This window comes from Firmicutes bacterium HGW-Firmicutes-1 (genome assembly GCA_002841625.1).
Taxonomy (GTDB): domain Bacteria; phylum Bacillota; class Clostridia; order Lachnospirales; family Vallitaleaceae; genus HGW-1.
The window spans coordinates 57,672-115,342 of record PHAG01000013.1 but is presented as its reverse complement, the minus strand read 5'-3'; the positions used below and the strand labels follow the sequence as shown (position 1 = coordinate 115,342).

Sequence of the window (57,671 nt, the reverse complement as noted above, 5' to 3'; positions counted from 1 at the left end):
CAATTTACTTATCCAAACAGATAACAATTCTAATATTTACACACTGCGAATTGTCACTGGTGGCTAGCCTGTCACATTAATACTATTTAATAAATGCAGAAGTCAAACTTAAGTAGAGATAACCTTTTAACCGTATTCCTTGCCATACAAAGTTCCGTGGCTATTCGTTGTTTCTTAACACCATTTTTATGTAGTCTCTTAACTGCGATACAGTGTTGCACATCTCTCACCTCGATTCTTCCTCCTTTCATAATTGTTATGAAAAAAGAATATACCATGAAACCGTAAGTGGTCAATTTTATAAGTTAATTGGTGGTCTATTTTAATTGTAAATCAATACTAATATCACCCATTTCACTTTCAATAGATGCCGCTAAAACCATTTTAAGCCAGAGCCATACAACCGTCGTCACTGCCGCTTGAGACCACGTGCCTTGACATAGTTGGATAAGGATAGTATGATATAATAAAAAATTTCAGGAGGACGATTCATGCAATTTGAAGGCGTAACGATCATTAAAAAAGCAAATATATATTTCAATGGCAAGGTAACTAGTAGAACAGTTTTATTAGAAAATGGTGAAAAGAAAACCTTAGGGATTATGCTTCCCGGAGAATACGAATTTGGTACGGATTCAAAGGAAGTAATAGAAGTATTAGCAGGAAGCATGGATATTATGCTGCCTGGTTCAGAGGAATGGGTGACTTATTATCAAGGTGATTCTTTTGAGGTTCCAGAACAAAGCAAATTTAAGTTGAACATCAAAGAAGTTGCAGATTATTGTTGTTCTTATATACACTAATTAAAGCAAAAAATTCACTTATGCAGAAAGTTTTCGGGTATCAAAAAAGGCGTCTCTACTTGAGACGCCTTTAAATTGATTAGATTATAGAATCAATAACACTTCTAATGCTTTATCTTTGATAATTGTGTCAAAATGTTCATCGTAATAACTAAGAGCAGATCGTTTACACGGTACTTGCACAGCATATTCGGAAAGAATACCTCTAAGAATCTTAAAGGAATTACGATCTATTGAAGAAGATATTAGAGATAAGTAATAAGTATGATTACTAGGATCTTTATAAAGTGAACTGTTTTCAATTGAAAAAGGGAATAGTCTTGTAGCTATCGCAGTTGTAGCATCTAATGTATCAAACTGATATACTAGAAATGTAGGCAAGCTTATTTGAGCATCGTCTGACTCTACAGATGTATGTGCTTCTTCTTTTTCCGCAGCTTCTTTTTTCTTGAACTTACGAGTGTCTGCCATTGGTAGTCCCGTAAATTTATCTTCTAGTTCTTCTGGATTATCTACTTTAGTTATAATAAGCATAATACTATCTGTTGATAGGGGTACTGCTTCAATCATGAGCGGCACATTTTCTACTTCAAAACCAAATTCATTAGAAGCTTGATCCATCATGTCCTTGAAAAGCTCTTGTGCTTTTTCGGTTCCATAAGCCAATTCACTGACTTTGATTTGTCGTGAAAGCAAATCTCCCTTGTTTAAAAAACATTTTATCTGGTTGCTATTTACCTTTTCAATCTTCATAAGATCACTTCCTTTCGGGTGTCAGTTCTATGTTAATATATATATATTATATATCGGTAAAAGATGATAACGAACTTAGAAACATTTACATGTATATCTATATATATAGTATAATCCATCTAGGTAAAACTGTAAAGAGGATATTGCTGTAAAATAGAACCCCGAATATTTTTGAGATATTTATATTAAATGTTCGGAAAGGGCTTGATTTATGCTGCTAATTTTGATATTATCGTAGGGGACTAATCATAAGAGGTCCTTTGATTCATACCATTTTTCCAATTTAGATTAGGGGAAGGTGGTAGTAGTAATTTAGTATCCTTTACAACGAAAGGGGATAAAACATGTCAGCAAAAGTAATTATTGGAGCCCAATGGGGCGATGAAGGCAAAGCAAAAATCATTGATATATTATCACAGGAAGCAGAGGTTGTTGTGCGCTCCCAGGGAGGAAATAACGCAGGTCATACCGTTGCAGTAGATGGGAAAGTATATAAATTTCATTTAATTCCATCAGGTATTTTGTACCCAGGTACTCTTTGCGTAGTAGGAAATGGTGTAGTGATTGACCCAGAAGGTATTTTAAAGGAAATAGATAATTTGCATTCAAATGGCATTACAACAAATAACTTGAAAATTAGCTTAAGAGCGCATTTGGTTATGCCTTATCATAAAGAATTAGATGGTGCTACAGAAAACTACAGAGGATTAGATGATATTGGAACGACTAAAAAAGGTATTGGACCTTGTTATATGGACAAGGCAGAGCGTTCAGGTATAAGAGTATGTGATTTATACAATCCTGAAGTTTTCAAAAAAAGAGTTCGTGAAAATGTAGAAATCAAAAATGCAATTATACAAAAGGTTTACAATATGGATGTAAGCTTTGATGCGGAGAAGATAATCGAAGATTATCTAGTATATGCGGAAACACTTAAGCCATATGTGACCGATACAACCGTACTTGTTTATGAAGCGATTAAGGCAGGGAAAAAAGTGCTCTTCGAAGGTGCACAAGGAACGCTTCTTGATCTTGATTTAGGTACGTACCCTTATGTAACTTCTTCTCACCCTGTTTCGGGTGGTGTTTGTATAGGCGCTGGTATCGGCCCAACAATGATCGATGAATGTATTGGTGTAATGAAGGGATATGTTACACGAGTAGGTAAAGGTCCGTTCCCAACTGAGCTTTTTGATGAAGTTGGAGATAAAATTAGAACGGTTGGGCAAGAATTTGGAACGACTACAGGTAGACCAAGACGTTGTGGTTGGTTCGATGCTGTGATAGGAAAGTTTGCAGTTAGAACGAGTGGTTTAACTGGGATCGCATTAAATAAGGTTGATGTTATGGCAGATATTCCGGTTGTGAAAATCTGTGTTGCTTATAAGAAGGGTGATGAAATTATTAAGGAATTTCCACCTAGCTTAGAAGATTTGGCTTTGTGCGAGCCGGTTTATGAAGAAATGCCAGGTTGGGGTCAGATTGATCATATTAAAACTTATGATGAGCTGCCACAAAGTGTGAAAAATTATGTGATACGTATAGAGGAATTGTGTGATGCTAAGGTAACTATGATTGGGGTAGGACCTAATAGAGAGCAAAATATTTACGTGTAAGACGTAGTGGGCAAAAACGATAGATTTTAAGATGAGAACATTTATATTTATTTATAGGTGTTCTTTTTTTATTGTAAAACATATATAATTTCGGATGAATTTGGGTTGGAGGAAGAATTGGTGAAAGTGGAAGACGGTCAGAATTTTAGCTTGGGCTAGCTGCCTTGGGCAGAGGTATTGGGGGTTCGTTCTGCCCTCCCTTGCACATCCTGTGCAAAAGGTCGGTTCGCTTACTTAGGTTGCATATGCGAGCAGCAAACTTGTTTGCGACCAGCACCTGTGCGCTTCTGAACGAACCCCCAATACCTCCACCCTATAAGTTATACGTAAATGGGTGCTAAAATTCTTCGGTATTTGTTTTGGGTTTTGTTAAAACCATTTCGTAAAGCTTAATGGTAAAGGTAAGAACGTATCGACATAGATTAATAGGTAAGGTATAAATATATTGCCAAACATCAGTAGGTAAAGATATAAACATATCGCCAAATATTAATAGGTAAGGGTAGAAACGTAAAGTCAAGCACTAATAGGTAAAGGCATAAACATATAGTAAAACACAAATAGCGAAAGGTAATAAATTTCGTTTTATAAGAATTGTTCAAAATTTTAATTGCAATCTTAAGTATTTAATTTCGAAAATATTCATTGTTAAAGATTGTTGAAACGTTTTACCTTTAGAATAAATATTTATTGTGGGTTTCTAGAAATTAAGGACGTTGATATCATATTTCGCAGTTTAATACTTTTCAACGTACCATAACATAAAGCATATAAACCATGTACATTAACAAATATAAACGCTCTTTTCCACTTTAAATTACGATACAGAGATAAAGAGGGTATACTATGTATTTGTTAGTGGAGCAGGATGCGGAACGGCGTGACTTAACCCGCATGGACGCGGGTTGGAGCGAAAAAAATACGTAGTATACCCTCTTTGTCGACAACCTATATACGCTCAAAGTTTTATTTTTGGACAGCGCTTATATATAATGAAGATTCTTTATCGACAGCACGACAGCCTTACTAAGTAACTAGGGTTCTTAACAACAACGTATCTTGCTACATTATCTTAGTGAAAACGTATTAATATCCTCAATCTTTTGTAATAATCCCGCTGTAATTGTCTAATAAAACACCTCAATATAAGCATAAATTTAATAAATATTTAATGTTATTTAAAAATTTACTATGATATGATGATATAAGTTGATTCTAGACTTGAAAAATTTTCCAAAAGTTGGGAACTAAACATCATGTTTTAGCGTCTAAGTACATAAATTGAATTTACTATGAATAAGGAGAGTGCTGGAGATGTTATTTAGAAAGATAATGGGTGTTTTTCTAGTAAGTACGTTCGTTTTATTGATGTTCACAAATTGTACAGCTAATAAGATTCCAAAAGGACGATTAGAGGTTGAAACACAATTTGGTTATAACGGTACGGTTAAAATATCAACGGGGAATCCCCTAGTTGCTACGATTAAGAACAATGGACCTGCTTTTGAGGGGGAGCTTCAAATTGAAGTAGAAGATTCAATGATGAGTAAGGTGATTATTGCACAGCCTTTTGAGATTGCGGAGAATGCAACCAAGGAAATTGCGATAGATGTGCCATTGTACATAATTCAAAAGTCATTTAAGGTGAATGTGACTTCGAAAGAAAAGAAGTTATATGAAGAGACGATTAAAGCAAGTAAAGTGTTATCACCAGATAGAAGGGTAATGGCAGTTGTTACCGATACGCCAGATGCCTATAGATTTCTAGAAAACACCAAAATAAGTGGTGGGTATGTGGATCCGGGTATGTATAAGTATGCACAATCACAGTATGGTGGGTCAATGGTAACAACCCAAGAGACTACGACTTTAGAATTACAAAACCTTGAGGTTTTATTTTTCGATAGCTTTGATCAGTTAGATTCTGCTGAGAAGTTAGGCTTCTTTAATTTTATTTATATCGGGCATAATCAAAGCTTAAGTATTTCTGAGGAGGTTGAAAACAATCTTCAAAAATGGATGACGGCGGGAAATGCACTTGTTATTGAAACGGGTGCGGACTATAAGAAAACAAGTAGTGTATTACCAGAAAGCCTAAATCCAATTGAAATTAGTGGTATAGAAAATAAGCAAATAAAAAATCTATGGTATAGCTTACCGCTGGATGATGCAATAGATCTCGCTACAACAAATGCTATAAACTCAATAGATACTGCAATCATTGAATTTGAAGGAACGAAGGTTGGAGCGAAAACGACCGTAGGGAATGGTTCGGTGATCACGCTTTTTGTTAATATGGCACTTGAACCTATTGCCTCATGGAATTCAAAGGCTCCATTTGTGGAAGCAATCCTTGGAACGTATGCAATCAATAGCAATTATCAAGCTATTGATCCATACTATGTAAGCCAATTTCAATATTTAGTTCAACAGGTACCTTCGGATAAACAGCCTCCATATATATTTATGGTTATTATTCTTGGGATTTATATATTTTTGGTAGCACCGGTCGCCTATTTTGTTTTAAAGAAAATGGATAAAAGAGATTTTGCTTGGATAGGTATACCACTGCTTGCAGTTGTTTGTGTTATTACTATGTATACCTTTGGGTTAGGAACAAGGCATAATAATGCGATTATGAATAGTATTTCTGTACTTACTGCAAAGGAAGAAGAGTCGTTTATGAATGTTACGAGTGACATTATGATTTTTAATAATGAAAGAAATAAATTAAAAATTGAATGGAGTAACAACGAAAATCTTAAGCTAAACAATGTTCAAATGGATGCCTATTATATGTATAATGCAGATCCAAATGCGGGGAAAACAGAGAAAAAGATCACTGGTAAAATCACTAGGGGTAACACAAATATATATGAAAAATATAATGCTGGTTTATGGGGATCGACCTATATTTCTGGGGATAAGAAAATTCCTTTTGAAACCAAAAAGATGATAAAAATGAAAATAATCGATGATAAGGTTAGCATTTCAGTTACGAATACAACGCCATATGAATTAAAAGATGCTTTTATTCAATGGGGTATGGGAAATATATTTATTGGAGATTTGGCTCCGGGTGAAGAAAAATCAATTGATCAAGAGATCAGCAAGTCTTTGTATGTTAATTTTGAGACATTTTTGGATAAGGAAATGGGTTTGAAGCCTTTTGATTATATGAATCCACCAACTAAGGAGCAACAGAAAGACAATAGAAGATTTGAAATTTTGCTACAAAGATATGTATATTATAATCAACAATATATGCCTACTGGAAGCTCGAATAATAATATAGATGAAGTGAAATTATGCGCCATGAACTATCAGGACGTAGGATATGAAATCAAGGTAAATGACCAAGAAACAGAAGATTTCGTTACCAATATTATAGAAATTACGACAAAAATCGCATTTGATAAGGGTGCAGAGGTTAGAATACCTAAGGGTATCGTTTCGCCAACAGTCCTTTACTATCTTGACGATAAATACATTAATATTGGTACCTATGAATATCAGTCCTATGATCAATATTATAGATTATACGAGCAAGGAATCCTTGAATTTGATTACCAAATTCCTTTTGGAATGGAGGTAAGCAAAGTTCAAATTGAGTTGGGTGAAGTTTTCAATGAACAGGATTACTATAATATAGCAAATGGGCAAGCTGCAACACCAAAGAAAGATATCAAATATAAAATTTTCAATGCGAAAGATAGTATATGGGAAGAGATAGATAGAAAGCTAGTCATTACAGATAGCAAATACATTAGAGACGATGGACATATTTTATTTAGAGCAGATGTTAGAGGAGATCAAGGAGAATATTCATATGCGCAAATGATGAAGGCTCCAAGTATTTCAATTGAGGGGAGAGTGAAGTAATGATAAAAGTAGAAAATTTAGTGAAACGATATGGTAAATTTACTGCTGTTGACAGTCTATCATTTTCTATTGGCAAGGGTGAAATATTCGGCTTTGTTGGTTCAAATGGAGCGGGGAAGACAACTACCATGAAGGTAGCCGCAGGATTGTTAAAGGCGGACCAAGGGACTATTTTTATCAACGGCTTTGACGTTCATAAGCAACGAAGAGAAGCGAAAAGATGCATTGGTTATATGCCCGACTTTTTTGGAGTATACGACGATTTAAAAGTTACCGAATATATGAACTTTTATTGTGGTGTACATAAAATACCTGTTGCTGATAGGAGTAAAACCATTGATAGTTTAGTTGAGTTGGTAAATCTAACAGACAAAAAGGAATCCTATGTTGATGACTTATCAAGAGGTATGAAGCAACGCCTTTGTTTGGCAAGAAGTTTGATCCATAATCCAGACCTTCTTATTTTAGACGAACCAGCATCGGGGCTAGATCCTAGAGCGAGGGTTGAATTTAGAGAGATATTAAAGGAACTTAAGGATATGGGGAAGACCGTATTAATTAGCTCTCATATTTTACATGAACTATCTGAAGTTTGTACCTCGATTGGAATTATCGACGGTGGAAAAATGATTGCAATAGGTACTGTGGCTGAAATTCAAGAGAAGTTGAATCATTTAAGTAGAGTGAAGGTTAAAGTGTGTAGCGATTTTTCACTTGCAGCTTCCATATTAAAAGAGCAGCCACAAGTAACAGGAATTGTTGAAGCAAACGGCTATATAGAATTCTCCTTTGCAGGAGAAATACAGCAAAAGGCAGATTTGTTGAAAACCTTAGTTGATAAACAGGTTAGGGTAACGCATTTCGAAGAGACTGCTGGAAGCCTTGAATCAATATTTATGCATTTAACAGAAGCGGGGGAGGAACAAAAATGATTAATCCAATACTAGAGAGAGAACTTAAAACAAGAATGAGAACTTGGAAAACTCCAATCATGCTAATGATTTATTTAATCATAATAGGTATTGTTGTGGCACTGTTCTTTGTCATAAATGAACAAAGAAATAGGTACGGATATGGAGGTGGTGGAACCTTCGACCCAACCATTGCAATTAGAATATACAATTTAATTGTAATTGGACAGTTTATTATTTTAATGCTGGTTCTTCCTGCTTTTACTGCCACAGCCATTAGTGGTGAGAGAGAAAGACAAACACTTGATTTAATGCTTTGCACGGATTTATCACCCTGGAAAATTATCTCAGGTAAAATAACTGCTGCGCTTTCGTTTGTTTTTTTACTGATTATCGCGTCTAGTCCATTTATGAGTATTGTATTTTTATTTGGTGGCATTACGATGTGGGAGATTGTCAAGGTTATACTATTTTATATGATTACTTCTGTATTGGTGTCCTGTATTGGATTGTATTGTTCAACACGCTTCAAAAGAGTGGTAACTTCAATTATTATTACTTATTTAATCATGGGAGTTTTGTTTGTAGGGACATTGATTGCGTATGGAGTTTTTATGATGGTTATGAGCTCTAGACAAAATGTTGATTTTATTACCAAATATAGTTATGAAATTTTACTAGCGTTTCTTGGACCAAATCCTGGATTTGGATTGGCCTCCTTTTACTTAGGAGATTACCTATCCGTTTCCTATTGGCTTAATATATCAACAGGCACGTTTAAAGCAGTACAGCCTTGGATGATTAGTGTGGCTTTTGATGTTGTTGTATCTGCTATATTAGTAGTACTTACAAAACTTAGATTAACCAAGATTAGATAATAATGAAATATAAATAGGGTGTGATTACTTTGAATGAAAAGAAGATTAAACAATGGGTGAAACCTGTAAGAAAAAAACTGCATATTGAGAGGTCAATAAATACAGCCTTTAAGCTTTTCTTGCTTGGAAGTGTTATTATGGTGCTCATTTCGATTGCCACTTACTTTTTACCTATACCATTTGTAGAAAAATGGTTAATAGGCGTTGGGGCTACTTGTCTCCTATTACCCGTAATTCAAGTACTATTCATGTATCCAAACATAAAACTGACGATTGTTAAGACTGATTTGCTTGGATTTAACGAGCGATTTATAACTGCCTGGGAATTAAGAGATAACGAAACCATTGAAGCTGTACTTCAAAGAAATGAACTAGAGGAATGCATCAAAGGTAAAAATTTAAGCAAGATATATAAGTTGAAACCTAAATACAAAAATCTTGCAATTAGCCTTTTGACACTATTGATTGCTATAGCAATTTTATTTATCCCCTCCCCAGCAAGATCTGAAGCAGCAAAAATTGAGGGGCTTAAAGATCAATTAGAAAAGCAAATCGATAAGTTAGAAGCTGAGAAAGAGAAATTATATGACAAATATGATGTGCCAGAAGAGAAAAAAGAGGAAATGAACAAGAAGCTAGAAGCGCTTATGAAGAAGCTAGAAAAATCTAAAACAGAAGAAGAAGCGCTTAAAAATCTTGCAATAGCAAAAAATGAAATGAAAAAACTAGATCCGAAGGAAGTCGCAGCAGAGCTTAAAAAGTTAGGGGAGAACCTAAAAACCGAAGAGCTTAAAGACTTAGCGGACTCGTTGAAGAATGAAGATCTAGAGAAAATTAAAAAAGCGCTTGAAGAATTAATGAATAACAAAGATGCAGAAGCCTTAAAGGAAGTTGCAGAACAATTAAGCAATGAGGAGCTTAAGGAATTACTAGAAAAGTTGGCAGAAGGTATAGAAAAAGAGGATGCTGAAGCAACACAAAAGAGTTCAAATGCCTTGAGTAAGATGCTAGATTCAGCCCTTTCAAAAAGCGAAAGTTCATCTAGTATGAGTAAGTTTTCACAGAGCATGCAAGCTGCGATTAATAAAGCAGGGCAACAAATGGCATCAGGTGCTTCCATTAGCGAGCTAGCATTTAGTTCAAGTAGTAGTCAAAGTTCAACTAGTAGTACTAGTGGAGAGGCGTCTGAAAGTGGAGATCCTAGCGCTGGAAGTGAAGGTCAGGGAGAAGGACAAGGCGAAGGACAGGGAGAAGGAGAAGGACAGGGAGAAGGGCAAGGCGAAGGCGAAGGACAAGGACAAGGCGAGGGTCAAGGACAAGGCCAAGGTCAAGGATCTGGCTCAGGAGCAGGTCAAGGTTCAACGAATGAAGACGGTGGTTATGGTGAAGATAGTGGTTCAATTTCACATAACAGCAGTACAGGCGAGGGTAAACAAGGCATTTATGAAGCTCTTTATCAACCCGATCATCTTGGTGGAACTTCCGAATCCTCATTTGTCAAAGGACAAAAAGGCAAGGGAGGACAAAGCGCTTTCGAAAACGTTGAAGGGGCTCCAATTGAAAAAGGAAGCCTTGTAAGCTACACTGAAATCTCAGGTAATTACAAACAACAAGCCTCCCAATCAATGGATACAATGAGCGTCCCATCAGTAATGAAAGATTTAATAAGAGATTATTTTTCCAGCATAGAGTGAGGTAAAGGGGACAGGCACTTTTGCCTCAGAGGTAAAGGGGACAGGCACTTTTGCCTCAAATAAGACAAGAAATAGGGGGCAGGTACTTTTGTTCCAATAAGCCTAAATAAAAAAAGGGCAAGACAAAGGGTACAGGTACTTTTGTCTCAAATAAATCTAAACAAAAACATATGACAAGACAAAGGGTACAGGAACGATTGTTCCAAATAAGTCTAAATAAAAAAGAGGGTAAAGGGTAAGACAAAGGCAAAGGGGACAGTCATTTTTGCCCCAGATAAATCTAAATAAAAACATATGACAAAGGGGATTTGGCTTTATGGAGAAACGACGAGTGAAAGGCACCGTCCTCATAGCCACACCAGCATAGAGTAAGACAAAAGTGCCTGTCCCCTTTGACCTGTCCCCTTTGACCTACCCATTGACCCAACTAAAATTGAAAGGATAGCGAATGATGGAGCAGTTAGAAAAAGTAGGCAATCTTGCCGCGAGAATAGAGGAAGAGGTTTCTAAACATATTATAGGTCAGAAGGAATTGATTAAGGATACGATTATATGTCTAATAGCAGGAGGGAACATGTTACTTGAGGGTGTGCCTGGTCTTGGTAAGACAAGGCTTGTAAGTACGCTAGGGGTTGCCCTTGGTTTAGACCATAAGAGAATTCAGTTTACTCCTGATTTAATGCCAGCTGATATTACTGGAACGAATATTTATAATAAAGAAACGGGAGCCTTTGAATTTCAAAAAGGGCCAGTATTTACAAATATTGTTTTGGCGGATGAGATTAACAGAGCTACACCTAAGACACAAAGTGCAATGCTTGAGGCGATGCAAGAAAAAACAATTACCTCAGGGACTACGACTTATAAGCTAGAAAAGCCATATTTAGTTATGGCAACCCAAAATCCAATTGAGCAAGAGGGAACGTATCCGCTTCCAGAAGCGCAAATGGACCGTTTTATGTTTAAATTAAATGTTGAGTTTCCAACTGTAGATGAACTGCTTAAGATTGTTACATTAACGACCGGAACGAGCGAACCAGAAATTCAAGTAATCACTGAAGCAAAGGAACTTCTTGAGGTGCAAGCCGCAGCTAAGCTAGTACCAGCGGCACAACCTGTATTAGAATATGCAATGAAGCTAATTGCTGCAACTCATGCGGATTCAGAGTTTGCGCCAGATGTAGTAAAAAAATACGTTCGATGTGGTTCAAGTCCTAGAGGGGCGCAAGCAATTGTTGCAACAGCCAGAGTTCGTGCCTTAATGGAAGGACGCTTTAATATTGCCTTTGAAGATATTAAAAAAATGGCATATCCTGTGCTTAGGCATAGATTATTGCTAAATTTTGATGCGATAAGTGATGGAAGAGATGCAGACAGTATCATTACTGAATTATTATTGAGCATAGAGGCGTAATCATGGAAAAGAAGAATGTCTTAGATCAGGAGTTTTTAGATTTGCTTAGAACCATGGTGCTAAAATTTAATTTATCCTTAAAAGATGGCAACCTTGGAGGGAATCGCTCTAAGGCAAAGGGAAGCTCTGTAGAATTTTCCGATTTTAGAGAGTACATTCCAGGGGACGACTTTCGTAGGATTGATTGGCGTGCACTTGCTCGTTTTGAAAAAGTATACATAAAGCTATTTATGGAAGAAAGGGAAGCACCAATCACCATTTTTGTTGATAAAAGTAAGTCTATGGACTTTGGCTTAAAGCGAGAAACGGCGATTAAAATGGCAGCTACCTTTGCCTTTTCAGCATTAAAGGAATACGACTCGGTTTCTACCATTATGTTTGATCAAAAGGCTTCAAGCTTCGAGATCAATCAAAAGGGTCAACCAGCCTTTTCGAAAATCATGAATTTATTAGAGAATACTACGTTTTCACAGGATAGTGACCTTTATAGTGTTTTAAATAGTTGGCAACCAAGGTTTAAGAAAGGCTTAACAGTACTGATTACTGACCTTATGTTCGATGCTCATTTAGAAGAGACTATGAAGCTGCTTACCTTTAAAAAACAAAAGATTATTCTATGTCATGTTTTATCCCAAGAGGAGCTTTACCCAGAACTAGAAGGAAATTTGCGTTTAATCGATAGTGAAACAGATGAGCATATGGACATTTTAACTGGTACGGATGCAGTGAATCTTTATGCACAGACACTTTCACATTATATAAACACAACAAAAGAAGTTTGTTCAAAATATAAAGCAGACTATTTGCTCCTTAACAGTTCAAAGCCAGTGGAACAGCTGTTGAAGCAGCTTCATGTTAAAACGAGTTAACGACAAAATAGATTAGGAGCACCACACTATGGGGTTTTTTAACATTGCAGGTTTAACCGCGTTAATATGCCTGCCAATTATTATCATTTTATATATGCTACGACCTAAAAACATACCCTATTCGCTACCAAGCCTTTACTTGTGGAAGATGATGTCAAATGAAATTGAATCAGCTTCACAGTTTCAAAAGCTTAAGAGTAGCTTATTAATGTTTTTACAACTTGCCATAGCGTTACTCATTGCATTTATGCTAGCAGGTCTATTTATTAAAAATAGCCAAATGCCAGATAGAGTTATATTAGTTGTGGATTGTTCTGTTTCTATGAAATCAACAGATATAGAACCTACAAGAATGGAATATGCCAAAGAACAAGCAATTACCTATATCAAGCAGTTAAACAAAGAGGCTCAAGTAACACTTATTTCCTTAAAGGACATACCAGAAATTCTCTTAACAGATGAAACGGATCACAGTCTAGTGGCATCCTCAATTAAGGACTTATCTGCTATTGATGCTTATAGCGATATAAATCTTGCACTTCAAGCAACGGCAGCTTTAAAAAAAGACGAAGGTACAACGATTGTTTACTTCGGAGATAGAGCTTTCCCGGGTGCTGAAAATGTAGTCGTTTCAAAAGACAACAACAATATTGCAGTTCATAATATTGCTTATACAATATACACAGGAGCCACAGAAATGCGAGTCCTAGCAGATATAACCAATGAGAGTGAGACGAAAGTACACGTCCCCATTAGCTTATATGCGGATGAGTTGTTTTTAGATGCAAAACAGGTTGAAATTGAACCACATGAAAGTGCGAAGGTGTTTTTTGATAAGGTGCCGCTAGCAACTAATGAGCTTAAGGTTCAAATTGACCGTGAAGATAACCTGGTAGTGGACAATATCGCTTATACGACTATTGCAAAAGAGCAAATCAAAAAAGCAGTGTTGGTTACAGGGTCAAATGTTTTCTTGGAAAAGGTATTTAAGCTTAACAAAGGCATTGAATTATATCAAGCAGAACCTAAGGATATTGATACATTAAAGGGGTTTGACTTATATATATTTGACGGCGTATTGCCGACAACTTTGCCAACGGATGGTGCAATTCTGTTATTTGATCCTCCAGAAAATACATATTTTGAAGTTCTGGGTTATGCAGAAAATCCTGAGCTCTTTTCGGCAGGTCATGAAATAACTACGCATCTTAATAAGCCTGATTTTGCAATCGGATCTACGCAAATATATGAAGTACCTACTTGGGCTGATGATGTACTAGATACGGAGTACGGAGTCTGTGCTTTTGCAGGTACGTATCATGGAGTTCGAATTGTGACCTTTGGTTTTGATCTTCATAGTACTGACTTGCCTTTGGTCGTTGATTTTCCTATACTTATGACCAATGCAGCCGGCTATTTAATTCCTAATAGCATGTTATATTCCTCAAGCATACCTGCAGGAGAAGGAATGGGAGTTAGAATTCTTCCAAATACGGAAGAGGCTTACGTGTTAAATCCTGAGGGCTTGAAGGAACATTTGGATATTTCTAATGAAGAAACACTTTATAAAAACACAAATTCAACAGGACTATATACACTCGTGCAAGTATCAAGTGAAAAAGAAACAATAGAACGATTTGGGGTAAATGTGCCACTAAGAGCAGCTATTGAAGAAGAAAATTCCGAAGCTACAAGTAATAAGCTTGAGGTAAGCAATAAAAAAAGCTTGTTTATCATATTAGGTATGGTTGTTTTGGTAATTACAGTGGCAGAATGGTTTATTTATCACTATAGGAGGAAAATCAATGCGATTAAACTTTGAGTACCTTTACCCGTTATGGCTTATCCTTCTGGTGCTGCCGCTTATCATATTATCCTTTGTGAAATATGCAAAAAAGACCACTAGGCAAAAGGTTTTCTTAGTTTTAAGAACGCTAACTGCTTTTTTAATCATATTATCAATGTGTGGAGTGAGTCTGGTGAAAACTGCCAAGGACACCACCACTATTTTTGTGAGCGATTTATCAGACAGTACTACGGATCGTCAAAAGCTTATTGAAAAATTCATTTCAGATGCATTAAAATCAAAGGAAAGCAATGACTTGACAGGAATCATTGGTTTTGGTGCAGATAGCTCGACTGAAAATGAGCCATCCAAACAAACGATTTTTAACGGGTTTCAAACCTCTATAGACGGAAATTTTACAAATATTAGTGGTGCTTTGCTCCACTCAGCAGCGCTTTTCCCACCAAATACGAAAAAAAGAATGGTACTGATTACAGATGGACTTGAAAACGTGGGGGATAGTGAAAGACAAATAAGAGCCTTACAACAAAACGGAACAATTGTTGATGTATACCCAATGATTAAGGGTGATTTTGAAGAGGTTCAATTAAGCCAAGTACTCGTGCCTGAGAAAGCAGGAAAAAATCAAGTAATTGATATTGCAGCTCACATAGAAAGTAATATCAAAACAAAAGCAACAATTTTACTCTATGCAGGAAACTCCATAAGGCATGAACAACAAGTGGATTTAGATGTTGGAACAAATAAATTTATATTTACGGACACCGTTTCTTCTGGTGGAGTTCTTTCTTATCGTGTTGAAATTATCCCGCAAAAAGATACGTACATGGAAAATAATTATTTATCTTCCTTTGTTACGGTCAATGACCAACCAGTTATTATGCTGATCCAGGATGAGGATGGTCAAGGTGAACAAATCATTAAAATGTTAGAGGAACATGTTACCATCGAAGTAAAAGCACCAGAGGAAGCCCCTCAAACATTGGAATCCCTTATCAAATACGATGGTTTCATTCTCGCAGACATTTCCATAGAAAGGTTTAGCGCAGAGTTTTTATCAAATTTAGAAAATGTAGTGAAGAATCAAGGAAAAGGCTTGTTGGTAACGGGAGGAGATAGTAGTTACGGTCCAGGAGGTTATTATCAAACCGTTCTTGAAGAAATGCTTCCAGTTAACATTGATGTAAAACCAAAGGAAGAAAAGCCGAACCTTGGGTTGGTTCTAGTTATAGATAAGTCTGGTAGTATGACAGACGGTCAATACGGTGTTTCTAAGCTTGAGTTAGCCAAAGAAGCTGCAATACGTTCAACGGAGGTTCTAGAACCCAAGGATATGCTTGGCGTAATTGCCTTTGATGATTCGACAAAATGGGTTGTAGACCTTCAACTAGCAAAAGACAAGCAAGCCTTACAGGATCAAATTGCTACAATAGTCCCCGGAGGTGGTACTAGTATTAGGCCATCCTTAGAGGCTGCAGTTGAGGTGCTTATTGATGCTGATACGAAGCTGAAACACATTATATTATTAACAGATGGTCAAGCAGAAACATCAGGCTATGAAAATGCAATTAAAAATTTAAAGGACAATAGTATTACCTTATCTACAGTAGCTGTTGGTAAGGGTTCGGATAAATTATTACTCAAAACTTTAGCGCAGGCAGGAGGAGGAAGATACTATTTAACGGATGAATTCTCTGACATTCCTTCGATATTCACAAAGGAAGCCTTTATGGCAGGTAAGAAATATTTAAATAACATAACCTTCTCCCCAACCCTAATAAATTGGTCTCAAATAATGAAGGGGATTGAAGCGGTTCCAGAATTAGATGGATATGTGGCAACCACAATAAAAGCTACTTCAAAGCTTCTACTTGCTGGACCTGAAGACGATCCGATCTTAGCAACTGGACAGTATGGCTTAGGAAGAACCATTGCCTGGACTTCAGATGCCAATGGTTTATGGACAGGTAAATGGCTCACTTGGGAGCAGAGTCCAAGCTTCTGGACGAATTTGATTTCTTGGATGGTCCAACAGGATATGGATAAGAAATACAGCGCTCAGACGAAATATGAAGGTGGTAAAGGTGTAATCACTGTAAAAAGTATAAGTGAAGAAGCTGTATCTGCCTCTGAAATATCGGGTATTTTAGTTACTCCTGATGGTGAGGAAACGGAAGTTATATTAGAAGCAACAGCACCAGGTACTTATACCGGAACCTTTGAGGCTTCGGGTGAAGGCGTATACATGATTAATATGCTCCTAGAATCAGAAGGAGTGACTGAGAAAATAGTGACAGGTTTAAATGTAGGATATTCGCCAGAATACGACTTTTATAGTGATAGTGGAATTACCCCTGAAAGAATCGCGGAAATTTCTGGAGGGAGAGTGCTGAAGGATGCCAAAGAGGTATTTAAGGGTGAAGTACCACCAGTGGTAGGTAGCAACAATATTAGCAACTGGCTGCTTTTGCTTGGACTAATCTTATTTATGAGTGAGATAATCATAAGAAAAACCAACGTAAGCTTCGCATTTATTGACCGATTTATCAAGAAGCTTTCCAGCAAAGGAAAAGAAATAAAAAATAGCATTCAATCCTATAAAGCAACGAAAGCCGTATCGCAAACAACAGGTACTGTCCAGGGATCAATTAAGCAAAGCACAAAACCTACAAAAGAAAAACGAGAAAACGAAGCGAATTCCAAAATAAATGAGAAAAAAGAGAAAAAAGAGGCAAAATCACCTGGGGTAGACAACAGCCATATAGATGTTTTGCTGGATAAGAAAAGAAAAAGGGGTCAATAATCCAAAAAACCAATATTAGGATTGACTTATTTTCAAAGAACATTAGAATAATAGGTAGAGATATGAAATTCGGCTATCAAATTACGATCTTCGTTACCTGTATGCAGCTTTTCAAATCTTATGTAGAATTATTTATTAAAAAATGGGATAGAAAATAAGTGAGGCCGATATGTTATTTGACAAAATTAATGAGTACTTTATTGAACGAGAATTTGAAAGAATTCCAACAGATAGTGAAACGGTTAAAATGTATGCAACTTACCAAAAAAGTAGCTTGTATTTAATTAACCTAATTGAACTAGACCATAATTATATATTAGATATTCAAAAATATATGCAATACAAGATTCTGACAAAGAATCAATTTACACATATCAATTCAGACAAGGTGATTTTGGTAAATATAATTTTAATTGATGATGCTAAGCGGGTTTATGATGAGGTGAATATACCTCCTCAGCTTGAAGAAGATTTCATTGATATTAATTGGATTATTGATACCTCAAAGAATGAATTGGTGATACCTAGCAATCAGATCAATAGTGTGATTCGTCTTGAAAAGGACCTAGAAGCAATTATTGGGGCAGATGTGGTAGTACGACTGAAATTGACAAAAAAAGATAGATTACCTATCCTAACACTACTTCTTATGTTAATAAACATAGGAATATGGCTAGCCATGGAAGCTCTAGGTGGCTCCTATAACAGCGAGGTGCTCATTCAATTTGGTGCGCTTTACGCACCATTGGTTATTGAGGGTGGGGAGTATTGGCGACTTTTTACAGCTAATTTTATTCACATAGGTGCAACACATTTGTTTTTTAACTGCTTTAGTTTGTTTATTTTTGGTTCTAGACTTGAAAAATATATTTCAAGGCTACAATTTACAGGCGTTTACCTTGGAGCAGCATTATTTGGCACAGGATTTAGCTTAACAAGTCACTTGTTTATGGATACATATGCAATTTCTGCCGGAGCAAGTGGAGCAATATATGGTTTGATAGGAAGCATTATTATATGCTCCAAGCTATCGGGAAAATCTATCGATGGACTAAGCGATTATATCATGATCATTTTCTTCATTTTAGGTATAGCAATCAGTATTGTCAGCCCAAATGTTGATATAAGTGCTCATATTGGTGGATTTATCGGCGGTATATTATTTACCTTTGCCGTACTTAGAAAAAGTAAAGACAAGACGCCGGCACTTGAATAAAAAACACCCTCAAAGCGGAAACTATTTGTACTAACTGGAGCTGTGCTACAGAGTTGGTAAATTGCAGAAGCAATACAAATAATTCCATCCGAGAGGTGTATAAATAATGTTAGATTACAAAGATACAGAAAAGCTATGTCAGCTGGATACAAAAATACTGAACACATTTTTAGAGTATAGAGCGCTACGGTTTCAGATTAATACGGATGCAAGTAAAAAAGCGTTAGATATCATGCGGCGTTACATAAATCAGTATTATAAGGAAGATCCTTTAGAAGAAATCAACAAAAGCTTTTTAGAACGATTTTATAGCTCTTTCTTACCTTGTCATTTATTAAGATTAACTTATAAAGATATAGAAAGCCTATCGATAGAATGGGCAATGTTTTCGGATTTTATTAGCAATAGTTATCATATCACTTCTCTGAAAAGGTTTTGTAAAGATGTATACAAAGACCATGAGAATGAGCTATTTCGAATTTTATATCTCATAAAAGAGGTAAGAAAATATGGTGAGGTACCCGTCCTTTGCTGGGAACCATTTATTATAGACATGAAATGCTATAAAAATATGAAAAGCAAGGAAAATGCCTTTGCCAAGTACATTGTTTATGATCAAGGTTATTTTAAAATTGAAGATAAGTTAGGAAATAACATCATTTTCATTAAAAATTCCCCGGTAAAGACCTATTATAAAATTAAAATAGATGTGCCCGTAGGTGAGGAAATGAAAATAGGTGATATTATTCATATGAGTATTAAGAGAAAAGTTTTTTCGACAGCATGGAACATGGTAAATGTGAAAGCGTATTTTGACCAAAGCGCAGGTGAATACTTAAATTTAGGAGGCAATAAAGATGAAGCAAGCAAAAATAGCTGAAATATATAAAGAGTGTTCCACCTTAATTACTGAACAAACACAGGAGATTCATCAACTGGTTTTGGGGACAGGTAATTATGACGCGGGGGTACTTATTATCGGCGATGTACCAACCAGTGAGGAAGAGGATGCAGGCATACCTTTTGTAGGAAGAGCAGGCAAGCCTCTGAATGACTGTCTTGAAGCACTTGGTATTAAAAAAGAAGACGCTTATATTACACATTTGGTCAAATATCGCCCCTATAAAATAAATGAGAAGACTGGACGAGTGGTTACAAGAGCACCAAAGAAAGAGGAAATACAATTTTTCCTACCATATTTACTAGATGAGATTGGTATTATTTCACCAAAAATTATAGTAACGCTGGGTGCAATGCCGTTACGAGCGTTAATGGATGATAATCGTTTGCAAATGAACGCTGAGCACGGAAAGGTGAGAACAAAATATATTAACAACCGAGTCTATAAAATTCTCCCATTTAGTCAAAATGTCTTAGATAGGGACGACGATGAAGTTCATAATGAAGACATTGAGGTGATTAGGAAGCTAATAGATCATGCTCGTGTTGATAAGGAGATTGTTAAGGAAGAGGTAAAAACAACGGATTCAGTTTATACCATATCCCCTAAAAAGGTGAAACCTAAGCCAATCAAAACTGAACAAAAGTCTTCTAAGCTAAAGGCAATTATCATCTACGGTGGGGATGGATATGCGGATGATCCTACCTTAGTTGCAATAGATCGAATAAGTAATGTATTGACAGAATTAAATACAAGTATAGTACGATTTGATTTATATAAGGATAATTACGATATTCAGGAATTCTTTGTCGAACTTTCAGAAGCTAGAGCAGTCGTCATTGCAACCACGGTGGAATGGCTAGGGATTGGTGGATACTTACAACTGTTTTTAGACAAATGTTGGAAATACGGGAATAAAACTTATTTTAGTGACGTTTACTTATTTGGTGTTGTAATTAGCAAGCAGCACTATGAGAGAGATACATATAATCATTTAATTAAATCATGGGAACTGCTTGGTGGAGTTGAAGGTGGTAACATCTGTGCGAATATAAAAAAATCCGTGGAGTTAGAAACGAATGTAGCGATGTTGAATTCTATTGATAAGAAAACGGAAGAGTTTTATAGAATAGCGCATCAAAACAGACCGAATTTACCGACTAGTATTCGGAATAATAAGATATTTATGGAAGTTTCAAGTGGAAAAGAGAATGATTATACCTATACTGAGACGGTGTGGGATAATAATAATGGTATAGCAAGACAGGATTATGAAGGGCAAGATACGTTTATTCCTAATTATGATGCGTTTATGGAAAAGCAACAGAAGGATATTGAGGATATTGCTAATTTATTTAAGCAGAAGCTTAGTACGAAAGAGATACAGGCTACGAAAACTGAGCCGGAGATCTTTAAGGCCGCGTTTATTGGTGGGGAAGAGGCTGTTAGTTGTAAGATTCAATGGATTATTAATGATAGAGCTAATAAGAATTTTGTGATGGATTTGAGGAATGGTAGGTTGAGTGTTTATTTTGGAGCGGTGACGGATTTTAATACGATTATTCATTTGGATGAAGAGGTTCTGGGTAAGGTTATGGATGGGAAGATGACGGTGCAGAGGGCGTTTATGACTGGGGAGATTAAAGCCAAGGGGGATTTTACAATCGTTTATAAACTGGATGGGTTGTTTGATTTGGCGAAGTAGAACTAAAAGGCCGGAGGTATATGTTCATTTTTCTGGCCTTACCCTTCGGCCGGTCTGGCGAAAAATGAACATATACCTCCTGGGGTCAGCTTATAATAATCAAAGATAAAAACACCAAGCACAAAGTCGAACGACTAAATGTAAATACAATACACAAAGTCGAACGAATAAATGTTAACGTAATACACAAAGTCGATCGACTTTGTGTATTGGTATTAAGATAAAGGAGTGGGTTTTGTGTCATTTTTGCAAGAAAAAAAACAATACACATATGCGGATTACTTAACATGGTCGGAAGATGAAAGATGGGAAATTATTGACGGCGTACCTTATTTGCAAGCAGCTCCATCACCATCACATCAATTAATCACCGGTGAGTTGTACCGACAGTTTGCAAATTACTTGCAAGGAAAGACTTGTGAGGCTTATCTTGCTCCGTTTTGTGTTAGATTAACAAATGGTGATGAAAAGCAAAATGAAGATATTAAAAAAGTTGTTGAACCGGACATTACTATTGTTTGTGATAAATCAAAGATTGATGAAAAAGGATGTAATGGAACTCCGGATCTAATAGTTGAAGTAATGTCTCCTTCTTCAATTAAACATGACAGAGTAATAAAGTTTAATAAATACGAACAGGCTGGAGTTAAAGAATATTGGATTGTTGAGCCAGAAGGAAAAATCATCAGTGTATTTACATTGCAGAGTAGTGATAGGTATGGTAGACCAGAAATATATACAGAGGATGATAAAGTAACAGTATTCACATTTCCGGAATTAGTTGTAGATTTGAGCATTGTATTTCCAAAAATATAGACATTATAGGTAGGTTCATAAGGTGCACCCCAAACATTAGATTCGTGACTAACATTTTGGGGTGCACTTTAAATGGCCTACCTTTTTATTTTTCTATGAACATTTGGGCAAAAACCTTTCCATATCTAGAATCTTTGTAAATTCCAATGCCGATTGTATTGAAATTGGTTTTCAAGATGTTTGCTCGGTGACCGGGGCTATTCATAAGCGCGGTGTGAGCGGCTGAGACGGTACTGTTTCCTGCAATGTTTTCACCGGCGGATCTGTAAGTGATTCCGAAGGTTTTCATCATGTTGAAGGGGGAACCGTATTTGGGGGACTCATGGGCAAAATATTGGTTTATTGATAAATCTTCGGCTTTGATTCTTGCAACTTTCATTAGGCTCATGTCGGGCTTAAGTGAGGAAAGGCCATTTTTGCTTCTTTCCGAATTGATTAAATCAATCATTTGCTGCTCATCTGAGGTAATAGCATAGCTATATTTGTCAGTTGGGGTGGTTGGACTAGGTGTGGAAGGAGTTGGTGTTGGTGTCTTTGGTACCGTCGGTGTCTGGGAGGTGGTATTGTAGTAGCTCTTTACTCGTGTATAAGTGCTTGAGATTACACCAATCATGTCTCGTTCGGTATGGATGACGTACCAACCGCCTAGGGTTCCGACAACACTGACAACGGTTCCTTGTGATAAGGTTCCAATTACTGTGTAAGAAGTACCTGGTCCGGTTCTGATATTAAGTTGGTTAGCTGTAATTTCGATTTCTTTAATATTACTCCATTTAAATACATAAGCCTTGGCAACGATAGGTTGGCTGAATATCATGGAGAACATCATAATTGAGGTGAGACAAAATAGAGCTATTTTTTGTTTTATGCTCTTTTTCAAGTTTATCACTTCCTTTCATTTACTATTATGGTAAGAATAAATGAAAGTATGCGTAGGTTAGAATGGTAAAATATAACACCCATTTAAAATGGGTGCAAGGGAAGTTTGATTATGAATTTAGTACCGTTATTAAGACTGCTGATCACATCGAGTATTCCACTATGTTTATTTATTATGGAAGCTACAATAGGAAGTCCGAGGCCGGTTCCGTTATCTTTGTAGCTAACAAAGGGAAGGAAAATTGATGAAAGCTTATCCTCATCTATGCCAGAGCCATTGTCTTCAACTGTTGCCACAACATAAGTGCCTTCAATTGAAAGAGAAATAAGCACCCTACCACACATGGAGACAGCTTCAACTGCATTTTTAAGTAAATTAGTAAAAGCTTCCATAAGCTTAATCTCATCTCCATTGACATTATAGATGTCATCAGGGAGTACAAGATTAAGTTCGACTTGGTTTTGTATGGCAAAGGGTTCGAATCTGTCTGCGACTTCGGAGATTAGTTCGCCGAGATCTAATAGAGCAAAATCAAAATCCTCGGAATTGCTTAATTTATTAAAATCATTGAGTAGTGTACTTATAAAGTCAAGCTCGCTGTATAATTTGTGCCAATGTTTATTTTTTTTTACATCAGGAAATTGTATTTCAATTAATTGCAGTGTACTTGCAATAATAGCAATGGGATTTTTGATTTCATGTGCAATTTTAGCACAAGCTAAACCCATACTTTTATTGTATAAATCTTCCATATTCATCACCCAATAACCATGATAGCAGAAAACATAATAAAATACAATTTATATTTAAATAGATAAATATAAAAAGCAAAAAAACAATATTAAAGTAAATTAAAGCCGAGTTGAATTGTGTCGTGTAATGTCGAAAATTGTCGCAGAAAGCATGTCTTATGAGTTCGACTTATGTGATCCTGAAAATTCATTGAGAAAAAAGAGTTGAAAAAGTTAAGAATATCGTTTAGTATAATGAATAGGGCAATGGGTTATTTATTTTTAAAAGAGGAGACCTAAACATGTCACAACAAAAATGCGTTTTTTGCAGCATAGTAAGTGGTGAAATCCCTTCAGCTACAATATATGAAAACTCAGAATTTAAGGTTATACTTGATGTGTTTCCATCTGGTGTGGGACATACGCTCATATTTCCGAAGGAACACTTTGAAAACATTTACGATTTAGATGCTGAAACTGCAAGGAAGCTCTTTGCGTTTGTAACTATGGTAGCTAGAGCATTGAAAAAAGTGCTTAATTGCGATGGTATGAACATTTTACAAAACAATGGAGAGATTGCCGGGCAAACAGTTTTTCACTTTCATATGCATTTAATTCCAAGATTTGCTGGAGATGGCCTGAAATTCAACTGGCCAACCAAGAAATTTACCCAGGAAGAAATGGATAATTTAGCACTTGAAATTGGAAGCAACATTTAACATGAAAAAAGCTGCATCAAATGTGAGTTTGAATACAGCTGTTGATACTAAATACTAGGAGACATCTGATTTGGATGTCTTTTTCTATTTTCCGGAAGAACGCATTTCTAAGCTGACAATTTCTCGAACCACATTTTTCACACCGTTCTTCGACTTGCTGTGTTGCATATGGTCAAGATATTGGTTCTTGTTGTTGTATACTTCGTCGATGGCCTGTAAGAGCGTTTCGCCTGTCATAGTCTCTTCTTGTAATACATAGCTATATCCATGCTCTTTAAAGGAAGCAGCATTCAGCAATTGGTCTCCACGACTAGCGCTTTCAGGAAGAGGGATAAGGACATTAGGTTTTTTCAGAGCTAAGAGCTCGCATATTGCATTAGAACCTGCCCTTGAAACAACGATATCAGTCATAGCAAACAGATGAGGAAGCTCATCCTTAACATATTCAAATTGTTTATAACCAGCTAACCCTTCTAATAAAGTATCAATATTTCCCTTGCCACATAAATGTACAAATTGATATCTCTTTAATAGATCTGGAAGAATTGATCTTAGAGTATCGTTGAGCCTTTTTGCTCCAATACTACCCCCAATCATCATAAGGACCGGCTTATCTTCGTTAAACCCACAAGCTTTCAGGCCGAGGCTTCGGTCACCAGTGATAAGACTTTCTCTTATCGGAGAACCCGTGAAAACGGCTTTCTCTTTGGGCAAATGCTTAAGGGTTTCGGAGAAGGTAGTACATACCTTGCTCGCAAAGGGTAGACAAATTTTGTTTGCAAGACCAGGAGTCATATCAGATTCATGCAGTACTACCGGCACACCGTTGAGCTTACCTCCAATAATTACTGGAACACTAACAAAGCCGCCTTTAGAAAATATGATATCAGGCTTGATTTTTTTTATAAGTTTAAAAGCTTGGTAACATCCCTTCATTACCTTAAAAGGATCCGAAAGGTTCTTAAGGTCTAGATATCTTCTCAGCTTACCAGAAGATATTCCATAATAAGGAATTCCTGTATCCTTAATTAAGCTTCGCTCTATTCCATCATGTGATCCAATGTAATACAACTCATAGCCCTCGCTTCTTAGGGCATCTATTAAAGCAATATTAGGTGTTACATGGCCAGCGGTGCCACCACCTGTTAATACGATTTTTTTCATATGAATAGTCCTCCAAGTCAATCAACATCTACTATATATTATCCAATATTTTGGAAAATTGTCAATGGTTTTGACTATCCGAATGTTATGTTAACTAACCATGAAATATACATAGATTAATTATTACACTAATATTACAAATCGGGAAAAAACTTGTATTATTGGTAGTTTATGGATTATAATAATAAAAGCAGTTAATATGCAAGCATGTATTATGGTTTGATGGCTATTTCTATTACAGAAGTATTACATCTTAAGTAATATATTGACTGGCTTATTACTAAGTGCTATAATTTACCATGTGTGAGAAGGAACAACCTTCCATAAACGCAAACCCTTAAAGGAGGAGAAACAAATTATGAGAAATTTTAAAAAAGTAGTTGCTTTAGTTCTTGCTGTTGCATTAACGATGTCGACTTTTACAGTTGCATTTGCAGCAGAATCTACTACAGTAACGAAACTAAGTGACCTCGGTCTGCTTCTTAACACTACAGATGCAGAATTAGGTACAGAATTAACAAGAGAAATAGGTCTTACAATGATTCTCAAATCATTAGGCTACACACAAGCAGATGCAGACGCAGCTGTTGCTACATCACCTTTTACAGATGTTAAAGGTTGGTCAGCAGGATGGGCAGCTCTAGCATTCTCAAAAGGAATCACAGTAGGTACTTCAGCTACAACTTTTGCTCCAGCAGCAAAGTTAACTGAAAAAGAATTCGTAGCATTCCAATTAAGAGCATTAGGTTATGACACAACATTAGCATGGGACAACGCAGCTACATTAGCGGTTTCAGCTGGTCTTGTTCCAACTGGTGCAACTCTTGAAGCTACAACTTACACAAAATCTAATGCTGCAGAAGTTATGTATGCTGCATTAAAAGCTACAGTACAAGGTGTTACACCAGCGGTTACTTTAGCTGATCAATTAATTGCAAAAGGTTTATTTACTGCAGCTCAAGCAATTGCAGCTGGCGTTAAAGCAGAAGCTCCTATTGCGTTTGCAGTAGAATCTGTAACAGCTCTTAACTTAAACACAGTTAAAGTTGTATTTACACAACCAGTTAGCGAAAACAATGCAGAAAACACTGCAAATTACAAAATTGGTACTTCATCTTTAGGTACAGCTGATGCAGCAGTACTTCAAGCTGATGGAAAAACAGTTATTGTAATTATGAACACTAGATTAGATCAAGGCAAAAAAGAATATTTTACTGTTAACGCAGGTATTTTAAGCAAAGATGGAAAAGCTACTACTTCAAAAGTAGAAACAGAACTTACTTTCGCTGATGTTACAATTCCTACAGTTGCAAGTGTAACTGCTACAGGAAACAAAAAAGTAACAGTAATGTTTAGTGAGCCTGTTGACATTAGCCTTTCATATGCTGGTCTTAAAATTGATGGTGTTGCGGTTACTTCACTCGGAGCAAGCAATATCACTACAAACAATTTAGGATCACTAGGTACAACTGGTGACGAAGCTACAGATGCTGGATATGCTCAATCATTAGAAATTACTTTTGGTTCTGCTTTAACTGCTGGTTCACATACTTTTACAGTACCAGCTGGAGAAACAGGTAATTTTGAAGATACTGCTGGATTCAGAACTGTTGAAACTAGTACATCATTTACTATTGAATCAGTTACTGGTGCACCAACTATTACATCAGTTACTGGTGAAACAAATGGAATCGTTTACGTTCAATTTAATAGAGATATGGAATCAGGTACTGGAATAAATGGTGCAGAACTTACTTCAAACTACAAAATTGGTGCAACAAATGCAACAACTGCAGCATTTGATACTGGAAGTAAATCAAAAGTTAAATTAACATTTGCTTCAAGCACAGTTGCTAAAGGTGCTAATGTATTAACAGTTGACAAAGACATTAAAGATGCTTTTGGTAACTCCGTACATGCTGATGATGATCAAAGAGTAGCTTTTACAGCTGGAGATGATGCTGTGAAACCACTTGTTGATAGCGTAAGTTTATCATCAAATGTAGCAGGTGGAGCTAAGATCACTGTTAAATTTAGTGAAACAGTTAATGGTGCATACGGTACTAATTTCGCAAATTATAAGTTAAAAGATGTTGATGGAAATACTATAGCTAGTTCAACAAGTGGAATTGCATCAATCCTTAATTCTACTAATGGAGTTGGAAATGATGATACTTTTATCATTACTTTAACTACTGGTGTTTCACCACTTGCTAAACCTAGTTATACTTTAGAAGTTAAAAACATTGTTGACGTTGCTGCTACACCAAATAAAATTGATACAGTAACAAAAACAATTACAGTTGCAGATACAGTTGCTCCTACAGTAACTGCATATGAAACTACAACTGCAAACAAAGTAAGAGTTAAATTTAATGAAGCAATGAGCGCTACAATGCTTGAAAAAGCAAACTACTTCTATGTAGAAGGTGATGGCACAATTGTTGCATTACCATCTAGTGTAGCATTATCACAAATTGATAATAAAACTATTGAACTTACATTCCCTGGATCATTAACAGTAACACCAGGTAGTGTTGCAGATCTTATAGTTGCGGGACTTAGAATAGTAGGAGTTAGAGATGTTGCGGGTAACTTAATCGCAGGTGGAGCGGCTGATATTGCTATTACAACAGCTGCAGCTGCAACTAAACCTACAATTGATGGTTCTACTGTTAAAGTACAAGCAGATTCAAGTAAAGTATGGGTAACATTTGATACAAGTGAAATTCTTTCAGTTGTTGATGTTGCAGAGATTACATTCGGTGGCCAAACACCTGATACACGTCTAATTTCTGGAAAAACTGTAACTTTAAACTTTACAAATACTGGAAAAATGGACGCTATTAAATTATTAGGAAACACTGCTACTTTAGCAACTGTTGTTGCAGTTGCAAACACAATGACTGCTGAAGGCATTCCTATGGCTTCATACTTCGCTGGTGCAGCTTTAGCAGTTGAAGAAAACGCTGTTGCTCCTGCTGTAGTTAGTGTAGCTTCACCTTCAACTACTACAGTTGCTATTACATTTAGTGCTCCAATTGATGGTACTATTACTGGTCTTTACACTAACGACTTTACAGTTGAAAGTAATGGCGCTCTTAAAACAGTAAGTAGTGCTTCCGTAGCAAGTAATGTGTTGACATTAACATTATCAACTCCATTAACTGCTGAAGCAATTATCAAAGCTATTGAATCAAACATTAGCATTCAATCACCAGCTACTGATGGTGCTGAAACAGCTACTCTTTATGTACCAAGTTCAACTGACAAAGCGGGAAGAACTGTTGCTGCTAATGCTGGAGTAACTTTGGCTGCTACTGTTGAAACAACACCTGGTGTTGCTGCTACTTTAGGTACTGCTGGAGTTGAAACAATTACTGTTACAACTAAATCAACAACAGACGAATTTAAAACTGTTCAATTTACAGATGGAACAATTACGGTAGACGTTTTAGTAGACTTTGAAGATGATACTGCTGGAACAACAGATGATACGGCAGCTGATATTAGAACTGCAATTGCTGCAAATGCTGCTATCACAGCGGTATATACAGTTGGTGGTGCTGCATCTGCAATTACATTTACACAAATAGCTAATACTGGCGATGTATCAATCGCAATTGATGACGCTAACCTTACAACTGCTATAATCGGTGTTGCTGCTAATACTACACCTGGTGTTGCTGCTACTGCTGGAAATGCAGAAGTTGCTACTGCAACTGTTACTGCTGCTCCAACTGCAACTGGTAACATCGTAGTTAGATTAACTGATGGAACGATTACACAAGACGTTACTGTAGCTGTTCTTGTTACAGATACTACTGCAACAACAGCTGCTAAGATTCAAGCTGCTTTAACTGCGAATGCAACAATTAATGCTGCATACAACGTAACTAATGCTGGTGGATCTGCAGACGTTGTTATTACACAAAGAGTTCCTTTCTCTAACGTTACAATTACTGTAACAAGACAATAATATCTTAACTTGTATCTCGCTCTTAAGAGTTTGGTACAATGAAATAAGTTTTAAAAGATTAAAGAAATGCCACTATTTAGCAACCCAACGCAGACGTGCGTTGGGTTGTTTTTTAGTGCTTTACTTCATATTTATAAATGATATAATAAAGAAAGAAAGATTCGATTAAGAACTGGGTTAAATGTTGAAGGTTAGAATTACATAATAAATATATTAATCAAAAAGAGGTCACTATGATAAATTATTTAATATCTGCCATCTCAGTTATGTTCGCATTATTATCACTCATAATCACGTACTATATCTATAAGTCATCTAGCTTGGATTCATCCTATTTAGACATCGATAAACAATACTCAGATTTACTCAAAATTGGACTTGATAATCCAGAGCTAAGAGAGTATGAAAAAACATCTAGGTATTACAAACTTGACAACCAAGACATGTTCAAAAAGAAATATCATATTTATGCAAACATGTGCTGGAATCTGGTGGAAACAATATATGATAGGCAAAAGGATAAGAAAGGTATATTTAGATTATCTGAAACCTGGATACCTATTATGTTTGAAGAAAACAGATTGCATTACTGCTGGTTTAAGCACAATATAAGATTGTTCAAATCCGACTTTCAAAAATTTGTTTCAGGAGAACTTAATGATATTGAGATCATCGAAGGAGCACATCATGATTTGAAATCGGTATACGATCGATTTGAACAGGATTTTGCACTTGACGAAAGAAAAGAGTATAAACACTTAGAAGCACTTATGAGCAAAAAGAAATACAAATTATTGCTCGCTAAGCATAAGGTATTTAATGAGATTATTGGATATGCTTTTATATATGAGACGGATAAAAAAATTCTATGGCTTGACTATATGGCTATTGACAATAAGTTTCAAAATGCAGGATATGGTACTTTGCTATTTAACAAAATAGCGGAACTAAAGAAAGAAGGCATTTTAGGTGTCTTTTTAGAAGTAGAAATACCGAACCATCAAGATAAAGCTTGCAGGGAAGATCAAATAAAAAGAATTAAGTTTTATGAAAGGCTAGGAGCGAAACAGTTGGATGTAAAGTATCAGCTTCCAACTAACAAAGGTGGATTCCCAATGAATTTATACTTTAGGCCAGCACCAAATGCAAAGCTGTTACCTAAAGAATTAATTAAGGATACCATTACATCAATTTTTAATGATATTCATACTGATGTGAATGATACTACGTCTATTTTAGAGTCTTTCATAGATTCAGTTCATGATGAAAATTTTAACTAATTAAACCAGCCTAACTTGCACCATCAGTTAGGCTTTTTATTTCTAATACAAGTTTAATTTTTGTGAAATGTATTAGAATAATTATAGATTGACAAAATAATAAAAGAAGCCTATAATGTACACCATACAACTACACGTGTGCGCATGAGAAAGACGAGGTATAGTTATGAAAATTAAAGTTGGATTATTAGGATTAGGAACCGTTGGTTCGGGTGTGTATCAAATCATTCAAAATCATCAAGCTCAGCTTCAACAACAACTGGGTTGTGCAGTTGAGGTATCTAAGGTTTTAGTTAGGGATGTAACGAAAAAGAGGCAGATAGAAATTCCAGAGGGGATATTTACTACAGATGTTAATGATATTCTTGAAGACAAGAGTATAGACATCGTAGTCGAAGTGATTGGAGGAGTCGAAAAATCAAAGGAATTTTTACTTAGAGCACTGAACAATAAAAAACATGTAGTTACAGCAAATAAAGATGTGATAGCTATGCATAGCCTTGAACTACTAAATTGTGCTAGGGATAATGGATGTGATTTATTTTATGAAGCTAGTGTAGCTGGAGGTATTCCTATTATTAGAAGTCTTGTAGATGGTCTTGCATCAGATAAAATCACGAAGATGTTAGGCATAGTCAATGGAACAACGAACTATATTCTAACAAAGATGACGAATGAAGGTTCCAGCTATGAAGCTGCCTTAGAAAAAGCAAAAGATCTCGGATTTGCAGAAGCAGATCCAACAGCAGATATTGAGGGCTTAGATGCGGCAAGAAAAATGGTAATACTAGCTACCTTAGGATTTTTAACAAATGTAGCACTAGATGATGTCTACATTGAAGGTATATCTAAGGTTACTAAGGAAGACATAGACTATACAAAACTGTTGGGTTATACAATTAAATTAATTGGTCTTGCATCAAGAGTTGATGATGCAGTAGAGGTTAGTGTTCAACCAACATTAATACCTACCCACCATCCATTGGCAGCAGTTGAAAATGAGTTTAATGCAGTCTATGTATATGGTGAGGCTGTTGGGGAAACGATGTTTTATGGCCCTGGAGCAGGTGGATTACCCACGGCTACGGCTGTTGTCTCTGATGTAGTAGCAGTCATTAAGAATATGAGGCTGGGTGTAAATGGTGAAAGCATTAGAAATCAGTACAATAGAAAGCTAATCAAAACAAAAGAGCAAATATATTCTAAATATTTTATGAGATTAAAAGTAAAGGATGAAGTTGGTGTATTCTTGAAAATAGCAACCATCTTTCAAAATAACCAAATGAGTATCGAATCAATTCTGCAAAAACCTTGTAACGACGGTTTAGGTGCTGAAATAATCATTATTTCACACAAAGTTTCACTGAGAAGCTTCGACAACTCATTGGGAGAACTAAAAAACCTTGAAGAAGTCATTGGAATACAGAGTAGCTATAGAGTTGAAGGAATGTAATGGTAATGTATGCCAAACTACAGGTAAATTAAAAACAAATTAAATAATAAGCTACACAAAAAAACGCGATAAACCCGCGTTTTTTTGCATTTACAAAAGAGAATCCTGACCATTTCTAATAGTTTCCTAACCCTTTCTTTAGGGAAATTTTATACTTTTTTAATTGACTTTAATTTCCTGATTTGGTATCATTATTATTAATAATGAACGGAGGTTTACTAATGGCACAGGTGTTAAAAGAAGACGTTAGAGAAAATATACGCATTGCATCTATTCAAGAATTTAAAGAAAATGGGTACGAAAAAGCATCTATGAGAGCGATAGCAACCAATGCAGGTATTTCAGTTGGCAATCTATATAGATACTTCAGTGATAAGCACAGTTTGTTTGATAATATTGTTTCAACAATATATGAGAACATTAATAGCAATGTACATTTTGAATATAAGATGCTTTTTTTAGATGTGAATCTACTAGAGCATATGGATTTAATTAATCGTTTTATTAGCACGAGAAAAGGACATAGAGACGAATTATACATACTTCTAGAAAAAAGCAAAGGCTCCAAATACGAAGATATAAAGCCTATTATGATTTCTAAAATGGAAGCCGCTTTTATGGATACGGTTATTGCTGAGGTTAATAAGGATCAAGAGATCGTAAAAGGAACGTTATTTGCGAAAGCTTTTTCCACTTCTATTGTTGAAGGTTTAACCAAAATTATCGTTGAAGCTGAGGAAGAGGAAGTGTTTGTTCAAAATGTCATTCAATATATTGAATTTACCTTTAAAAGTACGATAAGGACATTAATAGCTATTAGAGACGGAAAAATGAATTTCAGGAGGATTAGTGATGAAGAAAAAGAATTATATAATAATATCAATTGCGGTCATAATCGTTAGTTTGATAGGCCTTAGAGTTTACAATAAAATAAAAGATTCTCAAATAACTGTTGTTGAAACAAATCTTATTACCGTAGAAGGTGAAGCAGTAAGAAAAGGAACAGTGAATGACTATGCTGTGTTAACGGGAACAATTACTGCAGAGCAAACAGTTAGTATCATACCTACAGTTCCTGCAATTGTTCGAAAGATCAATGTAGAAGTAGGCGACGAAGTGAAGCAAGGTGAATTATTATTTCAATTAGAAACAGAGGATATTCAAAATCAAGTCACTCAAGCGAATGCAGGTCTAGAGCAAGCCCAGCTTGGAGTGCTCAACGCACAAGAGGCGGCGAAGCAAGCTCAAACGGGCTATGACATGGCGAAAGCAAATTATGATTTGAACTTTGAAAAATATGAATTTTCTCGTGAAAATTTAGCCAAATATGATGAGCTTTATAAAGAAGGTATTATATCTGAAGCAGAATATAAGCAAACGAAGCTTCAAGCTTCAGAATCAACCTTAGAAATACTAAACAAGCAATTACAGCAGGCTGAACAATCAAAAAATCAAGCGAACCTCGGAATTGAGAATGCCAAGGCAATGGTTAAGCAAGCACAAGCAGGTTATAATACAGCATCAGGAACATTAGAAGATACAAGCTATACAGCACCAATCAATGGTTATGTTTCTTCCATTAATGTTGTGGAAAGTATGTTTGCTTCAAATGCCCAACCAGCAATGGTTATCAATTACATTGATAAGGTTACGGTCAATGTTGATATTACTGAAAATATGGTTAACAAGCTTGTCAAAGGTCAAGAAGTTGAAGTTGTAATTAATTCATTAGGAGATAAAGTATTCAAGGGTACGCTTAAAACAATTAGCCCTGCAGCAGATGCTAGAACACTCTTATATTCAATAACTGTTGAAGTTGATAACAAGAACCATGAAATAAAACCTGGAATGTTTGCAAATGTAAAACTAAGAACCGAGGAAAAGAAGGATGCTCTTTATGTGAAAGGGGAAGCGGTTTTTTTCCAAGAAGGCAAAAACTTTATTTTTGTAGAAAAAGAAAACAATGCTATTGAGAGAAGAGAACTTGAAGTAGGTATTGATAATGGTGAATATATAGAAATACTGAAAGGCTTAACGGGAGGCGAAATTTATATCTATAAGGGTGTTGGATTTTTAGATGAGGATTCTTTAATAACTATGGTAAGAGGTGATCAGTGATGAATATTTCTGAGTTAGCGGTTAAAAGACCTGTTACAACAGTTATGCTAATTTTAATCGTTGTGGTTCTTGGGGCGGTATCTTTCTCAAGAATTGGAATTGATTTATTTCCAAATATAGAAATACCAGTTGCTATTGTAAGCACCTCTTACGCAAATGTTGCCCCTGTTGAAATAGAAACATTAATTACAAAACCTATTGAAGAAGCGTTAGGTACAGTAGAAAATATCGATGTGATTCAATCAATCACTATGGAGGGCAACTCTATTGTAGTTGCACAGTTTGATTTTGGGACTGATATGGACTTCACAAGTTTGAAAATGAGAGAAAAAGTGGATATGGTAAAGGGCTTTTTACCAGAAGGTGCATCAGATCCAATGGTAATGCAGATCGACCCGAATGCAGGAGCGATTATGCAAATATCTGTATCTGGAACGGATGTAGCAACACTTCAAGCTTATGCTGAAAATGATTTAAAGAGTCGCCTGGAGAGAATCAAGGGTGTAGCATCAGTAGATATATCAGGTGGATACGAAAATTATGTTAGTATTCAAGTATATACTGACCGCTTAAATGGTTACGGACTATCAATGGATACAATTGCACAAAATTTGGCTGCACAAAACTTAAACCTTCCAGCTGGTAAAGTAAATAAGGGAGATAAATCTCTCCTTGTTAGAATGGTTGGAGAATTTAAATCAATAGAAGATGTAAAGAATATTCCAATCCTTCTTGCTACAGGAAAGGTCATTTGTTTACAAGATGTAGCAGAGATTGCACTTGAAAATAAAGAGCTTACAAGTATTTCTAAGGTTAATGGAGAATCTGCAGTAAGTTTATCAGTACAAAAGCAATCAGGTACAAATACAGTTGCGGTTGCAGATAAGGTAAGAGAAACAATTGAAGAAATCAATAAAACAAGCAAATATAAGGTTGATATCGTAATTGACCAATCTGAGTACATAAATCAATCTATTGCACAAGTATCAAGCAATGCATTATTTGGAGGTATACTTGCGGTACTAATTTTATTTATCTTTCTAAGAAATATAAGAAGTACCTTGATTATTGGATTATCAATTCCAATTTCTGTAATAGCTACTTTTGTACTGATCTTCTTTAATGATATTACGCTTAATATGATGACCCTTGGGGGTCTTGCCTTGGGAATTGGTATGCTCGTTGATAACTCGGTAGTAGTTCTAGAGAATATTTATCGGTATCGACAAGAAGGGCATTCAAGACGTACGGCAGCCATAGAGGGAACGAAAGAAGTAGCTATGGCGGTTACAGCATCTACCCTCACAACAATAGCGGTTTTCTTACCGATTGCTTTTGTCCAAGGTATTACTTCTATTATGTTTAGGGAGTTAGCCCTAACTGTAACCTTTTCATTAGTTGCTTCACTAATCGTATCGTTAACATTGATTCCAATGATGGCATCTAAAATGTTAAAGGTAGACGATATGCAAGGGAAACATCATGTTACAAAATATAAGTTTTTGGGAGTAGTTTTAGATAAAACAGATGTTTTTTATGCTAAAACGGAGGCATATTATAAAAATCTTTTGAAATGGTCTCTATCCCATAGAAAGTCCGTGGTACTAATCGCGGTGGTATTATTTATTGCCAGCATTGCTTCTACATCACTTATTGGAAGCGAATTTTTCCCAACTGCTGATGAGGGTGCTTTTGTCATAACGGTGGAGCTAGAAAATGGTTCTGTTGCAAAAGACACAAGTGCAGCTATCGACGATATCATAGACAAAATAAAAGATGTAGAAGAAATCGATTATGTCTTTTCTAATACGACCAGTACAGATTTTCTTGATTCATCGCAAAATCAAGGGCAAATACAAGGCGTATTGAAGCCGCTAGATAGTAGAAATAAAAGTGTATTTGAAGTTATCGATGACCTTGAATTGAAAATTGGAAAAATACCAGGTGTTAAAACAACAGTGAGTGCGCAAAGTTCAATGATGATGATGAGTGGAGGTAGCGCAATTGTAGTTGGTATTAAGGGGGATGATTACAGCCAGTTAGAAATGCTTGCTCAGGATGTTACTAAGCTTGTTAAGGAGGTTGGTGGCACTAAGAATGTGAGCTCAAGTATTTCCGATGCTGTACCGCAAATTGAAATTAATATGAAGCCTGCAGGATCGAGATATGGATTAACGACTGTTCAAGTTGCGAATGCAGTGAAAGGTGTAATAGAAGGTAAAACAGCAACAAGATATAAATACAACGGGGAAGAAATTGATGTTATAATAGAAGGTGAAGACTTGTATGGGGAAAGTATTTCCAATCTTGAACAAGTTTCTATCCAAACTCCGATGGGAACTACGGTGCCATTAGAGCTTGTTGCAGATATTAAGATTGGAACGGGACCTATCGCATTAAATAGAGATAATCAAGCTAGAATTGTAACTGTTTCAGCGGATTTGAATGGTAAGGATTTAGGTGCTGTAACTGAGGCGATTAATATAGGCATTGAAAAACTGAGCATTCCTGATGGTTATACAGTTGAGATGACTGGTCAAGATGAAATGATGGCAGAAGCCTTTTCAGATTTATTAATGGCACTTGGCCTTGCAATTTTACTTGTTTATATGATTCTGGCTTCCCAGTTTGAATCGCTATTGATGCCGTTTATAATCATGTTTTCTACACCGCTTGCATTTGCAGGAGGATTGCTAGGATTGTTCATTTCAGGTAGGACACTTAATATTACATCAATGATTGGATTTATATTATTGGCAGGTATTGTAGTTAATAATGCAATTGTTCTTGTGGACTATATTAACACAAGGCGAAAGGCGGGAGAAGAAAGGGATGAAGCAATCTTAAATGCTGGACCGATAAGACTAAGACCAATTTTAATGACGACCTTAACAACGGTATTAGGTCTAGTTCCAATGACTCTTGGTATTGGAGAAGGCGCAGAACTTTCATCTTCAATGGGTACGGTTGTTATTGCAGGACTATCTGTGTCAACCTTATTAACATTGATATTCATTCCGGTAATGTATGCTATATTAGAAGATAAGATTGAAAAGTTTAAGAAGAAAAGAAAAGAGAAGTTAAAAAAAGTTAAAGGAAAAACAAATGAGGTGATTACATGATATTAAAAAAAATGAGGGGAATCCTTTGCTTAGTGGTTGTGGTATCCCTGATTTCAGCAACAACGGTGTTAACAGGAGCTACAGAGCCAACAAAAACAATTGTGTTAAAGAAAGAAGAGGTTGGTGCTACTGCTGTTAAGCATAGTAGTGTTATTAGAGGAATGGAAAACGATTTAGAAGGTATGGAAGATAGTTATAGGGATATGAGAAAAGGACTAGAGGCATTAGATAATTTGTATGATTCGCTTTCTACCTATAAGTCTCTAGCTAGCAAGAAAACAACTACTGAAAGCGATGGTAGATTTAATGATATGTTTGTCATTTTACCTCAAAAAGCTGGTATCGAAATGGCTTTATTAACTGAAACAAATGCGGCAACCATAGCAACCTTAACGAGTGACTTAAATACAATTAACACAAGAATTGGGATAATTCAAGCAGATATGATAGCATTACCAGATGCAGAAGAGGCTACACTTCTCACAGTTTTAGAATATTATCAACTTCAAACGATAGCTACGCAATTTGCTTTCTTAGGTATAAATTCAGCTAATATTTCTAGACAAAGGGAATATGACATGTTCGTCTATCCGCTTTCTGTTGCACCTCATGCAATGCAAGCAGGGATAGATTCTATGAAATTAGGCGTAGAGGCAGCTAAAGCGGGAGTAAGCTCTGGCGCAGAACAATTGTATAGTGCCTTACTTACCCTGGAGGGGTATTATGATTTACAAACAGCTGCGTTTAACTTAAAGGATAGTGAATTTAAGAGTACAACAAAGAAGTATGAAAAAGGTTTGGTATCAAAGGCAAAATTAGAGCAAGCAACCAATGAAAGAGAAATTGCTTCATTAGAAAAAAAGAAATTGGAAAGAGATCTCGAAAATCTACAAATGTCACTTAAACAAATGCTTGGGATTGAATTAACAACAGGTATTGATGTATATACTCCAGTCGATGGAAAAAGAGTACTCAATTCTTTGAATTACTATATAACAGAAGCATTAAAAAATAGAAGTGAAATTAAAATTGTTGATATATCAATTAGTCATAAGCAACTTGAACTGACTCAGGTAAAACAGTATTTTTCTTCTTCTGCTGATCAGTCCTTGATTGCAGAAAGTGAGTTGTTAGAAAAGCAATTAGAAAAACAAGAAATACAAAAAACCATAGAATCAGAAATAAGAAATGCCTATAACGATGTTTTAATTAAAGATGAAGCCTTTCTCATAAAATTACAAGAATTGTTATATGCTAAAAAAAGCTTAGCAGATATTATCAGATACTATGAACTTGGATATGTAACCCAAGATGCTATAGATGGATATAAAATCTCGGTAATGCAAAAAGAAATTGACTATAACGATGCATTAAGAAAATGCGATGACGCTCACAAGGCAATTAAAAATGCAAGTTTAATAGGCCCAGGGTATAACAATGAAGGAGGAATGAGTCTTGAAGAGAACTAAAGGATTATTAACAATCGGGTTATCGGTGATTTTGGCAGCAGTTATTATTTTACCAACATTTGGAGAAAATCAGATAATCGATCTATCAAATATACAAGAGTATATTACGAAAAACAATATTGAAATAAAAAGGTATGACGAAAAAATAAAAATAGCGCAAAATAAGTATAATAATACAGTTTTTAATGTAGGTGAAGCAGGCACTGATAGTATTGATACGCAAAAGAAAAAGACCTTTTATCCTAAACAAGAGGAAATGAACTTAGCTTATAGTAAATGGGAAAGAAGTGAAAAAGAACAAGAGCTTCAAGTAGAAGGAAAAGATAAATATTTTAACTTACTTTTAATTGATGAAGAAATTACTTTACAAGTAAAGAAGATTGAAAGAATTAAGCTTGCACTAGAACAGTTGAAAAAAAGAATGGATTTAGGTTTAGAAGTAGCTTCATCTGTAACTAAGAAGGAAAATGAAATATTAAATGAAGAACATGTACTAAAAGGGTTACAGACAGAAAAAGAAAAAATCACTATGGACTTAAATATAGTAATAAATTATGCTATGACCTCTAAAAACACCTTAAAGGTAATCGATATTCCGTTTGAGGTTTATAAGGTTGATGATCTAAAAAGTAAAATAGATAAGGTTTTAACTTGGAATGGTGAAATCATTAAGCTTGATGCAGAGGTTATATTAGCAAATCTTCATGGTACTATTTATTCTCAATATGGGAATACAGACCAACACAACGAATTATCTAGTCGATATAGCGAAGAAAGTGCAGATAAAAAACTCGATTTATTGGATGAAAAAATTAGTATTGAATATAAAATTAGAAGTCAATACAATACCTTATTAAATGCTCAGGATAAAGTTACAATAGATGAACTTAAAGCTAAGAATTTAAAAACAGATTTAGATGCTGCAAAGAAACGTTCAGACCTAGGGCTTATCACATCGGCAGAGGTAGCTATTGCAGAAGAGAATGTAGCGTTTGCTGAACTAGCATTAAAAAAATCAAAACTTGATTATTATTTGAAGGTTGAAGTTTTCAAAAACTTATTACAATAATATGTCAACTATTGTCCGTTTAATCTACAAGTGATATAATATTACCAATATTATGATTAAAAAAGGGTGGTAGAGAGATGAATGTTTTCAAGCGAGTGAGTTTATTGTTTTTAGCTCTAAGTATTATATTATCTGTTCCTGTAGATAAGCTTAACGCACAGAGTTCAACATTAAGTCAACAAGAACAGGCAAAGATATTGAATGAACTTAGTATTCTTAGAGGTAGCGGGGATAGTTATCATCTTGATAAAAAGCTAACAAGGGCGGAAGCAGCTGCTTTTATCGTTAGACTATTAGGAAAAGATGATTTAGTGAACTCACAAAAAGACAAATATTCGTATACATCTTATACTGATGTTTCACCTGATGAGTGGTATGCGCCTTACGTTGGATATTGTGATACGAATAGCATTATTAATGGATTTTCAGATAAAACTTTTAGACCAGCAGATTATATAAGTGAAAAAGCTTTTTTAAAGATGCTGCTTACGAGCTTGAATTATGGATATAATGTTGATTTTACATGGAACAATGTAAATTATTATTCTCTTAAGGCTGGCATTGTACAAGATGAAGCCTATGGAAAAACAACTGCGGATAACCTTAATTATTCAAGAGGAGCTGTAGTAGAAGCATTGTATTCTACATTAAGGTCTATAAACAAAACAACGAACCTTCGTATGATTCAAAGCTTTATTGACAATAACACGGTATCAAAGGAGCAAGCTGTATCCTATGAATTAATTGAAGACACAATTGCTACAGCGGTTACTTCAATAAATGGTACTACTGAAACTATGATAGAAGTTGAATTTAATGAACCAGTAATAAAATTGAATCCAGGTGACATAAAAATATATGAAAAAAACAGTGTATCTTCTATTATCAATCCAATTGAAGTTACAAAGGGGGATAAAACAAATGCTTATAAAATAAAGCTAGAAACCCCTCAAAAAATGGATGAAGATTATACCATTGAATTAACGTATGTAATAGATACATATGGTAATAAAAATGAACCAATTAAGTATGATTTTACGGGGTTCAGACCGGAAGTATTAATTTCGGATTATTTTATGATTAGTAAAATTGAATCTGTTGGAACTAATTTATTTTATGTATATTTTACCCAACCAATTAATGACAATGTATTAGTTCCAAGTTATTACACACTTAAGAAACAAGATCAAACTGTAGTGACGGGATCTGCTACAAGCCTACAGTTAAGTAAACTTCCAAATGTTAACAATGGAATATCTGTATATTTGAAGAATTATAACTTAACGGCAGAGGACATTTATAAACTATTAGTTGATGGAAAGACAACTAGTCTGTATGGTGTTCAACTACGAGATGGTGTTGGAGATTCGATCAAGCTAAAAGCAGTCGCTACAGCAAGCCAACCGTTTGAGTTATCAAGTATCATTCCATTAAGTAGTAATACGATTCAGTTGAACTTTAATAAAATTGTCAATGCAACCATTGCTGAGCAGGTTTTCAGTTATTACCTTACAACTGCAACAGGAACCCCTATTCAAGTTACAAAAGCAACTGTTGACCAAACAACCGGAAGCCGTTCAGTGACACTTACAATAGGCAGTACAATGGTACAAAGTCAAAAATATAATTTAATGATTAATAACATTAATGACGCTTCAAGACAATATTCAATTACAGAAAAATCATTTGATTATACCTATTCAAGTGTAGCAGCTTCAAAAGTTAAAATTACCGGCGCATATTCTATAGACGCAAATACATTAGTAGTAAACATTGATAAACCACTAGATGAAGTGTCTGCAAAACTTATTGGGAACTATGTAATTAGAAACATAACCGATTCATCCTATTTAGGTCAACCAGCTACAGTATTTTATGATAAAAATGTCAATGCCTATTCTATTAAGTTGTACCTTCAACAAGGCATTAGTTTTACAGGTAGTAAGAGATATGAAATAGCTTTAGCCTCCGCATTGAAGGATGCTACAGGAAACGTACAAGGCGCAGAAGAAAGATATGAATTCTATCATAACAATACTGCTGTAGAAGAGACATATGTTAAAGAAGCAATTATAATTGGAGCTAATACAGTTAAGATAACCTTTAACAAAGAAATTGCTTTTGATATTAAAAACGTACTGGCAACAAATTATAGTATTTCATATTTAGAAGATGGAACAAGCAATAAGAAGACGCCAATCGGTGTGACATATATTAATCCAACAACGGTTATCTTGAAGTTTGATTCACTTGACACAAAGAAGCTATACTCACTAACTTTTAATCAATTAATTAGCTATAATAATATCATAACTAATAACTCTATAGGAAAATACTCAACACCCGTAGTACTTGGTAAGTAATTTAAGTGGTTCTGTCTTCAAAAAACTGAGGGCAGAACCTTTTATCAATACAAAGGAGTGACATCATAATGAATAGATCTAAAATGTGTTTTTGCCGGTTAAACCTGATAGGAAAGTTAAAATTTAAAAAATATATAATGGCCATTTTAATATTATCTAATTTATCTACAAGTATTACTCCTAGCTCCGGCATAACGCTGACTGCATCTCAGAAGCTGAATGAACTTGGCTTGCTCTCAAACATTTCCTCCGTAGAACTTAATACAACCTTAAATAGAATGGTTGGGTTAACTATGATTTTGAAGTCTATTGGTTATAAGGATGCAGATGCAAATAAGACAACAAATAGCTTAGCCTTTAAGGACTTAACGGGGACTTATAAGTGGGGAGCGGGCTGGGCTAATATTGGCATTGAAGAAAGCATTTCTATGGGTACTTCTAGTACTACCTTTTCGCCAGCACAATTATTATCTAAAAAAGAATTCTTATCTTATCAATTAAGAGTTTTAGGCTATGGTGTTTTAGAGTCATGGGATAATTGTGCCAAGCTGTCAATAGATGCTGGATTAATTAGTTCTGAGAGCGCATTAGCTTCTCCAGAAAGATTTACCAAAGCAGATGCTGCAAATATTATGTATGCAGCTTTAAATTCTAAGATGAAGGAAAAGCCAAGCATAACTTTGGCTGAGTACCTAGTTGATGAAGGTGTTGTAGATAGAGATAAGGCGATGAAACAAAGGTTACTACCACTTAATAAGCCGCAAATAGATTCCATAAGAGCCATTTCTAATACTAGATTAGAGCTAACACTTAAAAGTCCTGTCTATATTTCAAATGTGAGCGATTTTTCGTTAAAGAATGCTTACGGTACTACGGTAAAAGTTTTATCATCTACGCTTTCCGAGGATGGAAAGATTATTTTGTTAACTACAGAAGCCCAATCCACATATGTTACACACACCTTAACAGTTAATGAAAATGCATTAACATATACGTCTACATATGGTGATTTTTCAAAGCCATTTTTAAGCACTATATCAGTTGTTAGTAGCACAAGTTTAAAGCTTACCTACAGTGAAAAAGTTGATAAAAGTGCAATCAATGTTGCCAATTATTCGATCAATGGAATTTATGTAGTAAAAGCAGAATATGAACTAGATTCTGATGACGAGATTATTGAAACTAGCATTTTGCTAACGACAACGAAGCAAACCGCATATACAACATATAAAATAATAGCTTCTAACATTATGGATTTATCTGGAAATTATATTGATATTAACTTTGATGAATTATATTTTTCAGGGAAAGCTACAGATACAACGAAACCTAGAATGTATAGTGCATACCCAATAAAGTCATATAAAATTCAAGTTAACTTTTCTGAGAATGTTGACGAGGCAACGGCAGAGGATCTTGCAAATTATGAACTTACAGGCTTTACAATTATTGAAGCTGTTAGACAAAGCCAACAAGGTGTTGTTTATTTGACCACACTTGAGCAAATGAACGGTGCTTTATGTACTCTTAAAATTAAGAATATCAAAGATCTTGAAGGCAATGAAATAGAATCTACTTATACCTCTTATAACTTCTATGCAACACCAATTGATACATCAAAACCAGGAGTATTAAGTGCCAGTTCAATATCAAATACTACTGTGAAGGTTGTCTTCAGTGAACCAATAAGTGATGAAACAGGAAATATTGAATCAGCATATTATTTTGGAATCAATATTGGTTACCCGACCAAGGTAATTAAGGATACTTCCGTTACCGACGGTTCAGTGTGGATATTAACCACCTTGCCACAAGAAAATATATTGTATACATTAGATGTTACAGGTGTACAAGATTTGACGGGAAATGTATTGAATGAAGATTTAGATACTGCATCTTTTATGGGCATTGAATGATAACTAATATATTATTAATTGTTCTGTATAAATAACAGGATGTTTATTGTAAGAGGATTTTACTTGAAGGAATCTCAATACAAATACTTAAATATAGGGGTAGGTCAACCAGCGTCAAAGTACTAGTAAAAATCGTATCATTATATTAAAAAAACAACCCAACAGCATACACTGTTGGGTTGTTGAGTCTTAATCTTTAACTTATTACTTAACTTCGTTGAAGGCTACTATTAGTCAATAGTGTATGCTCCAGCACCAGCTGCGCCAGCACCACGAGTTCCGTTATCGAAGTCTGCATCAGGAGCATTTGCTGCGGAGTCAACTACTGCTGCGCCTACTAATAATGCGTCGCCAGCAAGAGCTGCGCCTGTAAGAGTTACTGTTGCAACCTTACCATCAGCACTTAATGTTACACTTACGATTGGATTAGCAGGACCAGCAGGTGTAAATGTCCAGTTACCGTTTACTACTGCTGCAGCTGCGTTAACTGCTTCGTTAAATGTTACTGTTAATACAGTTGCTGTACCATTTTCAGTCATAGTAACGATTTGTGGTGCGTAAGTATCTGCTAATGCACCTTTAGTACCATCTTTGTCAGAAGTTGCAGGTGAGTACATGTTTGCAGTTTCTGCGATGTCGTTACCTAAGTCTTTAACACTAATTTTGTTTGCATCTGCTTTAACGCTTACAGATGTTACTACTGGAGTTGCAAGGTTAAGAACCAATGTATCGTTTGCAACTGTTGTTGTAGTGATTGTTACTGAAGAAACTGTGATTACTTGGCCACCTGATTCAACTGTAAAGTCGTCAGTGTATAATCCGAGGATTGTAGCATCTACTGCTTCTGAGAATTTAAGGTTAACTTTTGAAGCATCTGCACCAGCAGTTATTGTTAATAATGATGGAGCGATCATGTCTTCATATACATTCTTAGCTGCGAATGCTGTAATAATTGTTCCGTAAATATTAGTTGATGTTTGAGCTACAGATGTTAATTGTGCACCAGTACCTGCTGCTTTGATAGCTGTCATTTTTGCTGCATTTGTGAATTCAAGAACAATCTTTTTACCAGAGATATATCCTGAATCTGGAGTTTGACCAGCTACTTGGAAATCAGCTATTGCTAATGCTGTAATGTTTTGATCTAATTCAAATTCAGCAGTTACTTTACCTGAAGCTGAAGTTAATTTAAAAGTATCTGTTACATAATCTGGTTTAACTGTACCTGCACCAGCAGCAGCAATTACGTTAGTTGAAGAAATGTTAGATAACATGTTACCAGCTATGTCTTTTACATTTCCAGTTACTATTTTAATGACACTGTATTCTGTTGCAGCTGCGCCATTAACTTGGTAAGAAGAAGGGAATGTAATTTCAACTGATTTGTTATCAGGTCCTGCTACGATTGTTGTTCCTCCTGGAAGAGCACGTGTTACAGGTGTTCCAGCGTTGTCAATGTAGTAGTAGTTAGCAGAGTTTGTTAATGTTGCAGTGTCCATAGCTTCTGAGAATAATACTGCTACCTTTTGTGATGGAGAAGCACCGATTTGAAGAGCTTCTGTTACTGTAGGAGCTACATCATCTTTTCCGTTAAATGTTGCAGTATGAGTATCCATTGCGTTTGGAGTTGCTGCAGTGTCTACGATATTTTTGATTTCTAAAGTATAGTTAGAACCTGTTAAAGCTGGAGTTGTAAGATCGTAAGTGTCAGTTGGAGTTGATCCAACAGCAGCAGGTGCAATTGAAAGAGAAACTGTAGCACCAGTACTATCTTTTAATTTGTAGTTTGCTAAGTTTACTGCGTAAGCATTAGCAACTGCTTCACTAAATTTAACTCTAACTTTTGTGTTTGTAAGTGCAGAAACACTTGTTACTGTAGGTTTAATAGTATCATTTGAAGCATTAAAAGAAATTCTTGAGTCTTCACTTGAATTTAATTTGTTGCCATAAGAATCTTTTACGGTATCTTTTACGATTGTAAGAACGTTAGCGCCTGTAGAGATACTTGGAACACCTGTAAATTTAACTACTGTGTCATTTGTTCCAGTTTTGAAAGTACCTACTACTGTTAATACTGTTCCATTCATTTTGTAGCTTGTTTCTGTTAACGCACTTGTATCCATGCTTCTGTCATATGTTACATAGATTGTTCCGTTTGTTTCTCCAGCAACACTTACTACTGAAGGAGCATTTGTTACAGAAACTACTGTAAATCCAATCACTTGTTCTGATAACTTGAAGCCTGCTGCGTCGATTAAATCAGTTGTATTGCCTTCAAGAACTGTTAAGTTATGAGCGCCAGCAGCAATAGCTGTATTGAAGTTTAATTCGATTTTGTTTGCATATACAGGAGCGTTAGCTGTAGCGTTAATAGCAGTTGCACTTGTAAATGCCATGTTTGTTAAGTATTGACCATCAATTTTAAATTTAGTACCTGCAGCAGCGATGAAAGCAGCTGGTATTTTTACTGTTTCAGTAAATTCTACTGTTAACTTTTTGTTGCCTGTTACAGTTACAGATTTAACTGTAGGAACAGCTACGTCTGAGAAAGTCATTTCTTGAGATAATGTTGGCACTGTTTCAACAGAAGCGTTATCACCGAATACTACATTAGCTTTTACTTTAAAGATTGCTTTTGCATATTGAGTTTTAGCTACGTCTAAATTGATAACAAGTGTTTTCATATCTGCTTGAAGTTCGAATTTGTTATCTGTAGTAAGATCAACGCCACCAAGTGAGTAGTTTGCAGCTGTTTCAGCTGAAGTTTCATCTACTGGTTGTGTGAAGGTAACTACGATTTGGTTAAGGTTAAGTGCTGTTATTGATGATACTGCTAATGGTACATAAGCTGACTTAACACCAGCTGCAATAGCCTTAGCTTCAGTAGTAACACCTTTTGTGATTAATTGATCAATCATTTTAACCGCAGGTGTAACCCCTTGAATAGTTGCAGTTAATGCAGCGAACATAACTTCAGCAGCATTCGTTTTCGTATAAGTTGTAGCGTCTAGTAAGTCACCAGCTGAAACAAGACCAGCTGAAACCGCTAATGTAGCTGCGTTGTCCCATGCTTGAGTTGTGTCATAGCCCAATGCTCTTAATTGGAAAGCTACAAATTCTTTTTCAGTTAACTTTGCTGTAGGAGCGAAAGTTGTAGCTGAAGTACCAACTGTGATTCCTTTTGAGAATGCAAGAGCTGCCCAGCCTGCTGACCATCCTTTCACATCTGTAAAAGGTGATGTTGCAACAGCTGCATCTGCATCTGCTTGTGTGTAGCCTAATGATTTAAGAATCATTGTAAGGCCAATCTCTCTTGTTAATTCTGCACTAAGCTCTGCGTCTGTTACATTTAGAAGTAGACCAAGATCGTTAAGCTTAGAAGCGTTAGTTGCCTCTGCTGCAAATGCGAATGTTGAACTAGATAATATAATCGCAAGTGCTAACACGGAAGCAGTGAGTTTTTTTAATAATGTTCTCATTAAAATACGTCCTCCTTAAAATTTGGGTTTATAAGTTTTCAATGTGCTCCTGCCTTATGGTGACTACTTATGTCAACCGCGGCATATGTGTATTGTATTATTATTTCACAACTTATTCAAGAATCAAATTTTCCCAACACGAAAACCCTTGATAAACAACGGTTCTTCATAACCTATATAGGATGCACAGGTGTATTTCAAACAAAAAGACTTTACAAATTATTGTAAATATGTTAAGATTTAATAAAGTTGTTACAAAAGTGTTACGTAAAAAGAGTTAGGAGGTAAACGAGTGCATCTAATTAGTAAAGTTAAAAAATATATCTCGACTATTCGCAGAAAAGAGCTTGCATTATATATAACTGTTCTAGTAGTAGTATTAGGAACAATCACATTAACATCCACAGCATTTAATTATAGGAACACACATAATCAAGGTGTTCAAGAAGCGTGGGCGACCAATAGCTTTAGAATTTTTATCAATGGTGAAAATCTAGGTTTGGTAGAGACAAGAGAGCAAGGCGAAGCGGCTATTAAACAAGCAATAGACAACTTAAGTCAAGAACTTGGGTATAATCCAGATGTAGCACCAGACATTAAGTATTTTGAAGAGTTTTCTGCAACTAAGGAATACGCAATTACTGAAGACTTAGTTTCGGATATGCAACTTGCGATTAAGGAAGGTATTGATGTAATTAAAGTTAAGGCCTATGCAATGAGGATAGGTGAAGACTTTGTAATCGCAGTTGAGAATGAAGATGCAGTAAGAAAGGTACTTCAGAATGCACAAGATTCTTATGTATCCGATCAAACGCAGTTTAACGTTACGCTAAGTATTAACCCCTACAATAGTATGGTAGAAACACCAAAGATCGTATCTGCGAAAGAATCACTTGATAATGACAGAAGCTTCGCTACAGCTGCTGAAACTAAGAATGTTGAAAATTCGACTTTAGCAGAAGGCACTTTGACAGGTGCAGGAGATCCTAACAAAGGGAAAACGGTTGGGGTAGAATTTACCGAGGAAGTTGTTATAGTAGAAACCTTTGTTGATGCTACTAAGATATTATCTATTGAAGAAGCGACAGAGCTTATTACAAAAGAAAATCAAGAACCTCAAAAATATATGGTTAAGTCAGGGGATTGTCCTTCAACAATAGCATCTGACAATAATATGTCTTTAGATACTTTAATTCAAATGAATCCTAGCTTAGATAACAATGAGCTAATTAAAATTGGCGAAGAATTGATTGTAATGGTGCCAGAACCTGAGCTTTCCATTACAACAACAGAGGAAGTCGTATACAAGGCTCCTATTGAAAGAAAGACTACCTATGTTGACAACGCTAATAAATATGTAGGTTCTAACACTGTAATCGATGCTGGTGCTGATGGTGAAAAACAAATCACGGCTTTGGTTAAAAAGGTGAATGGGAATGAAGTAAGCAGGACAACTTCTAAAGAAGAAATACTGAAAGAACCTAAAGATAAAGTAATTGAAAAAGGTACAAAAGCATTGCCTTCTAAGGGCGCAACGGGATCTTATATAATGCCGTTATCAAGCTATACCTTGTCTTCGGGATATGGATATAGATGGGGTGGTTTCCATTATGGGATTGACCTTGCAGCTTCAACAGGAACTACAATTAGAGCTGCCGATGGAGGAGTTGTAACTTTTGCTGGCTGGTCTGGTGGTTACGGAAACTTGGTTATTGTTGATCATGGTAATGGAGAAACTACAAAATATGGTCACTGCAGCAGTATTAGTGTATCTGAAGGCCAACAAGTTGGCCAATATCAAGAAATTGCAAAAGTAGGTAGTACAGGACAGAGTACAGGACCTCATTGCCATTTCGAAATAAGATTCGATGGTACTCCAGTAAATCCTATGAATTATATAAATTAATGAATATATAGGAGATAAGGCACACCCGATAAATGGTGTGCCTTTCTTGTTCTTGAGTAGGAAGTGTAGATTATTCTTTACTAAATGCATTTGTTTTGGTATGATTTTCTTAGAAACCATAGATGAGGAAGAAGAAATTTTAAAAGGGGTGGAATATGAATAATACAATATTGGTAGTTGATGATGAAAAGGCTATTGTAGATATCTTAGAGTTTAATTTAAGACGTGATGGATATGAAGTAATTAAGGCATATAATGGAGAAGACGGGTTAAAACTATTTCGCGAGAAGAACCCGGATTTAGTACTTCTAGACATTATGATGCCAAAAATAGATGGATTACAAGTATGTAAGGAAATTCGCAGTGAATCCAATACACCTATTATCATGTTAACTGCTAAAGCAGAGGAAGTAGATAAGGTGATTGGCTTAGAATTTGGTGCAGATGATTATGTAACGAAGCCTTTTAGTGTGAGAGAAGTGCTTGCTAGAGTGAAAGCAAATATTAGAAGACGTGCCATGGATGTGAAGGAACTTGACCAGGCAAAAGAACTAACCTTTGATCATATGGTTATCAACTTAGATAGATATGAAGTAAGGAAAAGCGATGTAGTGATTGACCTAACCGTTAGAGAATATGAGCTACTGGTATTCTTAGCTACTCAAAAGGAACAAATATTTACAAGAGAGCAGCTGCTAGAAAAGGTATGGGGCTATGAGTACTTTGGTGATGTAAGAACAGTAGACGTGACAGTGAGAAGATTAAGAGAAAAGGTCGAGGAAGATTCCTCTAATCCAAAGTACGTATTAACCAAAAGAGGTATTGGATACTATTTTAAAGGATAGGGATTCCTTCTATAACAAAGGCAGGATAAACAATGGCAAATAGTATAAAGTGGAGAATGATCATCATATATGTTCTTTTGGTCATCATCGTAATGATCATGAGTGGTTCTTTAATCATTTGGCAAACAAGTAGTAATGAATATAAAAATATGAAAAAAGAGTTAGAGCAAAATGCAAATCTAATAAAGCATTATATCGACGATGAAGCAAACCCCGATGAAATAGGAAACTCTTTAAAGCAATTTATTGAAACAAATAGCAATGTTTATTATGATAAAAAAATATATTTACTAGATAAAAAAGGTGATATTGTTTTTCCAAATTCGGAAAAGCTAGCTACAGATAGCTTTTATTATCCTCAAGTAATGGGTGCGTTGTATGGAGATAAAACTGATAAGCTAGATAGCGTCCACTTGGATGGAGCAGCAGTTGAGTATAGGGGATTTGCAAGCGCAGTATATTATGAGGATAAAGTGGAATATGTCGTTTACATATTAGCCTCAACAGAAAAAATAAAGTCTATGCTTCAGGATATTGTTCAAGTAATTGTCCTTGTAATGATTCTGGCAATTGCTATGGCAGGTGTATTAGGTTACCTTTTTTCTGGATTTTTAACGAAGCCAATTAGTATTTTAACAAAAAAAGCTAAGGATATGGCTGCTGGTCATTTAGATGATCCAATCAGGCTCTATTCAAATGATGAAATTGGGCAATTAACAGATAACTTTAACACTATGGCGGCTTCCTTAAAAGATACATTGGAGCAGATTTCCGGTGAAAAAAACAAGCTAGAAATTGTATTTTCACATATGACCGATGGCATATTGGTTTTTGATAAAGATGGTGTACTAACCCATTATAATCCTGCTTCTGTTGACATGTTAAAGATTACAGCACAAAAGACCTACAAAGATGTTTTTTCTGAATATTCAGAAGTGCCTTATAGAACAATATTTAATAAGGTAATGAATGATGCGGTGCAACATATCATTAAAGTTGGCGCACGTTATTATAATCTTTGTCTTGCTAAGTTCTTGAGTCAATCAGAAACCCAGGTTGGAATGATCTGTGTTATTCAAGATATTACAGAACATAAAAAGCTAGAAGAAATGCAAAAAGAGTTCGTTGCAAACGTATCTCACGAACTAAGAACGCCATTAACTACTATAAAAAGTTATACGGAAACCCTATTAGATGGAGCGCTTAATGAAAAAGACGTTGCTATGAATTTTTTAAATGTGATTAATTATGAAGGGGATAGGATGACGGCACTTGTGCAGGATTTACTCGACCTATCTAAGCTCGATAACAAGCAAACTACCTTCATTATGGAAGAACTTAACCTCAATATGTTGTTAGAGGAAAGTATAGAAAAATACCAGATTCATGCTGATAAAAAGAGTCAAAAGTTGAATTATCATCCAAGCAAAGCTGTATATAAGGTGGTTGGTGATGCAAATAGAATTGAACAGGTTATTAAAAATATTATTTCGAATGCTGTTAAGTATAGTCCGGAAGATTCCACTACAGATGTAAATATATATGAACAAGAAAACTATGCAATCATTAAAATTCAAGACACAGGGTTTGGAATCCCAGAAGAGGACGTGCCAAGAATATTTGAAAGATTTTACCGCGTTGATAAGGCTAGATCGAGGGAAATGGGAGGTACAGGCTTAGGACTTTCAATTGCCAAAGAAATCATGGAATATCATGGAGGACAAATAACCTTCACCAGTATATTTGGAAAGGGAACCTGCTTCTTTCTAAGTTTTCCCATGGTAAGTGTTAGGAAATAGTTATGGGTTTGTAATGAAACTGTAACATTGGTTTTGTATAATTATGGTACTAACGAATTCTATCGAAGGAGGTGTACGTATGTATTTGAAAAAGATAGTTTTTCTAGCGGCTTTTTTGTTGATGGCATTCAGTTTTTCTATAAGTGCATATGCTGCGCCAGATAATGATCAGGATACATTTTTTCTAACCTTTAAAATTGATCAAGGTGACCTTTCAGAAAAGGCAACAAAGGGAAGCTTAGGGTTATATTCAGTTTCCAAGGATGGAAAAAGTATATCAAAGGATGATATCGAAGATATTGATGATTACAAGGTTTTTGTTTTAAATAAAGGATATAGTAAGTTTTCTATTATTACGTTTGCAGATGAGAAGATATTATCTGGCAAGGGTGATGAACAAACAATAGTTGGTGTAAATGTTTTTAATGTTTCGAAAAATGGAAACGTTATGACTTCTGACCAATCAATACAAAAAATTGGTGCCTCTGGAGTGTATAATTCGTCTGTCCGCCTAAAGACAGGAGAGAATCATATAGTCATTGCGGTTAAGAAAGGTGACTTGATTTTGTATAGGTTATTTAAGATTACTGTTAAAGAAGAGAAAACAAAAGACAACCTAGAAAATCTTCAAATTAATTTATTTCAACCAGAAAAGACTGCACCAAGCGAAACAAAAACAACACAAGGTTCAATGATTAAGCAAATGATTGAATCTCCAGTGAATTCTTGGAGTAAATAAGGTGGCTTTATGAATAAATCAGTAGTAAAATCCTTAATTTTAGGCTTATTAATTTTGACTAGTATTTACCAAATAATAACGTTATGGTTTGATAATATATCAGACCGTAACTTTTTTTATAGTTTTCTGGATAAGACCGTAGCGATCATAAGTGAGCCTAAAGGGCAACCGGATAGAGCTTATATGGCAGAACCACATATGCTTGGCGTGTTTTTAGGCGCCTCGGATAAGGATTTCACGATTATTCAGAAGAAAAATTTAGATTATGACAAACTCTTAACAGCGAGTATGAAAGCTTTTACAAAAGTGTTAAGCAAGGGTAAGTTAGAAGATGTTTATGAAGAAGATAGTAAGCTGTGGCAAAGCAGAGGGTTGATCTTTGCACTATCTTTGTCTATGACGAAAGAAGCACTAGCAAGGGACTTAAATGTGAGTGAATCATCGTTTAAGAATCTTTCCTCAACCAAAACGATGGGTTTAATCCCTGCAAAAGAAAAAACGGATAAAATTAAGGCATATTTCATAGATGATCAAACAGGTGATGTATACGTCTTTTCCCTAGGTCAAAATGAACTAAGGGAAGAAAACAAGAGTATTAAAGCCTATATAAATAAAATGGAAGACAAAAGTTTTCCGCCGTATATATCTTCTTTGAAAAATGATATTGAACAATTTAATGAAAATATTTTACTGCCTTTGCCGACTGAAAACCTGCAATATAACAATGGCTTAAGCTTTAGTACCCCTTTTATTACAGATGAAAATTTTGAAAAAGAGGACTTGGAAAAATTTGTAAACGGTTTTTTTGATACGCCCAATGTTAAATGGACAATACCAAACATAGATGTTATGATTTATGGTGATGATGATACCATAGTCAAATACAACAATGGTGCAGTATTTGAGTATTCAAGCGTTTTAAGTGATAACAATACCTCTTTAAATGTTTCGGAATGCTTCAATGTTGCAGAAACCTTTTTAGCGAAAGATGTTCTTCTATCGACTCAAGATTACTATCTGAAAGCCTATACAGTATTAGATAAAAAAACAATTTTTTATTATAAATATGGATATGATGGGTTGCCATTACTCATGGATCAGCAAAAGTTAACAAATATTCACATGAAATATCCTATGGAAATTACAGTTGAAAATGGGAAAGTTGTAAAATATAAAAGGGTACTTATTGCAATCAATGGGTTAGAAGGTCAAGAAGTGTTTAAAAGTAGGTTAGAAGATGCTTTAAATAGCTTTATTGGTAGCTTTGATGTGGGTAAAGGGGAACTTGAAGACATGTGTTTGGGGTATGTAATGGAAGAAAACAAGGCCAAATTGATGTGGATTATTAAATTCAATGGTAAGTTTCATACACTTGAACTTTAAACAAGGAGGTCTATATGAACTGGAATAAAATAATGAACATATTTATTGGTTTTTTTTTAATAATGAATATTTGTATTTTTTATATAAGTTACAACAACAATCAACAAAAGCATACTTTATCGCCTGAACGTACGCAGCAGCTGCGAGAAATACTATATAAGAATGGTTTTGCATTATATTCTCATGTTCCAGAGAACTTTCCAATGAGAAAAGTTGTTTTACATGAGCCTCAAATAAACAAAGAAATGATCGCAGAAGTGATTTTTAATGGAGAGTCCTTTAAAACGGAATTTACAGCTGAAGCTGAAAAATATACTTCAAACAATCAAGAGCTAAAGTATTTAAAAGGCAATCAAAAAGGAATTCTGTCTTATACAGGCACCAATGATAACTATATACCTAAAACCTATACACAGAAAGATATAGAGGAAGTTGGAGAGAAATTTGCGGAGGATATTACTCTTTCGGTACCAAATCTTGAGCTAACCTTTAGTAAAGTATATGACGATTATTATGTATTGGAATATAATGAAGTTTATAAAGATGAGATTATTTTTTGTAATTATGTTAAAATGAAAATATCATCAAAGGGCGTTGAACAGGCTAACATATTAAGGTATGCACCTGTTGAATTCGCTGGTAAGAAAGAGAAGTTATATCCTGTTGATGAAGCCTTATATAATTTTGTGGACAGCATAGAATTAGATGAAGGTGAATTATATTCTATTAAAAGCATTGATCTTGGATATGATATTAGTAGCAATTCTTTTGGAGAAAACATTTTGGCAGAAGCAATTCCATATTATAGAATTAAGCTACACAATGAATTTGTATTTTATATTAATGCATATACCAATGAGCTTAGGTCAAAAAGCCTTGAAAGCATGAAATAATAATTAAGTGAAACAGACAAAACGCCCTCTTTATTTCTTACTAGAATAAGTTATAATCTTTTGGAAATAATACAATTATTGTAAGGAAATAATTTTTCTTTTACATTTGAGGGGATTTATGTTATAATCTAGGTGTTTATAAAATGAACTATGAGGTGTAAAATGGAACAATTGATTATAAATGGTGGTAAAAGGTTAAATGGAACGGTTTCTGTAAGTGGAGCTAAGAATGCAGCGCTTGCAATTATTCCTGCGTCCATACTATGCAAGGATGTGTGCATTATTGAAAATGTACCATGTGTTAATGATATTTCTGTCTTATTAGATGCAATGATAGAATTAGGTGTGAAAGTGAATCATATTGACGAACATACCATTAGAATTGATGCAAGAAAAATAAATACAATCCGTGTAAATTATGAACATATCAATAAGATTCGTGCATCCTATTATTTATTAGGTGCATTGTTAGGGAGATTTAAAGAAGCAGAAGTAGCATTACCAGGTGGTTGTAATATTGGAAATAGACCAATAGATCAACACATTAAAGGCTTTGAGGCGCTCGGTGCAGAGGTTTCTATCGAACATGGAATGATTAATGCAAAGGCTGAAGCGTTAATAGGGAGCAATATATATTTAGATGTTGTTAGTGTAGGTGCTACCATTAATATTGTTTTAGCTGCTGTTCTTGCAGAAGGCTTAACAGTGATTGAAAATGCAGCTAAAGAACCTCACATAGTAGACGTTGCTAATTACTTAAATAGTATGGGTGCAGACATTAAAGGTTCAGGAACAGATACAATTAAAATTCATGGTGTGAAGAAGCTACATGGTACTCAATATATGATGATCCCAGATCAAATTGAAGCTGGAACGTATATGGTGGCAGGCGCAATCACAGGTGGAGATGTAACGGTTACCAATTTGATACCTAAGCATATGGAAGCAATTTCTGCAAAGCTAAAGGAAATGGGTGTTGGCATTGAAGAGCTTGATGAGGGAATCAGAGTATTTATGAAGGAACCTCTTAAGAGCATACATGTAAAGACATTGCCGTATCCAGGATTTCCTACAGATATGCAACCACAAATTACAGCACTACTTGCAACGACTAAGGGTACAAGCTTAATGACAGAAGGTGTATGGGAAAATAGGTTCCAATATACGGATGAATTAAATAGAATGGGTGCTAATATTAAGGTTGAAGGTAGTACGGCATTCATTACAGGTGTTCAAGGCTTAACAGGTGCAGAGGTAACTTCAACAGATTTAAGAGCTGGTGCCGCACTTGTGTTGGCAGGACTCGCAGCAGAAGGCCGAACAGTAATTAATCATGTAGACTATATAGATCGTGGATATGAACATATTGAAATCAAGCTTCAAAAGCTAGGTGCAAATATTTGTCGAGTATCTTCAGAAGGTAAAAAAGATTTATTTAAGGTTATATAGGTGCTTTATTTGTAATAACAGTTGGATGTTTGTAGTTACGAATAAACGGCAGGGTACTAAAATACCTTTTCATAATTATAATACAAAAAAATGAAGTGCTCTTATATTAAGGAGCACTTTTCTTTATTTAAATCCAGCTCTTCGTAATGAATTATAATATGCCATATCGGAGGTTTTAATGTGATCAGTTATCCACAATTGAACAAAGTGTAAAGTGGTTTCTGACAGGACGATTTTTCCAGTATGGAAGCCATTAATCATTTCACGAGCTTTTTTCTGGAATTTTTGATGTTGCTCTATATGGGATTTCGTATCAACATAATTTGCTAGCTTAAACATATTTTCTTCGGTTTCAAAGTGAGTTAGAGCATATTCCATAAACTCTTTTATAATTAAATTGATTAGCTCCTTCGGCTTAGAATCAACAAGTGCATCAACTAGCTTATTATATAAATCAGCAATCTTTTTATGTTGATAATCAATTACTTGAATTCCGATTTGTAGTGAGTCATCCCAAATAATTCGAGACATAAGGTACGTCCTTTCTTCAAATTCAATATGTCTAGGCTCAACATAGTAGAGTATTTGAATCATTAATATATATTATATTTTAGTTAAATTAACTGATAATGTCAAGTAAAGGCTACTTAGGAGTATATATAATTTGAATAAAGGATGAGCAAGGAGGTAATAAATTGAAAATTACATTGATTACAGTTGGTAAATTAAAGGAAGATTACTTGAAAAATGCGGTACAGGAATACGAAAAAAGATTAAGTAGATACTGTAAATTAGACATTGTGGAGCTTGCTGACGAAAGAGCACCAGAGAATATGTCTATTTCCCA

38 protein-coding genes and 1 pseudogene (1 of these 39 only partly in view) are annotated in these 57,671 nt (G+C 35.3%); 32 read left to right on the top strand and 7 right to left on the bottom strand.

All coding sequences use genetic code 11. From position 1 onward, the window contains the following. Nucleotides 1-491: 491 nt before the first annotated feature. Nucleotides 492-803: a hypothetical protein gene (locus CVU84_15470; GenBank protein ID PKM93574.1), complete on the top strand. Its 312-nt coding sequence runs from the start codon at nt 492-494 to the stop codon at nt 801-803. A gap of 84 nt (nt 804-887) precedes the next feature. Here the strand turns inward: CVU84_15470 and CVU84_15465 are convergent, their stop codons facing one another. Further along, entirely contained in the window at nt 888-1,556 is a 669-nt protein-coding gene (locus CVU84_15465) for a competence protein (protein ID PKM93573.1), read from the bottom strand. 344 nt (nt 1,557-1,900) lie between these two features. Between CVU84_15465 and CVU84_15460 the strand changes: the two genes are divergently transcribed. The 4 genes from CVU84_15460 (at nt 1,901) to CVU84_15445 (ending at nt 8,843) form a co-directional block, all read left to right on the top strand. Next, nucleotides 1,901-3,172 carry an adenylosuccinate synthase gene (locus tag CVU84_15460; GenBank protein ID PKM93572.1) on the top strand — a complete coding sequence of 424 codons (1,272 nt, stop codon included), beginning with the start codon at nt 1,901-1,903 and terminating at the stop codon, nt 3,170-3,172. Between the two features lie 1,314 nt (nt 3,173-4,486). Then, entirely contained in the window at nt 4,487-7,054 is a 2,568-nt protein-coding gene (locus tag CVU84_15455) for a hypothetical protein (GenBank protein PKM93571.1), read from the top strand. After that, nucleotides 7,054-7,986 carry an ABC transporter ATP-binding protein gene (locus CVU84_15450; GenBank protein PKM93570.1) on the top strand — a complete coding sequence of 311 codons (933 nt, stop codon included), beginning with the start codon at nt 7,054-7,056 and terminating at the stop codon, nt 7,984-7,986. Before CVU84_15455 ends, CVU84_15450 begins: the two co-directional genes overlap by 1 nt. Next, the gene (locus tag CVU84_15445) at nt 7,983-8,843 is read left to right on the top strand and encodes a hypothetical protein (GenBank protein ID PKM93569.1); all 861 of its coding nucleotides are present in this window, start codon (nt 7,983-7,985) and stop codon (nt 8,841-8,843) included. The genes CVU84_15450 and CVU84_15445 overlap by 4 nt, the downstream gene beginning before the upstream one ends. A 1,219-nt stretch (nt 8,844-10,062) precedes the next feature. On the opposite strand, the pseudogene CVU84_15440 reads toward CVU84_15445, so the two are convergent. Further along, a pseudogene (locus tag CVU84_15440) lies at nt 10,063-10,164 on the bottom strand (base plate wedge protein). A gap of 824 nt (nt 10,165-10,988) precedes the next feature. Between CVU84_15440 and CVU84_15435 the strand changes: the two are divergent. The 8 genes from CVU84_15435 to CVU84_15400 all read left to right on the top strand — a co-directional run bounded on the left by CVU84_15435 (nt 10,989) and on the right by CVU84_15400 (nt 22,068). Then, nucleotides 10,989-11,951, top strand: coding sequence for an AAA family ATPase (locus tag CVU84_15435; protein ID PKM93568.1), 963 nt, complete (start codon nt 10,989-10,991; stop codon nt 11,949-11,951). A gap of 2 nt (nt 11,952-11,953) precedes the next feature. Beyond that, the gene (locus tag CVU84_15430) at nt 11,954-12,820 is read left to right on the top strand and encodes a hypothetical protein (protein ID PKM93567.1); all 867 of its coding nucleotides are present in this window, start codon (nt 11,954-11,956) and stop codon (nt 12,818-12,820) included. Nucleotides 12,821-12,848: 28 nt separating this feature from the next. Then, nucleotides 12,849-14,642, top strand: a complete 1,794-nt coding sequence (locus CVU84_15425; protein PKM93566.1) for a hypothetical protein — start codon at nt 12,849-12,851, stop codon at nt 14,640-14,642. After that, nucleotides 14,626-17,430, top strand: a complete 2,805-nt coding sequence (locus tag CVU84_15420) for a von willebrand factor type A (protein ID PKM93565.1) — start codon at nt 14,626-14,628, stop codon at nt 17,428-17,430. Before CVU84_15425 ends, CVU84_15420 begins: the two co-directional genes overlap by 17 nt. A gap of 169 nt (nt 17,431-17,599) precedes the next feature. Next, nucleotides 17,600-18,646, top strand: a complete 1,047-nt coding sequence (locus CVU84_15415) for a hypothetical protein (protein ID PKM93564.1) — start codon at nt 17,600-17,602, stop codon at nt 18,644-18,646. 106 nt (nt 18,647-18,752) lie between these two features. Further along, nucleotides 18,753-19,526 (top strand): hypothetical protein, encoded by a 774-nt coding sequence (locus CVU84_15410; protein PKM93563.1) that lies wholly within the window; start codon nt 18,753-18,755, stop codon nt 19,524-19,526. Next, complete coding sequence (locus tag CVU84_15405; protein ID PKM93562.1) at nt 19,504-21,252, top strand: hypothetical protein; 1,749 nt, start codon at nt 19,504-19,506, stop codon at nt 21,250-21,252. The genes CVU84_15410 and CVU84_15405 overlap by 23 nt, the downstream gene beginning before the upstream one ends. A 237-nt stretch (nt 21,253-21,489) precedes the next feature. Continuing rightward, a complete protein-coding gene (locus CVU84_15400) occupies nt 21,490-22,068 on the top strand; it encodes a Uma2 family endonuclease (protein PKM93561.1) in 579 nt (192 codons plus the stop codon). 85 nt (nt 22,069-22,153) lie between these two features. On the opposite strand, the gene CVU84_15395 is transcribed toward CVU84_15400, so the two are convergent. Further along, nucleotides 22,154-22,936 (bottom strand): hypothetical protein, encoded by a 783-nt coding sequence (locus CVU84_15395; protein ID PKM93575.1) that lies wholly within the window; start codon nt 22,934-22,936, stop codon nt 22,154-22,156. Nucleotides 22,937-23,031: 95 nt separating this feature from the next. Further along, nucleotides 23,032-23,706: a hypothetical protein gene (locus CVU84_15390; protein ID PKM93560.1), complete on the bottom strand. Its 675-nt coding sequence runs from the start codon at nt 23,704-23,706 to the stop codon at nt 23,032-23,034. Nucleotides 23,707-23,981: 275 nt separating this feature from the next. Between CVU84_15390 and CVU84_15385 the strand changes: the two genes are divergently transcribed. Next, on the top strand, nt 23,982-24,398 hold the full coding sequence (locus CVU84_15385; GenBank protein PKM93559.1) for an HIT family protein: 417 nt from the start codon (nt 23,982-23,984) through the stop codon (nt 24,396-24,398). A gap of 84 nt (nt 24,399-24,482) precedes the next feature. On the opposite strand, the gene CVU84_15380 is transcribed toward CVU84_15385, so the two are convergent. Beyond that, a complete protein-coding gene (locus tag CVU84_15380) occupies nt 24,483-25,562 on the bottom strand; it encodes an undecaprenyldiphospho-muramoylpentapeptide beta-N-acetylglucosaminyltransferase (GenBank protein PKM93558.1) in 1,080 nt (359 codons plus the stop codon). A gap of 358 nt (nt 25,563-25,920) precedes the next feature. Here CVU84_15380 and CVU84_15375 point away from each other — a divergent pair, with 358 nt between their 5' ends. The 10 genes from CVU84_15375 (at nt 25,921) to CVU84_15330 (ending at nt 44,331) form a co-directional block, all read left to right on the top strand. Further along, the gene (locus CVU84_15375; protein PKM93557.1) at nt 25,921-29,541 is read left to right on the top strand and encodes a hypothetical protein; all 3,621 of its coding nucleotides are present in this window, start codon (nt 25,921-25,923) and stop codon (nt 29,539-29,541) included. A gap of 233 nt (nt 29,542-29,774) precedes the next feature. Continuing rightward, a complete protein-coding gene (locus tag CVU84_15370) occupies nt 29,775-30,821 on the top strand; it encodes a hypothetical protein (GenBank protein ID PKM93556.1) in 1,047 nt (348 codons plus the stop codon). 160 nt (nt 30,822-30,981) lie between these two features. Next, nucleotides 30,982-32,274 carry a homoserine dehydrogenase gene (locus CVU84_15365; GenBank protein ID PKM93555.1) on the top strand — a complete coding sequence of 431 codons (1,293 nt, stop codon included), beginning with the start codon at nt 30,982-30,984 and terminating at the stop codon, nt 32,272-32,274. Nucleotides 32,275-32,477: 203 nt separating this feature from the next. Next, nucleotides 32,478-33,176: a hypothetical protein gene (locus CVU84_15360; protein PKM93554.1), complete on the top strand. Its 699-nt coding sequence runs from the start codon at nt 32,478-32,480 to the stop codon at nt 33,174-33,176. Beyond that, on the top strand, nt 33,127-34,392 hold the full coding sequence (locus CVU84_15355) for a hypothetical protein (GenBank protein ID PKM93553.1): 1,266 nt from the start codon (nt 33,127-33,129) through the stop codon (nt 34,390-34,392). The genes CVU84_15360 and CVU84_15355 overlap by 50 nt, the downstream gene beginning before the upstream one ends. Further along, nucleotides 34,392-37,514: a multidrug ABC transporter gene (locus tag CVU84_15350; protein ID PKM93552.1), complete on the top strand. Its 3,123-nt coding sequence runs from the start codon at nt 34,392-34,394 to the stop codon at nt 37,512-37,514. The genes CVU84_15355 and CVU84_15350 overlap by 1 nt, the downstream gene beginning before the upstream one ends. After that, nucleotides 37,511-38,983 (top strand): hypothetical protein, encoded by a 1,473-nt coding sequence (locus tag CVU84_15345; GenBank protein ID PKM93551.1) that lies wholly within the window; start codon nt 37,511-37,513, stop codon nt 38,981-38,983. Before CVU84_15350 ends, CVU84_15345 begins: the two co-directional genes overlap by 4 nt. Next, nucleotides 38,970-40,052 (top strand): hypothetical protein, encoded by a 1,083-nt coding sequence (locus CVU84_15340; GenBank protein PKM93550.1) that lies wholly within the window; start codon nt 38,970-38,972, stop codon nt 40,050-40,052. The genes CVU84_15345 and CVU84_15340 overlap by 14 nt, the downstream gene beginning before the upstream one ends. A gap of 77 nt (nt 40,053-40,129) precedes the next feature. After that, a complete protein-coding gene (locus CVU84_15335; GenBank protein PKM93549.1) occupies nt 40,130-42,415 on the top strand; it encodes a hypothetical protein in 2,286 nt (761 codons plus the stop codon). A gap of 68 nt (nt 42,416-42,483) precedes the next feature. Further along, nucleotides 42,484-44,331, top strand: a complete 1,848-nt coding sequence (locus tag CVU84_15330; GenBank protein ID PKM93548.1) for a hypothetical protein — start codon at nt 42,484-42,486, stop codon at nt 44,329-44,331. A 230-nt stretch (nt 44,332-44,561) separates the two neighbouring features. Here CVU84_15330 and CVU84_15325 read toward each other — a convergent pair whose 3' ends face one another. Continuing rightward, complete coding sequence (locus CVU84_15325; protein PKM93547.1) at nt 44,562-47,810, bottom strand: hypothetical protein; 3,249 nt, start codon at nt 47,808-47,810, stop codon at nt 44,562-44,564. Nucleotides 47,811-48,102: 292 nt separating this feature from the next. Here CVU84_15325 and CVU84_15320 point away from each other — a divergent pair, with 292 nt between their 5' ends. The 7 genes from CVU84_15320 (at nt 48,103) to CVU84_15290 (ending at nt 56,824) form a co-directional block, all read left to right on the top strand. Further along, entirely contained in the window at nt 48,103-49,716 is a 1,614-nt protein-coding gene (locus tag CVU84_15320) for a hypothetical protein (protein PKM93546.1), read from the top strand. 155 nt (nt 49,717-49,871) lie between these two features. After that, a complete protein-coding gene (locus CVU84_15315; protein ID PKM93545.1) occupies nt 49,872-50,561 on the top strand; it encodes a DNA-binding response regulator in 690 nt (229 codons plus the stop codon). Between the two features lie 32 nt (nt 50,562-50,593). Then, nucleotides 50,594-52,360 carry a hypothetical protein gene (locus CVU84_15310; GenBank protein PKM93544.1) on the top strand — a complete coding sequence of 589 codons (1,767 nt, stop codon included), beginning with the start codon at nt 50,594-50,596 and terminating at the stop codon, nt 52,358-52,360. 79 nt (nt 52,361-52,439) lie between these two features. Then, entirely contained in the window at nt 52,440-53,099 is a 660-nt protein-coding gene (locus CVU84_15305) for a hypothetical protein (GenBank protein ID PKM93543.1), read from the top strand. Nucleotides 53,100-53,108: 9 nt separating this feature from the next. Then, a complete protein-coding gene (locus CVU84_15300; protein ID PKM93542.1) occupies nt 53,109-54,482 on the top strand; it encodes a hypothetical protein in 1,374 nt (457 codons plus the stop codon). 14 nt (nt 54,483-54,496) lie between these two features. Further along, nucleotides 54,497-55,375: a hypothetical protein gene (locus CVU84_15295; GenBank protein ID PKM93541.1), complete on the top strand. Its 879-nt coding sequence runs from the start codon at nt 54,497-54,499 to the stop codon at nt 55,373-55,375. Between the two features lie 162 nt (nt 55,376-55,537). After that, nucleotides 55,538-56,824 carry a UDP-N-acetylglucosamine 1-carboxyvinyltransferase gene (locus CVU84_15290; protein ID PKM93540.1) on the top strand — a complete coding sequence of 429 codons (1,287 nt, stop codon included), beginning with the start codon at nt 55,538-55,540 and terminating at the stop codon, nt 56,822-56,824. A gap of 123 nt (nt 56,825-56,947) precedes the next feature. Here CVU84_15290 and CVU84_15285 read toward each other — a convergent pair whose 3' ends face one another. Continuing rightward, complete coding sequence (locus tag CVU84_15285) at nt 56,948-57,418, bottom strand: hypothetical protein (protein ID PKM93539.1); 471 nt, start codon at nt 57,416-57,418, stop codon at nt 56,948-56,950. Between the two features lie 101 nt (nt 57,419-57,519). On the opposite strand from CVU84_15285, the gene CVU84_15280 reads away from it, so the two are divergent. Beyond that, nucleotides 57,520-57,671, top strand: the start of a protein-coding gene (locus CVU84_15280) for a 23S rRNA (pseudouridine(1915)-N(3))-methyltransferase RlmH (GenBank protein PKM93538.1). 328 nt of this gene lie beyond the right edge of the window; 152 of the gene's 480 nt are visible here — the first part of the coding sequence; its start codon is at nt 57,520-57,522; the stop codon falls past the right edge of the window.

Coding starts and splice junctions, on each gene's coding strand:
- CVU84_15470 (PKM93574.1), top strand. CDS start 492: ATGCAATTTGAAGGCGTAACGATCATTAAAAAAGCAAATATATATTTC.
- CVU84_15465 (PKM93573.1), bottom strand. CDS start 1,556: ATGAAGATTGAAAAGGTAAATAGCAACCAGATAAAATGTTTTTTAAAC.
- CVU84_15460 (PKM93572.1), top strand. CDS start 1,901: ATGTCAGCAAAAGTAATTATTGGAGCCCAATGGGGCGATGAAGGCAAA.
- CVU84_15455 (PKM93571.1), top strand. CDS start 4,487: ATGTTATTTAGAAAGATAATGGGTGTTTTTCTAGTAAGTACGTTCGTT.
- CVU84_15450 (PKM93570.1), top strand. CDS start 7,054: ATGATAAAAGTAGAAAATTTAGTGAAACGATATGGTAAATTTACTGCT.
- CVU84_15445 (PKM93569.1), top strand. CDS start 7,983: ATGATTAATCCAATACTAGAGAGAGAACTTAAAACAAGAATGAGAACT.
- CVU84_15435 (PKM93568.1), top strand. CDS start 10,989: ATGGAGCAGTTAGAAAAAGTAGGCAATCTTGCCGCGAGAATAGAGGAA.
- CVU84_15430 (PKM93567.1), top strand. CDS start 11,954: ATGGAAAAGAAGAATGTCTTAGATCAGGAGTTTTTAGATTTGCTTAGA.
- CVU84_15425 (PKM93566.1), top strand. CDS start 12,849: ATGGGGTTTTTTAACATTGCAGGTTTAACCGCGTTAATATGCCTGCCA.
- CVU84_15420 (PKM93565.1), top strand. CDS start 14,626: ATGCGATTAAACTTTGAGTACCTTTACCCGTTATGGCTTATCCTTCTG.
- CVU84_15415 (PKM93564.1), top strand. CDS start 17,600: ATGTTATTTGACAAAATTAATGAGTACTTTATTGAACGAGAATTTGAA.
- CVU84_15410 (PKM93563.1), top strand. CDS start 18,753: ATGTTAGATTACAAAGATACAGAAAAGCTATGTCAGCTGGATACAAAA.
- CVU84_15405 (PKM93562.1), top strand. CDS start 19,504: ATGAAGCAAGCAAAAATAGCTGAAATATATAAAGAGTGTTCCACCTTA.
- CVU84_15390 (PKM93560.1), bottom strand. CDS start 23,706: ATGAATATGGAAGATTTATACAATAAAAGTATGGGTTTAGCTTGTGCT.
- CVU84_15385 (PKM93559.1), top strand. CDS start 23,982: ATGTCACAACAAAAATGCGTTTTTTGCAGCATAGTAAGTGGTGAAATC.
- CVU84_15380 (PKM93558.1), bottom strand. CDS start 25,562: ATGAAAAAAATCGTATTAACAGGTGGTGGCACCGCTGGCCATGTAACA.
- CVU84_15375 (PKM93557.1), top strand. CDS start 25,921: ATGAGAAATTTTAAAAAAGTAGTTGCTTTAGTTCTTGCTGTTGCATTA.
- CVU84_15370 (PKM93556.1), top strand. CDS start 29,775: ATGATAAATTATTTAATATCTGCCATCTCAGTTATGTTCGCATTATTA.
- CVU84_15360 (PKM93554.1), top strand. CDS start 32,478: ATGAACGGAGGTTTACTAATGGCACAGGTGTTAAAAGAAGACGTTAGA.
- CVU84_15355 (PKM93553.1), top strand. CDS start 33,127: ATGAAGAAAAAGAATTATATAATAATATCAATTGCGGTCATAATCGTT.
- CVU84_15350 (PKM93552.1), top strand. CDS start 34,392: ATGAATATTTCTGAGTTAGCGGTTAAAAGACCTGTTACAACAGTTATG.
- CVU84_15345 (PKM93551.1), top strand. CDS start 37,511: ATGATATTAAAAAAAATGAGGGGAATCCTTTGCTTAGTGGTTGTGGTA.
- CVU84_15335 (PKM93549.1), top strand. CDS start 40,130: ATGAATGTTTTCAAGCGAGTGAGTTTATTGTTTTTAGCTCTAAGTATT.
- CVU84_15330 (PKM93548.1), top strand. CDS start 42,484: ATGAATAGATCTAAAATGTGTTTTTGCCGGTTAAACCTGATAGGAAAG.
- CVU84_15325 (PKM93547.1), bottom strand. CDS start 47,810: ATGAGAACATTATTAAAAAAACTCACTGCTTCCGTGTTAGCACTTGCG.
- CVU84_15315 (PKM93545.1), top strand. CDS start 49,872: ATGAATAATACAATATTGGTAGTTGATGATGAAAAGGCTATTGTAGAT.
- CVU84_15310 (PKM93544.1), top strand. CDS start 50,594: ATGGCAAATAGTATAAAGTGGAGAATGATCATCATATATGTTCTTTTG.
- CVU84_15305 (PKM93543.1), top strand. CDS start 52,440: ATGTATTTGAAAAAGATAGTTTTTCTAGCGGCTTTTTTGTTGATGGCA.
- CVU84_15300 (PKM93542.1), top strand. CDS start 53,109: ATGAATAAATCAGTAGTAAAATCCTTAATTTTAGGCTTATTAATTTTG.
- CVU84_15295 (PKM93541.1), top strand. CDS start 54,497: ATGAACTGGAATAAAATAATGAACATATTTATTGGTTTTTTTTTAATA.
- CVU84_15290 (PKM93540.1), top strand. CDS start 55,538: ATGGAACAATTGATTATAAATGGTGGTAAAAGGTTAAATGGAACGGTT.
- CVU84_15285 (PKM93539.1), bottom strand. CDS start 57,418: ATGATTCAAATACTCTACTATGTTGAGCCTAGACATATTGAATTTGAA.